This is a genomic window from Lacihabitans soyangensis (assembly GCF_024343775.1).
In the GTDB taxonomy this organism is placed as follows: domain Bacteria; phylum Bacteroidota; class Bacteroidia; order Cytophagales; family Spirosomataceae; genus Leadbetterella; species Leadbetterella soyangensis.
Map to the genome: position 1 here is coordinate 1 of NZ_RJUF01000011.1, position 57,671 is coordinate 57,671.

The following is a 57,671-nucleotide window of genomic DNA, read 5'->3' on the forward strand; positions in this document are numbered from 1 at the left end:
AATGTCAATTCATATTAGAAATGATTAAAGCCACATTCCTATTCAATCAATTCAATTTATCACAAATTTGAAAAATCCCATTTATTGAATTGTCTCCGGATTTATCTGGAGATGACAAATATATGAAATCCAATTAGGCTTTAGCCAAAATATTAGAAATGATTAAAGCCACATTCCTATTCAATCAATTCAATTTATCACAAATTTGAAAAATCCCATTTATTGAATTGTCTCCGGATTTATCTGGAGATGACAAATATATGAAATCCAATTAGGCTTTAGCAAAAATATTAGAAATGATTAAAGCCACATTCCTATTCAATCATTTATTTGATAAAACATTATATTTTTGAATCAACACAATTTTTGAATTCCCTCCAGATTTATCAGGAGGCCGAAACAAATTCATTTTGAAATGGGCTTAAGCCACATTCCAATTCAATCTTTCTTTGAATAAATTATCATGATTTTGAATTATTGCAATTGTTGAATTGCCTCCAGATTTATCTGGAGGATAAAATATGATTATCATTGTTTGGCTTTAGCCAAAACCTTAGCCTTCAAATTTTTGGAATCCAAATTTCCTTATAAACTCATCATATTCTTGTTGAAATGTTTTCTTAGAATGATGTTCTTCCTGATTTTTGATATAATCTCTTACTTTATCAATTACTGATTCTGAAACAGAAACCGCAAAATACTCATCCTGCCACTCAAACTTTTCTTTTGTTAAACCTTCCTTGTTTATCCAAAATGATGATTCTCCCTTTAGCAATTGTATCACTTTTTGAATACTTTGATCTACCCCCAAAGAAACCAAACAATGGCAATGGTCAGAGTATCCATTCACAAAATCGACGAAAATACCTTTCTTTTTAGCATTTTCACGAATATGATTCCAAACTTTGATTCTCAATTCTTTATTATCAAGAAACTGAGTTCTATTTTTTGTACTCCAAACAAAATGGATGTAAACTTTGACAAATGGCATTTCAAAACGAATCTAGGTTGTGAATAGAGATTTCAAATCTATGAAAATTTAACTAAATCACTTTACAATATTAAAATGGCCCAATAAAACTTTTTCAAAAATCTTAGAATCCACAAATAAATTCCATTTCCCCACCCACCCCTTTGCCCCAAACAGAAAATTCTTTACCTTTAATATTCATTTACAAACCATTCTAAACCTCTCTTATGAAAAAACAATTAGCCCTATTATTAATTTTTGTAACCCTTTGCACTTTTGGCCAAAAGAAAAAGACGGCTGCTGTGACCGAAAAACCAAAAGTGGTTGCAGTCACTGAAAAAGGACCTGACCTATCTGGCTTCAAGTTTCGTTCAGTGGGTCCATCCTTCATGAGCGGCCGTATCATAGATTTGGCCCATAATCCAACCAAAAGCTCAGAATATTATGTAGCCGTGGCCTCTGGAGGGGTATTTAAAACTACCAATGGCGGTACAACATTTCAGCCCATTTTCGAAAACTATGGTGCATTTTCGGTGGGTTGTGTCACACTCGACCCGCAAAATCAAAATGTGGTTTGGGTTGGCACCGGCGAAGCCAATAACCAACGTAGCGTGGGCTATGGCGACGGCATCTACAAGTCTGAAGATGGCGGTAAAAGCTTTGTCAACATGGGTTTGAAGGACTCCCAACATATCGGCAAAATCATCATAGACCCGAAAAACTCTGACATTATTTATGTAGCATCTTATGGTCCATTGTGGAATAGCGGTGGCGAAAGGGGCGTTTACAAATCTATCGATGGCGGAAAAACTTGGACTAACGTTTTGAAAATCAGTGATCACACGGGGGTAGCCGATATCGTGATGGACCCAAAAAACTCATCTGTATTATATGCCTCTGCTCACCAACGTCAACGCAAAGGCTACGGCTATGTGTCTGGTGGTCCTGAAAGTGCCTTATATAAAAGCACCGATGCAGGTGCCACTTGGAAGAAAATCAACAATGGTTTCCCAGGAGGCGACATCGGACGTATTGCTATAGCCATTTCTCCGATAAATACCGATGTACTTTATGCTCATCTGGAGGCTACAACGGGCAACAACGGCTCCTACAAAAGCACTGACCGTGGTGCAAGTTGGATAAAAATGAGCTCTTATGCTTCTTCAGGTCTATATTATGGTAAAATCTACCCTGACCCCGTTCAGTTTGATAGAATCTTTGTCGGCGATGTTTATTCTAAATATTCAAACGACGGCGGCAAAACTTGGGTGAACCTCAACCACCAAAACATCCATGTAGACAACCACATCATTACCATAGACCCAAAAGACAACCAACATATTTTTATGGGCGGAGATGGCGGTTTGTATGAATCTTTCAATTTGGGACAAAACTGGCATTTTAAGCAAAATTTATCGATCACGCAGTTTTACAGAGTGGCTCTTGACAATGCATTTCCGTTTTATAATATTTATGGAGGCACACAAGACAACAGCAGTTTCGGAGGTCCGAGTCGTACGACCAACCAAGCGGGCATCACCAACAATGACTGGTACCTTACAGTGGGCGGTGATGGATTTGAATCGGCAGTGGACTGGAGCAATCCCGACATCGTATATGCTCAATGGCAGCACGGCGGACTGATACGTTACGACAAAAAAACAGGCGAACAAATAGACATCAAACCCGTGCCTTTGGAGGGTGAGCCAGCACTACGCTGGAACTGGGACTCTCCTTTGTTGGTATCCAAATACGATGCAAAAAGACTTTATTTTGGTGCGAACAAAATTTACAGATCAGACGACAGAGGAAATTCATGGAAGTTGATTTCGGGAGATTTGAGCCGACAAATAGACCGCAATAAATTACCTTATATGGATAAGGTATGGAGCATGGATGCCGTACAAAAAAATACCAGTACGTCTATCTACGGCCAATCTACCTTTATATCTGAAAGCCCCTTGGATGAAAATATTTTATATGTAGGTACAGACGACGGCTTGGTACAAGTAACCACCGATGGTGGCAAAACTTGGACCAAAATAGACAACATTCCTGGCGTACCCGCTATGAGTTACGTACCACAAGTCATTTGCTCTCAGCATGATAAAAATACAGCCTATGTGGTATTTAACCACCACCGATATGGCGATTTCAAACCATATTTGGTAAAAACAACCGATGGCGGAAAAACTTGGACCAGCATAAGCGGTAATTTGCCTGAACGTGGCTCGGTTTATACCATTGCAGAAGACCATGTGGACGGCAACTTGCTATTTGCTGGAACTGAATTTGGACTTTTTGCTAGTCTGAATGGTGGAAAAACTTGGACACAGATGAAAAACAATTTGCCAGTGATAGCCATCAAAGATTTGGAAATACAAAGAAGGGAAAATGACTTGGTTTTGGCCACCTTTGGTAGAGGATTTTATATTTTAGACAACTATGCAGCCATGCGAAGTATTTCTAAAACTGAAGGAAAAGAAGCCTTGATATTTCCCATAAAATCTGAATGGGCATTTAACCAAAAAGATCCGCTTGGAGGGAGAGGAACTGGTACCCAGGGCGATAGCTATTACACGGCTGAAAACCCACCAGTTGGAACCACTATTAGATATTTTGTAAAAGAAACACCCAAATCTTTGAAAGATAAAAGGAAAGAAAATGAAAAAGCCCTATTAGCCAAAGGGGAGTTAAAAGGCTATCCAAGTTTGGACTCTATCGTGGCTGAAGAAAACGAAATTTTGGGTGCTTATTACCTCACTATCACAGACGATAAACAAAACACTGTGCGTAGATATCAAGTGAAACCCAAAAAAGGAATGAACGAATTTTTATGGAATTTCAGTACTTCTAATGGGTTCTCCATAAACACTGAAAATAACGCTGGAGCCAATGATGGCTTGCCTGTCATTCCCGGAAAATATGCCGCTCAATTGAGCTATTTTGATGGTAATACCGTAAAAACTTTGACGGATGCAGAGCCTTTTGAAGTAAAAAGTTTGGGCTGGGCTACTTTACCCATTCAAGATTACCAAGCTCTACAAACCTTCGCCAATGAGGTAAAAGACTTTGCAAGAGTGGTATTTGGCACGAGCGAGCATGTGGCATTTTTAAAAGAAAAGCACAAGGCACTGAAAGCGGCTTTGCTGGCCAATCCAAATTCTAAACTAGAAAACATGGCGGCTCTTACCCGGATGGAACTTGAATTCCAGAAAATAAATTTAGCTCTTGATGGAAACGAGGCCTTGGAAAAACATCAGTTTGAGGTATTACCAGGAATTTCAGACCGAATAAGAACAATAGTTTTCGGTATGTATGGTCATTCAACTGAGCCAACCTCTACCCAAAAACAAGGTTTGGCTTATGCGAAAAAGCTTTTCGGAGATACCTACAAAAGTGTAGCTCAGTTGGATAAAACCATGACCGATCTTCAAAAATCACTTGAAAACAACAAAATACCTTACATCCAAGGCTCTCTGCCTAAGTGGGATTGATTTTTACTTATAGACACTAAAAAACGAAGCTCAGTTTTGGGCTTCGTTTTTATTTTATGAAGAAATTAGTTTTTGATTATTTGTAGATACGCTGCATAATCTGCTCACCCACTTTGGGTCGATAATGCGAAAATTCATAGTAATTGGTTTTAGGTTTTGTGAACTCGTTTATACCTGAAAAATCAAAAACAAATTCACTTCCAAATATGCTGTTAAGAACATTCAGATCTGTTAAATTAAACTTTACCTGACTATATAAAGGGCTGATAACCAGCCTATAATTTGTGTTGTGTTTGTCAAAAATGGCCTTTATTTCTTGTAACATTTTCCTCTGTTTGTCTGAAATTTTCGCCAGAGTATCACTTCTGAACAAGCCATCTCGAATAGGCAACAAGTGAGCCATTTTCTGATAATATTCGGTTTCCGACTCTGCCAACATACCGTCTAATTCTACCCATTTGGTTTCGTTACTTAAGGGCAAAATTTTAGATTTGTATGGCTCTATAACACCCAACATAAAAGGCGAGTATTTCCCCGAAATCAAATGCGTGTAATAGCAAAACAAAAATTTTGGAGTCAAGTAACTCTTCAAAAACTCCCAATGAAATTTGTAAAAACTCTCTCCTGATAAAGCGGGATGTTTAATAAAAAGGTATCCTTTTGAATTGGTTTCGGTCATGAAAGTTTCATCTTTTTCGACCACGATCAACACATTTTTGAGTTTCAATCCCAAAGAATCTATCAACTTTATCTTTTTGTAAATACCGTAGATAGTCTCGCTGTAAGCATCATAGGTGAAAATGTTTGAAGAATCAGGAAGATGCTTTCGCCATGCCGAATGTTGGAAAGCAACAGTTCTCGAGCTACCGAAAATATAGGAATCATATTTTTGGTTGGTATAATTTCTCAAAAAATTAGTCGTGGAAATGAAGTCTTTGTTTCCACTTGTTAGCTTGTTTGAATAATCCTTATAGTCTTTGATTACATAAAAAGGGTCGAAAATCAGGTAAGCAGCTAATAAAATGGCCAAAATTCCACCACCAACAGTACCAAAATTATAAATATCCTTAAGGAAGTTTTTCATTGTCAAAATTGGAAATAGATGAAAGTCTGTTCATTACCGCTCTTATAAATCATAACCAATATCAAAAAATAATAAAATGACCACCTCAATATTTTAGAACGTCCTTTTAATAAATTTTGCAACGCGAAGTCGCCGTCTTTACCAAACCATTCAATTATCAAGAAGAACAGTACAAAAACAGCCACAATGTATGAGTTTTCGATATATTGAAACGCTGGAACGGTGAAAAATGACAAGGAGAAAATTTGGGAAAATATTAATTTTATCTCTGAAATAGACTCAATTCTGAAGAATATCCAAATTAGAGACACCAGCAAAAAGGTCTTAATTATTCTGAATCCATCTAAAATACCCTGCTGGAAATCATTTTTAACCCACTTACTTACAGCGATATCGAAGTGCCCGGTAAAAAGTTTCGGCATAAGAAGAAGCCAATTCGCCAAACTCCAAAGAACAAAATGCCAGCTGGCTCCATGCCAAAGTCCGCTAATACAAAATACAAAAAACACATTGAAAATTCTTCTAATTCTCCCGTGATCACTTCCCCCCAGAGGAATGTAGAGGTAATCTCTGAACCAGGAACTCAAAGAGATGTGCCACCTCCGCCAAAATTCCACCAAACTTTTTGCAAAATAGGGATAGGCAAAATTTCGAATCAGGTTAAAACCCAATAATTTGGCAGTTCCACTGGCCATCTCAGAGTAGCCAGAGAAATCGGCGTAAATTTGGAATGAGAAAAATATAGCCCCTAAAAAATAAGTGCTGCCCGAAAGTATATCTGCATCATCAAATATCAAATTTGCAAAAAAACCACAGTTATCAGCAATAACTAACTTCTTGAAAAGTCCCCAAAGAAATTGACATATTCCCTCCTTTGCCAGCAAGTAATCAAATTTTCGAGCCTTTTGAATTTGAGGTAAAAGGTGTGTTGCTCTTTCAATAGGACCTGCCACTAGTAATGGAAAAAAACTCACAAAAACGGCATAAACTACAAAGTCCTCTTCGGGTGAAATTTTACGTGTGTAAACATCAAAAATATACGAAATACCATGAAAAGTATAGAAAGAAATACCAACAGGAAGTATAAGATTCAATAAAATCGGGTCAACTTTCCAGCCAAAATGACCCAATAATTGAGCAAACGAAGTAGAGAAGAAATCAAAATATTTGAAAACTCCCAATAGACCTAAATTAATGACTAAACTTAGGATAAAGAAATTTTTACGTTGAGAATCAGATCGGCTATTATGAATAAAATGAGAAAGAAAATAATCCAAAACAGTAGAAAAAAGCAACAAAAATGTAAATCGCCAGTCCCAAAATCCATAAAAGATGTAGCTAGCTACAAATAATAGTATATTTTGTTTTGTCAGATTTTTCTTAAAAACAAACCAATAAAGTGTGAATACTGACAGGAAAAATGGAATAAACGCAAATGAAACAAAGGACATCTTTTGCCTATTTTTTAGGTAAAAGTATCAACTGTAATTTGTCAAAAAAACTCCATTCCATAAATCTAATAATATTCTAATTAATCTCTAACAAGTATATAATATTGAATAATAGACACTTACGCCATTTTTAATCCAACGCAACAGAAGAAATTTGGTAGTTCTTCAGAAATAAGGTGCTACTATGAAACCCCGCCTCAATTCACCAAAAAATAAAATATCCTACAGGCATTACCTAAACTTTTCGGATTCTTCTCACTGTCAATTTTTACAGTCAACTTATGCCTTTTATCTTTCAACTTATCATCCAACACCAGATACCACGGCAAATGTAAAGAGCTGCTCCATTGGGTATATAAATCTAACTTTGGGTATTGTTTTCCGTCAATGCTATATTCCAAAACTCCAGCATCTGGCCCTGAGGCTATACAGATTCCTACGGCAGTTCCTGTAAAATCCAGCGTAAATTCACTACCAACTTCAGTAGATACAAGGGCTGGGATATCCACGAATTGTTTTCGGGTAGAAACACCATCGTCGGGCCTCCAAGACTGCTCAATCTTCCAATTTTTAAGTGTCTTTGCTTTTTTAATATCAAAATAATCACCCCTAAAGTAACTGAAAACATCTAATTGTTTTAGTAAAACCCTTGGGCGAGAAGTGGCTGTGAAGTCAGTATTTTTATAGCAATTATTCAAAAAAGTCTTCATTGATCGAAAATACACCTCTTGTCCAAATACTGAAGGGTGTAAATCCTTGAAGTCATCTTTCCAATTAAACTCCCCCGCAAGAATTCTATCCGTTACCTCCTTGGCTAGATTTATCTCGCCAACATTGTAATACTCAGCTACACGATTGTGATTTTTGATTTCCTCGGGTTCTTTTCCGGCATTGTAATCTGCCATCTTCTCAGGATCCACAAAATGCATCACCAAAACATCCATCATTGAGTTTTCCAACAACGCATGCCTAATGATACCTTCCATGCCGCGAATCTGAGCTACCGAACTAAAACCGTTGGTTCGGTCATTTACGGCAGCCTCCTCAATGAGCAAATCAATCTTTCCCTTCGAAAAAACTTCCTTACCGATTCGAAAGGCCCCCGGTGTACTGCCTGTAGAAGCTATTCCAGCATTTATGAATTCAAATTTTGTTTCAGGAAACTTCTCCTGGAGGTACTGTGAAAACTTATCTCTCCAACCTGAACTCTCGGTAATTGAGCCACCCATAAATGCCACCCTACCAAACTTCTCTTTTTGAAATTTTCTAAAACTATTGGCCAAACCACCTCTAATTTGATGATATTTAGCAGGGTCTAAAACTGTTTTTGAAGGTACCGAATTCTGTTCTATAAAATCGGCAATTTCCTCAGGGTTTTCTATCAAAAAATGATGCCCTTGTAAACTTTTTTCACCTTTGATCATTGGCCAAACGGTAGCCTTGCCACCTAGTTTTATATAGTTTTCTACCAAACGAAACGTATTTTCTTCATTAGGTACAATCATGTCTTCTAGGCTGATAGCATGCAAAATAGGCACTTTGCAGGCGGCCAAACCTTTCAAATTATCCATAGGTTGATCAGAAAAACTCTGTGCCTCGGCTTCCGTAAATTTATAATTTTGTAAAAGCGAATTCCAATCGTCTTTGGAGCCATGCCGCATGGGCCACGACTTGAAATCACATACAGGTGCTTCTGCATAAATACAACTGACTTTCAATGGATTTCGCTTCGCCCATGCGTATACATAAAGCCCACCCCTACTCACTCCCTCTAAGGCAACTTTGGCGGCCAATCGCCTTTCTGACACCAAAAAATTGTAGAAATCGTCCCAGATTTGCATAGCAGTTGGGCTTCCAAACATATCGTTGGTATTAACATACGCCACATGAAATCCTCTTTCGAGCAAAATCGAGTCTGTTTCAGTATGCCAATCCGGAAAATGTGCCCGCCAAACCCATGGATTTCCGAAAGCGGACACTTTAGGTTTCATCAGCCAAGCCGGTCTTCCTTGAAAATCGAAATACTCCCTTGAAAAACCTCTAATAGTTTCAGTTTTTTGACCAAAAACCAAATTATTGAAAATAAACAAAATTAAAACCGAGAGGATATTTCTTGACATTTTGATAGAGTTGAATAAATATAAAATTATACAAAAACCACGTATTTAGTAGAAAACAATGGGGATATTTCAACGAATATGTTGATTTTTAACTAGGACAATAAATTTGGAAGAAATACTTTATTTTTGTGTTATCTGAACCAAAAAAATGCAAACAAGCAACCTCTCCAAGCAAACCCGATTTTATCGAAAAATACACAAATGGCTGGCTGTGCCGATGTTTTTAGTGATGTTTGTGATTGGAGGCACGGGTTTGCTTCTGGGCTGGAAAAAACAAACCGCTCTTTTGCCCAAAACTCAGAAAGGAGCCACAGAAAACAGTGGAGATTGGATAAAAATTGACAGTTTGGTTTCGGTGGCAAAAGCTTATTCTAGAGACTCTCTAAAAAAAGATGATGAAATAGACCGAATAGACATCCGACCACAAAAAGGTATAGCCAAAATAGTTTTCGTAAATCATTTTACAGAATTGCAGCTTGACTGTAAAACCGCCGAGATACTTTCTATAAGTACCAGAAAATCAGACTTTATTGAAAAAATACACGATGGTTCAATTGTAGATTACTTCGTAAAAACATCGAAAGACCAGTTCAAACTTTTCTATACTACGGCTGCCTCTTTAAGTCTCATTTTGTTGTCTTTCAGTGGTTTTTGGCTTTGGTATAATCCGATTAGGATTAAGAGAAATAAAAAGTAAGCCTAAATAATATTCCAAAAATGTAATTTAGTTTTGAAATGGATTTATGCGTAAATTATACCACAAAGTTTAACGAAGAAGGCACAAGGTTTTACTAAGATTTTTTTTTGAAAATATATTTTCTTTGTGTCTTTAGTGGATCCTGCATTCAACTTTGTGGAATAACGAAGAATCTTATTTGTACTTTAAACTAAATAAAAGGTTTCATTTCCAAACAATTAAGTAATTTATTCAAATGAAAAAACTCAAATTTCTTCTTTTTCTTCCTGTTTTGACATCGTGTAGTTTGTTGTTCCCTCAAAAACCTCTAGAGCAATGGCCAGTTGGTGCATGGAAATTTGAGCAGGCATATTTTATGGACAATAGACAGAAAATACCGATTGACCATCTCGAAGATAAAACAATAGATTTCAAAAACAACCGCACATTTGAACTTAAAAACACTCAAAATGAGATAGTTGATATTGGTAAATGGAGGATATCCGACTTTGGATTTAATGTGGATTATGTCGATTCCACTGGCATGAAATCCTCCTCTGATTCTAAAAAAATAATGGCCATTTTTTCCAACCAAAATCTAGACATTTTGGGTGAAGTTAGCTTCTCGAAAAAAGGCCTCAAAATTGAAGATCGAGACGGAAAATACCACAAATACTTTATTTTGAAAAAGAAAGAATAAAATTTTCAGATTTCATGTCCAATTTCATACTTTCTGATTGTCTTCTAGGCATTAAACAACAAAATTATGGACGAATATGTATTAATTATGAGGCATGAAAATGCCACTGGACAAGTTTCACCAGAGCAAATGCAGGCTTGGATGCAACAAACCATGGATTGGCTTGGCGGTATAGCCGCTCAAGGTAAATTGTTAGAAACTGGCAACGGTCTTTCGTTTGACGACGCCCGTGTGGTGGGCCATGGTGGTGTAGTTACCAACGGCCCATTTGGCGAAATAAAGGAAACTATCGGTGGTTATGTGATTGTAAAAGCGGAGTCAGTTGAAGAAGCCGTCGAATTTGCCAAAGGAAGTCCTGTTTTACAAGGCCCTGGCAATACTTTAGAGGTCAGAAAAGTAGCCAAACATGATTTCAAATAAGTCTCCATATAGATTAGAGACCCTTTTTCATGAATACCGAAAAGCTCATACCGCACTTGTTCAGAACAGAATCGAGTAAAATCTCGGCTGTTTTGAACAAGCATTTCGGTATTAAACACATTGAAATTGCTGAGGATATTGTTTCTGACACGTTTTTAAGTGCTTTAGAAACTTGGCCTTACAAAGGAATTCCCGAAAATCCCAAAGCTTGGCTTTACGCGGTTGCGAAAAATAAGAGTAAGAATTACTTAATCAAATCAAGTAATTTTGAAAAAACTATTTCCCAAGAAATATTACAGACTTCGGAGTTATCGACCGAAATAGACTGGTCAGAGAGAAATATTTCCGACAGTCAACTGCAAATGTTGTTTGCGGTTTGTCACCCAAGTATTCCAGCAGAATCGCAAATTGGTTTGGCCCTAAAAATTCTTTGTGGCTTTGGCATTGACGAAATAGCCGCAGCATTTTTGACTAACAAAGAAACCATTAACAAAAGGCTATTTAGAGCGAAAGAAAAACTAAAATCGGAGCAAATTAAACTCGAATTTCCACCAGAAAACCAAATAGAAAAAAGAATCAACACCGTACTGCTGACCTTATACCTGCTTTTCAATGAAGGATATTATTCTGAAAATCAAGACGATGTTATTAGAAAAGAGCTTTGTTTGGAGGCCATGCGGCTATTAGAAATGCTGATTGAAAGTTACGCACATACAATACCAAAAATCCATGCCCTGTATGCGTTAATGTGCTTCCATAGTTCAAGATTAGATGCCAGAAAAGACGATACCGGTCAACTAATTCTTTATCAAAATCAAGATGAAAATCTTTGGGACCAAACCCTTATAACTAAAGGAGTTTTACATTTGCACAAAGCCACCGGGGGCGATAGTGCCTCCAGATATCATATTGAAGCCAGTTTGGCGTTTTGGATGACGCAAAAAGAAGATACTTCAGAAAAATGGCACCAAGTACTAAAACTTTATAATCACCTCTTGTTTATAGAATACTCGCCCATTGCGGCTCTAAACCGTACTTTTGCATTATCCAAAGTGTATCGAAATGAAATAGCTATTGCCGAAGCCGAAAAACTAAAACTTGAAAGCAACCCCTTCTACTTCAGCCTCTTAGCAGAGCTATATCGGCAAATCGATCGACAAAAATCAAAACAACATCTAGAAAAAGCCATAGAACTTTCAAAATTAAAACCACAAAAAGAATTGCTTCAAAAAAAGATAGCAGAATTAAACATTTGAAATAATTTCTAGAAAAAATTTGGAAAGAAGAAAATTAATATTTCACTTTGTATCACAAAGTACTTTTAGATATAAACCTGAAAGGTTGCTATTTTTTCTTTGAATACTTTGTGAGAAAAGACTTTTATAGAAAATTACAATTCAATGAAAAATCCAAAAAACCTCTCGTTTTTCTTCTGTCTCACTGTTTACTACTTTATATTTTGGCAAGAAAACATAGCCTTAAATCTCTTTATTTTTGATATTCTGTTGCTTGGTTTCAGCTACCAGCAAATGCCAAAAAATCTAAAAACCAAGATACTCCTCACCATAGCATTTCTTTCATCGGCTTCAGTTCCCTTGATTAATACCGATGCCAGTATTCTGATAAATGTCCTCATTATGGGTGTTGTTTTGGGTTATAGTTTACTTCCTGAAATAAATTCGGCAGTAAGTGCTGGATTGGTATTTTTCATTAATATCACACTAAATATAAGACACTTAGCAGCTCCCATAACGAACTTGTTTGAAGGAATGGCATCAAAATCTACATTGTTCGATCAGGTTTTAAAAATCATAAAAATCGGAGTTTTGCCCGTTGTATTGTTTGTTGTATTTCTGGTGCTTTTTCAGAATGCCAACCCCATTTTTCTTGAAAAAACCCTGTTCCTACAGAATGCTCTAGAAACTTTTTTTACGAATTTCCCAACATTCTCAGTTCCAAGAACGGTATTCACAATCTTTGGTTACATATTTTTAGCAGGCGTATTTTTCAATCGAAATTTCCAATTCGGTCATAACTATTTCACAAACAAAAACACATCCATAGAGCCACCAACTGAAAGCATCAAAAACGACATGTTTCAAACGGCCACAATCAGCCTTTTCACTCTAAATGCCCTTTTACTAAGTGTAAACTTCATTGACATACAATACCTTTGGTTCAATTTTTCAGTAACCAGTGCTCCAGAAATGTCAAAACTGGTTCATTCGGGCACTTACCTATTGATTGTAAGCGTAATAATCTCAATAATCGTTCTACTTTTCTTTTTCAAAGGAGATCTAAATTTCCATAAAAAAAGCAAAATTTTGGTGGTTCTCGCTATAACCTGGATAGCCCAAAACGCCATATTGGTGGGATCGGTATTTATTAGAAATTTCAAATACGTAGAAATGTATGGGCTCACACACAAGAGAATTGGAGTGTATATTTTTCTTATTCTAACCCTAGTAGGGCTATTTACAATTACTTGGAAAATCATAAAAAAGCAAAATTTCAATTTTATATTCATTTACAATTCTTGGGCATTTATGGTTGTGTTCTTAATTGTAAGTTTTGTCGATTTCGATAAAATAATTGCAGAAAACAACCTCAAAAGGCCCAATTGCGATATGGAATATGTCAAAAGTCTTTCAATTCATGCGATTCCCTCCATTCTCAAATATCATCCCGAACTAAAAAAAGAAGATCTAAAAACTTACAAAAGATATAAGCAAGAGAGTGAGAATTTCACATGGCTTTCTTGGACTTTGATAGATTATAGACTTCAAAACTTAAAATAAAATGCATTTTCACATGAAATATCCAATTGCCTCTGTGGTACTTTTAGCTGTAGAAATATGCATTGCCGTTTTTATCCATGACCAATTTATTCGGCCCTTCTTTGGTGATTTTTTGGCCGTAATTTTTGTTTACTGTGGGCTACGAATATTCAATCAAAATATCTTAAAAACAGCACTGCTCAGTTTACTAATAGCGTACTTTATCGAGATTTTGCAGTATTTTAAGTTTATAGAAATTACTGGCTTGATCAAATACAAGGTGCTAGCCATTTTGATTGGTAATTCTTTTTCTTGGCTAGATATTCTTGCCTACACCTTGGGTTTTGTTTTTATACTGCTGATCGAAAATTTCGAAATCCTAAGGATTTTGTGCAAACTACAATTTGAAACTACCAAAAAACGATAAAGATGGAATACTTCGTAAAACCAGATTCTATTGTTCGGCAAATTTGGAGTGATGCAGACTGCATTCTTTTCATTTTTGGGGCAAGTTCAGGAGAATTTGCCCTCCACAAATCTGTCGACTGGCTATTTTTTACAGGTAAACTTCCCTCCGACCCCATCGGAAGGCTTTTCTCAACAGTAGTTTACGCCCAAAAGATAATTTTTGAAGAAAAAGCAAAAGCTGAAAAGACGCTGCAAAACATGAAAAACATCCACGTTGGAGTCGAAAATAACCGTGGTTTCCAGATTCCAAACTGGGCCTACCAAGATGTGCTATATATGTTGATTCACCATTCCATCTCTGCTTTTGAACTCCTTCATCGGACATTAACACTGTCAGAAAAAAGGGAAATTTTTCAGGTGTTCCACGAGGTTGGAATTAGAATGGGAATTACAGATTTGCCCAAGAACTTTGAAAATTGGGAGGTAAAAAGAAAAGAAAATCTATCCGAAAACTATCAAAAAACAGAACTAAGCACAAAACTATTTGAGGCCTACAAAACACATCTTGGAAGTATCAGATTTCAACTTTTGCTTTACGTGCAAAAAATCCTTTTGCCTACGGAATTAAAAACTATGGCTCGTAATTTACCTGCACCTAATCTCGATATACCAATGTACTCTTATAAACGCACCAAAACCTACTGGCCAATACATCAACTGAAATACTATCTTTTGCCAAAACAATATAGAAAAGCTCTCAAAGACCTTGTTAGAAATTAAACTACCGTCGCTTTTTATGAAAAAATAAAATATCTCTCCTCCCTGTTTCACTATTTTGTTGAAGCCAGAAAATAAATTTTGTAAAACCTGTAAGTTTTCCTCCAAAAAATCTACTAATTGTGAAAAATGTATGAAATGGAAAAGGAATTTACGGGACTGATTAACCAGCATAAAGGTATCATTTACAAAGTTTGTCAACTCTACTGTCATGAGAACGAAGACAGGAAAGATCTTTTTCAAGAAATAGTTATTCAGCTTTGGAAAGCCTACACAAACTTTAGAGGAGAGGCCAAAATATCGACTTGGATCTATAAAATAGCACTAAACACTGCTCTTTCGAATTTGAAAATAGAAGGTAAAAAGAAATTCATTAGAACGATTTCCGATCATGAACTCGAAATCCCGGCAATGGAAATCACCGAAAATGAACACCTCAAATCGCTCTATCAAGCCATTCAACAATTGACCGAAATAGAGAAAGCCATCATAATGCTTTATCTCGACGACAAAACCTATGAGGAAATAACGGAGATTGTCGGCATTAGCAAAACTAATGTAGGTGTAAAGCTCAACAGAATCAAACTAAAATTAAGTAAAATCATCAAAACCAATTGATAATCATGGAATTAGAAGAATTAAAAACCACATGGGGAATGTACGACAAAAAAATATTGTCAACACAAAACATCACCCAAAAGCTCATAGAAAGTATGATAAGAGAGAGATCGATTTCGAGGGTGGAACGTTTGAAAAAACAGTATTTCAGTTTCTTTGCATTGTTAATTGTCGAAGCTGGATTTATGCTTGCCATACTTTTCGGCAATCCGTTTGATTTCAAATATCAGATTCAGTTTCTCCCTTTTTTACTGCTTTTGATGGGAATCATAGTGGCATTTATAAACCTGACAAGATATTACGAAAAAATCAGTAAACCGCTCATTGACAAAAACATAGGAACATTTTTAAATGATATTCTAGATTTTTATGAGAAAAACCAAAAGTATGAGAAATGGTTTGGGCTGATTTTATTTTCTATTGGTTTCTTGGTTCCACTTTCCTTTTTACCTCCCAAAATCGAAAAATATGGAATCCTAAAAGGTCTTTTGGACACCGCCATACCAATGGCGATTTCTCTTATCCTATACTTTTTGGCCTTCAAAATGGGAGCTTTTAGAAAACGCCACAAAGAAAACTTCAAAAGCGATTTGGAGGAATATAACGAATTGAAAGAAATGAGTGGTGAATTGAACGAAAAAGTTAGCTAAATCAAAATTATAATTCGCCAAATGATACGTAAAAATACTTAACTTGGCGAATTATAAAATTTCTAATGTATTATTAATCAAAATTTTATACAAAAAAAACTATACAAATAAATCAACTGCAGTAATCTGATTACTAACAGTACTTAAATAATATGCATTGGCTTTTACACCGTGAATACTAATCATGGTCGTGAACACGTTTTTCTTAGTTTTGGTGGCATTTATAAAAATATGCTTCCGTCGCTCCAATTGCTCTGCATACTGTTGTGTCATTTCATATTCTGTCTGGTAATACTTGGCCTCCAGAAGGTTTATCACATTGTCGTCACGGTCAATCACCATATCTACTTGAGCCGTACTATCAGGTGAAATCCAAGAATAATCCCTACTGATGATGCCCTGGATACCAAGTGTTTTTTTTATTTGAAATACGTGTTTCAAGCATAAATTTTCGAATGCATAACCCGACCATGACTTGAAACTTGGTTTATTGGTAAAATTGCTCCCTGTATAATCAGAATTCCCAAAAAACTTAAAGTAAAACAGTGTAAATTCATCCACCAAACGATACAGGCTCTCTTCCTTCTTTTTGTTTATAGGAAAAACTTGGGTTACAAACCCACATGCAGTAAGTTCGTTTAAAATATTGGTAAAACCGCCTCCGCTACTCATTTTAGTCGCTTCCAAAATCTCATTTCTTGTTAGTCCTTTGCTTTTTGAAGCCAGTGCTTTTACAACCAGTTCATGCAAATGGCTATTTTTAAACAAAGAGGCATAAAGATTTTCAAATTCATTTTTCAGAGTAGCATTTTTATTAAAAAACAATGTATCTAAAATCTGTCCGACGCTTTTACCAGGTACAATGTCTTTTAAATAAAAAGGAACGCCGCCTACGCACATATAAAGTTGAATAATGTCTTTAAGAACGAGCTTAACATGATTCATCTCTAGAAAAGCCTTGGTTTCTTTCAAATCAAAAGGCCTTAACAATATCTGTTTGGTGATTCTATTGTGAAGTCCTCCCCTATTATTTATCACTTTGTTGATAATCCAAGAGGCTGCAGAACCACAAATCACCAAAACTATGTCTGTCCTTTTAGAACAATACATGTTCCAGAAATTGTCTAAAGCAGCCAAAAAGCCTGAACGTGGGGTTTCAAACCATGAAATCTCATCTAAAAAGATTACTTTCTTTTGTTTTGACTTCAAAGTATCGATGTATGCTTTTAATAGCGAAAATGCTTGGAGCCATGTTTGTGGCTGCAAAGTATTTGATTTAGTAGCACGAGAAATGTCCAACCAAAAATTTTCGAGTTGCTGGTCAATGTTTTTCTCATGTAAGCCACTTGAATCAAAAATTATATGCTTTTCATATACCTGCCGAATGAGATACGTTTTGCCAATTCTTCTTCTTCCATAAACCGCTAAAAATTCAGAATTTTCAGATTCCAAAAGAGAATTTAAAATCTGAATTTCGTCAATTCTACCTGCAACTTTCATATTGAAAAACATTTATAATTCGCCAAATCATATGCAAATATACACAACTTGGCGAGATATAAAAATTATAATTCGCCATATTGTATGCATTTTTATAAAACTTGGCGAATTATAGAAATCACAAGTGCCTGTAAATAAGTATTTTAAATATTTTCAACTATAAATTTAAAAGCCACAAAGCTAGCCTTATTTTTTCATAACCCACATTACCTTCAAAGTGCTCAAAGACTGTTTTTATGCCATCGCCTTTTTTGAAGCCAATCTCTTCTACGGCGTCTTTGATGGCGTTCAAATCCCAAGGATCTATCAGAACCGATAAGTCGATTTCATGACCATCTTCCTTCATTTTTATGAGGTGAGAAATGACTGTTGACTGAGCAATTGAGCGTTGCTGGGCGATTTCCTCCACCGAATATCCGTCCTGATATAATTGGTACGACACGGCTTGGGTTAAACCTTTTCCCATTCGAGAAGCCGACTCCTTATTTTGATTTACAAACTCAAAAATCTCCTTCAAAAACGCATCGCCAAACCGTTTGAATTTCTCTTGGCCCACACCCGAAACCTCCAGAAATTGTGCTTTTGTGATGGGTTTCTTGGCGGCCATATCAACCAAAGTAGCGTCCGAAAAAACAATATATGCCGGTGAGCCTATGGCGTCAGCTATTTGCTTGCGGAGTGTTCTGAGTTTTTCAAATAATTCTCCTTTTATTTGCTCAGTCTTACTTGGCGAAAACTTAAGCTGTTCGGCTTCAGCGGCTTGTCTTTCTGACGGCGATATATATTCTGATATTTCTACCATTCTTTGACCTTTCAAAATTTGGGAACTGACTTCATTCAATTTAAAAGTATGCCCTTCGTCGTAAGCAATATCAAAGGCCCCGTAGTTTAACAGTTGCAAAATATAATCCACCCAAATTTCGGCTTTGAGGTCTTTTCCAACTCCAAAGGTTGGCAATTGGTCATAGCCATGACGTATCACACTTTGGTTTCGGCTGCCTCTCAGAATATCCATCAACATGGTTAGAGCTATTTTCTGATTGGTCCTGAAAATGGCTGAAAGAGCTTTTTGTGCCAAAACCGTAGCGTCAAATTTCTTTCGTGGATTTTTACAAACATCACAATTGCCGCAGTCCTTGCCAATGTCCTCGTTGAAATAACTGATTAAAATCCGCCTGCGGCAAATATTGGCTTCGGCATATTGCTTCATTCTATCCAACTTCGCCAGCATCAGTTCTTTCTGTTTCTCAGGAAGTTCTGAGCTTTTTATCATGTCAGTTCGTGTGACGATATCTGCAAAACTATAGAAAAGTACAGTTTGAGCAGGAGTGCCATCTCGACCAGCACGGCCAATTTCCTGATAAAAACTCTCCACATTGCTGGGCATGTTATAATGTATGACCCAACGTACATTTGACTTGTCGATGCCCATTCCAAAGGCTATCGTGGCCACAATGATAGGCGTTTCGTCTTTGATAAAATTCTCCTGAATTTTGGATCTTTTATCGGCCGGAATTCCAGCATGATAAGCTTCTGCCTTGAAACCCAAATTGTTGAGGCTTTCCGCCACCGCTTCTGTCGATTTCCGACTTAGACAATAAATGATGCCCGACTGATTTGGAACTTTATTGAGGAATGACTGAATTTGTTGAAGCCTTTTCCGTCCCGGCAATACTTCTAAGCTGATATTTGGCCTGTCAAAACTACTGATAAAGGTATGTTCCTCAGGAATTTGCAATTGCTTACAAATGTCTCTACGAGTGACTTTGTCGGCCGTGGCGGTGAGTGCTATTACTGGGATTTCAGGAAATTCTTCTTTTAAAATTGAAAGCTGACGATACTCCGGCCTGAAATCATGTCCCCAAGAAGAAATACAATGCGATTCGTCTATCGCAAAAAGTGAAATATTTAGGTTCTTGAAATTCTCAACCATATTGCCCGAAAACAATTTCTCCGGTGCAATGTAAAGCAGTTTTAATTCTCCCAATTTGGCTGCCCAAAAAACGGCATCTTGCTCATCGTTTGATATGCTCGAATTCAGAAAAGAGGCTTTTATTCCATTGCTTCTTAGGGCCTCCACTTGGTCTTTCATCAAGGCAATCAATGGCGAAATAACCACCGTAAGACCATCTAAAACCATAGCAGGCACTTGAAAGCAAATAGATTTTCCTCCACCCGTCGGCATCAAAACCAGAGCATCTTTCTTGTCTAAAACATGGTCAATGATTTCGGCTTGAAGGGGCCTAAACGAATCGTATCCGAAGTACTTCTTGAGAGCGGTGGTTTTGGTCATTTCTTAAATTCCTGAAAATAAAGGTTTTGAATGCTGCAAAATAAAGGCTTTCTAAGGTTTCTAAAAAATTTGAATTTTTATTGCTAAAATTTTGAGCAAAAACATGAATGAATCATTTCAAAACAACGTGCGAGTTTCAAAGAAAAAAATAGTATTACAGAATAATCTAAATAATTTTGATTGATTTCGATGAAATCTTAAAAATAACGAAAAGTCTTCGACCTCTCTGAGGTCGCTTATTTTGGTTTGATTGACCAGACTTAATATAATTTGACCGCTCTGCGGTCATTTCAAATTTGACTCTTTATTAATCGTTTTAAAATGCGACTAGATATATCTCAAAGTTCATGACCTCAGAGAGGTCAGACTATATTAAATTTGGAAGCCAATTATCAAGAATACGACCTCAGAAAGGTCGGACTTTTTCGAGGCACTCTTAAACTTCAACAAATTGCACTATGATATTTCAATAATGCTTACTCAAAATCCTCATACACCTTTGAGGAATCAACTGTGGCGGAGTTGATGATTTCCAGTTCTTTGGCGGTAAGGTTTCTCCATTTTCCGATTGGTAAGTCCAAAGGTATGTGCATGATTCTTATCCTTTTGAGTTTGGTCACAGAATAACCTAAATATTCACACATTCGTCTGATTTGGCGATTCAGGCCTTGTGTAAGGATAATTTTGAAGGTGTATAAATCAACTTTTTCTACTTTGCAGGGTCTCGTGACCGTGTCGAGAATGGGTACGCCTTTACTCATCTTAAAGACAAAATCTCGGCTGATAGGCTTATTCACTGTTACGACATATTCCTTTTCGTGGTTGTTTCTGGCTCTAAGAATTTTGTTCACAATATCACCATCGCTGGTGAGTAATATCAATCCTTCTGAAGGTTTATCGAGCCTTCCGATTGGAAAGATGCGTTTTGGATGATTGATAAAATCTATGATATTGTCTTTTTCGGCTTTGACATCTGTGGTACAAACTATCCCTATAGGCTTATTAAAAGCTAAATAAACGTGCTGTTCTTTGGGTTCTGAAATCAACTTTCCGTCCACTCGTATTTCGTCGCCTTCCTGGATTCTGGTTCCCATTTCGGGTACCTTTCCGTTAATGGTTACCCGACGTTCTTCAATCAGTGTATCGGCAGCTCTTCTCGAACAAAAACCTACTTCGCTCAAGTATTTATTGATTCTTGTGCCCTTGGGTTCGTCTATGTTTTGATTCTGATCTGGCATACGTTTCTTGCTGTATCACAAAGGGACACAAAGATGCCACAAAGTTCCACAAAGGTTTTGTAATTAAAAAAGAAAGTTTCGAAACTTAGAAGGAGACGATACCATTTGATTTTGGCAAATACTTTATAAGAAAAAACCACTATAGGCAATAAAATATGGGAGTATATCATTAATTGAAAATAAGAAACCTAACTACCCAAATGAAAATCACACTTTTAATATTTACTCTCTTCTCCCAACTATCTGTTTTTGCTAAGGAACAATTTGTTAATGATAGCATTAAGGTACTTTTTGTGGGAAATAGTCTTACTTATTATAATGCCATGCCACAGCTTCTTCAAAAAATGTTAAACGAAGGCGAAGAAAAAGTAAAAGTCGAGCAATCCACATTTCCAGGAGTATCGTTACAAACTCATTTGACCTGGATGCAGAGCTACGGTGAAGTAAATGGAATAGACAGAGAGAATGGCAATATATTTTTGACGAAACAAATAATAAATCAATCCAATTGGAATTATATAATTTTACAGCAGGGTTCTGTCAGTTATCTAATTCCAGAATATGTAGAAAAAAGTTTAGAGCCAGCAATTAAAGAGATAGTTCATATTTTCCCCAAAAAAGGGACTAAATTTATCTTATTTGAAACATGGACACCTTCGGTATATTATCCTCAAACTTATTGTCGTGCTAAAAATACTTCAGATTACTCCGCACCATTTGAGGAATTCTGCTCACCCAAAATTGAATCCGAAGCTCAAGAAATAGCATTAATTGCCGAATCTTGCAAAAAAATCGCAGAATCTAATCAAATGATTTTAAGTCAAAATGGAGAGCTATTTTATCTTTTTAAACTAAAATATCCTGAGATAAAACTTACCGATGAAGAAGCACACCCAACAAAAGCAGGAGCATTTCTCAATGCTTGCGTATTCTATGAACTTTTTGCCAACAAAAAAGCCAAAGAATTAGAATTCCTTGGCGATTTAGATATCAAAACTGCGGCAAAAATTAAAAAATTCGTATCTGAAACCAAACTCTAGACTCCCTCATCCCAAAGGTTTTCAAGCGTATAATCTGAACCTGGCAAACACCAAAAATCACCTTTTATGTAACGATAATTCATGTTTACGGCAGCCATTTGAGCCAAATCAGCTTCTGAAAGTTCGATATCTGCAGCTTCCAAATTCTCTTTTAATCGAGCTGGATTTACGGACTTCGGTATGGTACAAGTGCCACGGCTTACTGCCCACGCAAGCATCAGTTGTGCTACCGAACAGCCCTTACTTTCAGCCAAATCTTTAATAACTTTATTATCAAAAAGTTTGGGTTCACCTTCCATAATTCTGTTGGCGGGTCTGTCTGCCGAACCCAATGGAGCATAGCCAGTCAGCGAAATCCCTTCCGCATCACAAAAGCTTTTGAGAGCATTTTGCTGTAAAAATGGGTGCATTTCTACCTGATTGTTTTCTGGTTTTACACCTGTCACTTCGGTGAGTTCTTTGATTTTCTTTATACTAAAATTACTCGTGCCGATATGTAAAGCCATGTCCATTTCTTGCACGGCTATCATTCCTTCCCAAGTTTCGGTAAGTGGTGTCACATTTAGGCTAAGCATCTCATCTGCTTTGGTAGGAAAAGTAACATCTTCTCTCAGGGCGATAGGCCAATGAATCAAATATAAGTCAAGGTAATCTAAGCGAAGATTTTTTAAGGTTAATTCGAGAGCGGGTTGCACTTGTTCTTTTCTGTGGCGGTTGTTCCAAAGTTTTGAGGTTATCCAAAGCTCTTCTCTTTTTACTTCTCCAGCTGTCATGGCATCAGCAAAAGCTTGGCCGATTTCGGGTTCATTATTGTACAAATGTGCACAGTCAAAATGCCTGTAACCAATCGCAATAGCCTCTCTAACAGCCTTGTAAACTTCACCAGGTGCTGACTTCCAGGTTCCTAATCCTAAACTTGGCATTAGGTCGCCGTTACTGTATTTTATATATTTCATTGTTTTTCACCGTAAGGTCGCTAGGCCGCTAAGAAATATTCATTCTTCTCAAAAACTAACCCTTAAACGGAAATTTTATTATTTCTTTTTCAAATATACTGTCAAAGGTGCAGAACTTTCAACAAAAATAGTGTCTGTCACATATCCTTCCTTCGAAAATTCAAGATTAAACTCCGGACATTTTCCATTGGCTCTTCCTACCTCCACCAAACTAAAAGCCCCATCAGACTTGGTTTTTTCTTCAAAACCCGGGTTCGCTAGATTATTAATCAAAACACTATCCAAAGGTTTCTTTGTTTGGTCGTCTAATACAACACCAGTGGCGGTAACCATGCAGTCACAACTCAGCAGAAAAGTTAAAGAAATAATACCAAGAATTCTTTTTGCCACTTGTTAAACTTTTTCTGGAACTATAAACGGAGCTCTGTATTTGCGTGTCAACATTTCGTTGGCTTTTTTGTCGCCAAGAAACTTTTCTGCTATTGGGTCAAACTTCAACGTGCGACCAAGTTTATATGAAATATTCCCCAAATGTGCCAAACTAGCTGCCAAATGTGCCGTTTCAACTGGCCCATTCAATATTTTTTTATCCTGAGCTCTGACTGCATCCACGAAATTCTTGTAATGATCGCCTCCTTCTTTCCGAGCTGGGCCTGGAGCACGTTCTTTTCCTAAGAAAGTTTTATAATCGTTATAGCCGTTAATGACCATATAACCTTTGTCGCCATAAAAAATATTGCCGATTTCTACGCCATCTTCTTTGTTGGTCATCCATGGACGCACCTCAAACTGCAAGATTTTATTTTCTTTGGTATATTGGTAAGACGAAGTCAGATATTCGGGAGTTTCCTTGCAATCGTTCCACAGATATTTACCGCCGGATGAAGTGATGGTATCAGGTAATCCTACTTCTAATCCCCACATGGCGAGGTCTGTTTCGTGAATACCTTGATTGCCAATATCGCCATTGCCATAGTCCCAAAACCAGTGCCAGTTATAATGCACATAGTTTTTGCTGAAAGGTTTTTCCTGTGCTGGGCCTTGCCACAAGTTCCAGTCCAATCCTTCTGGTACAGCCGAATTACCTAAATTTCCAATATCTGGTCGCCATTTGTAAACGATTCCTTTGGCCATATAAACTTTGCCAATCAAACCATCTCTAAGGTGTTTAATGGCTTCTTGAATTGCCAAAGAACTTCTCAACTGTACGCCGTGCTGTACAATTTTATTATATTTGGTAGCAGCCTCCACCAATTTTCTTCCTTCAAAAACATTGTGACAAGCTGGCTTTTCGACATACACATCTTTACCCGCCTGACAAGCCCAAATAGCCGCCAAAGCGTGCCAGTGGTTGGGTGTGGCAATACTTACCGCATCAATATCTTTATCCTCATAAACTTTTCTGAGGTCTTTTTCCTGCTTAACAGATTTGCTGTATTTTTTCTCAAAATCTGTAGCTCCAGCACCTAAAACCACACTGTCCACGTCACAAAGGGTGGAGACTTGAACATTGTCCAAATTCATAAAACCTTTGATGTGATCCTTTCCACGGCCGTTTATTCCAATTACCGCTACCCGCAAGCGGTCGTTGGCACCAAATGCCGTTTGAGGTATAAAAGTTGGAATAGCGTAAGCTGCCACACTCGCTGGCAAAGCAGTTTTAAGAAGGTCTCTTCTGGTAAATTTTTTCATGAATGGTTGAATATTTGTTAGGTTAAATTTACATTTAATATTTTGTAAATCAAACACGTAGTGCGATTTTTCAAATCGCTAACAAGTAAAAAACACACCTTGGAAAATCGGGATATGCAGAAACGTAATGCGATTTTTCAAATCGCTGACAATCAAAAACCACGATTTGAAAAATCGTGTTACGTAACTTACAACCTCGCCACCGTCAATCCTCCATCAACTACAAAAACCTGACCGGTAGAATACAAAAAATTTCCTTGAGCTATAGCCGTAACAGTTTTACCAACATCTTCGGGCAATCCCCAACGTTTGGTCAAACATAATCCATTTTCTATCAAATCGTCATATTTTTGACTTACTTTCTCGGTCATATCTGTTTTAATAATTCCTGGACGAACCTCAAAAACTGGTATATCAAATTCTGCCAAGCGAACTGCAAAAAGTTGCGTTGCCATACTTACACCAGCTTTCGAGATACAATATTCTCCCCTATTTACAGACGCCACATTAGCTGAAATGGACGAAACATTTATGATAGTTCCTTCAAAATTAGAATCTTGCGTTTTCAAATCCACCATCCAGTTGGCTACAGACTGGGTAAGAAAATAAGGCCCTTTCAGATTGGTTGAAATCAAATAATCGAAACTTTCCTCTGAAGCATCTAGGATATCTTTTCTTTCTTTTGGTGCTACGCCAGCATTGTTTATCAGCACATTGAGTTTCCCGAAATGCTTTTTTATTTTTTCCAAAATACTGTCTCTGTCTTCTTTTTTCGAGATATCTCCTTGGCAATAAATGACATCGACACCTAACTTTTTGAGATTTTCAATTACTTCAACTACATCAGATTCGGCCCGCATGCCGTTGATAGCCAAATCAAATCCCGCTTCTGCCATCTTTTGGGCTATGCCGAAGCCTATTCCTCGTGAACCTCCGGTTATTAGGGCTATTTTTTTCATCTGTTTGATAAATTTTCAGTCGAAATTTCAAGAATACTAAATAATTCTCTTTCGTGCCTTGCCAGGCAGGCTTTCTTTTTTTCGAAAAAAAGAAACAAAAAAACAGCAACAGAAAAATGATCCTCTCCAAAAATTTGGTTTTCGACCTTGAAACCAGATTTAAAAATAACTCATAACCAAATTTTTGGAACGGACTTTTCTGTTAGAATTAGGAACCATTTGTTTTCATTTTATAATTACGAGAAAAACAAACAATCACAACTTCTCCTTAATTTCTTTCAAAGTTACCGCCTCTGGGAGTGTTTTGTACAAAGGATCCAAAGGATAACAACCCGACACTAAACCATTTCTTGGTGCGGTGGTGCAGTCGGAGAATGTTCTACACAAAAGTTTTCTTTCCGTTGGGCGATTATTGAGCATATCATCAGGCATAGTTGGATATGAAAGCACCATCCTGCCGAAACCTACCGAATCCACCATTTTGTTTCTCAGAACATTTTGGGCCACGTTGGGAAGCCATTCTTGTAGATAAGAATAACCTGAACCCACAATCACCAAATTTGGAAATTCCTTTTTCAAATCCGCTACCACGTTGATCATTCTTGCAACGCCAATCAGCGGCTCCTCAGGTGGCTGATAACCATCCGAAGGAGGAAAAAGGGCCGGACGGGTAACGTGTGGATTGTAATATGGACTTGAAAGCGTAATACAAACCAATTGAATATCAAGCTCTTCTAAAAGCCGTAGAAACTTTTTAGGTTCGTCCAAATCAATTTCTAAACCACTTTCATCGCAACCAAAAGCATATTTATACCTTTCGTTTTCTTTCAAATCAGGTGTGCCCGTTCCATCCGGACCTTTTTTAAATGGGGCAAAATCAATGGCACTTAATCTAACGCCTATTTCTAATCCAGGAGCTTCTTTTCGGATTCCAGCTACAATATTTTTCAGAAAATTAGTCCGGTTTTCAAAACTCCCACCATATTTTCCTTTGCGATCTACCGCACTCAAAAATTCATGACCTAAATATCCGTGACAATGCTTGATATCCACAAAATGATAGCCGGCTTTTTGAGCCAAAACAGCAGCTTTTACAAAATCCTCCACCAAGGCATCCACCTCTTCGTCAGTCATAGGAAGGTTATCATCAGTCACATGAAATTTGGCATCTAATTTTGGGTGATTGTAAGCTATTTTTGACTCAAACTTGGTATTGTCATTGGGTTTACAAAAACGACCTGAATGCGTCAATTGTAAACCAACCAATAGATCATCCGCGGTTCCGAATTTCTCCGCATGTTTATCTAAAACCATCTGTAGCATTTCCTGCAAATCGCCAATATTCGCCTCATTGATAGTCAATTGTCGTGGATTGGCTCTGCCTTCATGCGTAACCGCCACAGCCTCACATCCCCATAGTAATTTAGCTCCCGAAATGGCGAAATTCTCCCAACGTTTCTTTGTAAAATGGGTCGGTTTACCATCCGCCGTACCATCCCAACCTTCCATTGGTAAAATTGAAAGGCTATTTCCGATGTTTTTTCCTGACTTTAGATGAATGGCCTTGTTAAATGGCGAAGTCTCTTTTGGAAGCAATTCTTCATCAAATTTTAGATCTACTTGATTGTCTTCCAAGTATTTGGCAAAATCTGCAGCCGTTTTTAATTGTGCTACACGACTGTATTTGGGTTTAAATTTTCCGGTCATTATTAAGGATTGAACAATTGTATTCTTAAATTCACTTTGCTAAAATAATATACTTCGTGTGCCCTGCCGGGCGGGCGATACTTTTTTTCGAAAAAAAGTATCCAAAAAAACATCTTCTGAACAATGATCCTCTCTGAAAATTTGATTGAAAACATTGTAAAAAGTAATTTGATTTAGGTTAAATCAAATTTCCAGAACGGACTGTTCAGAAATTAAAGGAACCATTTAGTATTTAATTCTCCGTTCCAAAAATTCTCTTAAGTAACAAAAATTAAAACTATGCTTAAGAATTAATCATTTAGGCAAACAGTTAAAAAAGGTATAATAAGGCTCATTATTTAAATGTTTTTGCAAATAAAGTGCGGCCTCTCTGAAATGATAATCGCCCCACATACACGATTCTCCGTAAGGAATTTTGCTTCCTTCTGGTACAAAATCCCAACCATTAGGTTGGTGATAAATGGTGTGCAAAAGCAAACCTTGATGGTTTTTATCGGTACTCAGATAGGGTTCTTCTAATAGCGAATTCATTACAGTCAATCCTGTTTGCCAATATCTGTTGCCATCTTCGGTATCGCCATTTTCATTCAAATATTTACCCAAACGTAACAAACCTTGAGCCGCTATAGCTGCGGCTGAGCTATCCACAGGCTCATTGTCGTTAAAAGGATTAGCTTTTTGACTAAGATAATCGCCCATTTTATGCAAATTCGGTGCACCTGTATCCCAATAAGGTATTCCACAAATTGGCGTGTTTTCTATATAAAAATCACAAGTGGCTTTGGCTGCTTTTAGCATAAAATTCTTAACATAAGACCGTCCGCCCACAGCTTCCAATTCCATACCGTCCAAGATTTCAAGACATTCTAATTGCTCGGCAAAGCCACACATGGCCCAAGCAAGTCCACGCGTCCAAGTGCTAAATCCGGTGTAGCCTTGTTGTGAATTTGGGCAACGAAAATTCCCGTCCTTCACATTAAAAACCGACTCGTGTGCCGTCCTGCCCCAAACATCGTAGATATCTCTGCCTTCTCCATAGAAAACCGAGAAGTTGGCCGTAGCCTCAATGTGCTTAATGGCTCGTTCTAAAAGACTTATTTTGGCATCACCTTCACCCTGAAAAACATGGCCCAGTTGGTGACTAATGATCAAAGCTCGACACGAACGAATGGTGTCTACAAACAAGGAATGGGCCCCATTGAACGAATGAATAAATCCACCTTCGTTTTTGATGTCTGTCCATCTGCTGGCCTGCACTGCTCCCGAAATCTTCAAGGCCAATTCATAGAAATTTTGCTCCCAATCATTTTGAGAAATTTTGCCTTCTCGCATCAATCGGAGCAAATTACCATACGTGCTCACATTGTTGAATCCATGGTCATGCACACCAATATGGCTGATGTGCGGAGCCATTTTTTCTAAAGTTTTCTTTCTTCCTATTTCAAGAAAATCGACCTCTCCAGTAGCATCATATTGCAAAATGGCCGAGCCGTACTGAAAACCTTGCGTCCACTCCGTCCAACCCCTGGTGGTGTATTTACCGTTTCTGGTAAAAACTGGCGATCCGTCATTTTCGTCATATTCTGCTTGAATAGCGAGTATTTTTTCGCCTGAAAGTTTCCAAAACTTTTCTAATTTGGGCTTTAAATCCTGTACTTTGAGCGATTTATTTATATTTATCATTGGTAAAAAATCATTTCCAACAAGCTTGGTGAAAAGGATAATTATTTAGGGTTGAAATTATTTCTAAATTCTTGATTGGTAAATTTAGAAATCTTGTGGGATTATTGAATTAATTTCATTTTAAATTTTGTTCTTCTAATAATCAATCTACCAAAAAAAGGAAAAATAGTATGAAAAACATCTTGATTGCAATTCTGTTTTTAGGCATCATTGCCTTTTTATATTTTAGAAATAACCCAAAAGTTGACTTTAAAGAAGATACCGTTGATGGAATTCATTTCCAAAAAGGCAACTGGCAACAAGCTTTAGATTTGGCGAAAAAAGAGAATAAATTTGTATTTTTAGACATCTATGCCACATGGTGTGGACCCTGCAAACAACTCAAAAAATACACCTTTGCAGATAAATCAGCTGGGAAGTTTTTTAATAAGAATTTCGTAAATATGGCTCTTGACGGCGAGCAAGAAGAAGGAGCTACTTTAGCTCAGAAATTTGGAATTGAGGCTTATCCTACCTTAATGTTTGTAACGCCCGAAGGAGAACTGATCACCAAGTCACCTGGATTTCGTACTGCTCCTGATTTGATAAACCTCGGTAAGGAAATTTTAGCGAATAAACAATAATCATTTCTTCCGCCTTTTGCGTTCACTGTCAAGAAATTCATTATCCTCCATTCTGATTTTGACAATTTCTTGGATCAAACTTTTGGGTAAAACCGCATCAAATTTAAAGCGGATGGTACCCGAAGAATAGTCCATTCCTTGTAGTTGGACTTCGAAATGACTTAAAGTAGCACTACTCATCGTGTAAAAAGCCACATGCTTTTTTGCTACCCCAACTGCTACTAAAGTTCCCAAATATTTATAAGTCGGTATACCGTAACTTATGGCCACCTGAGCCAGAGGTACCGCCTCTTTTATGATAGCCATCATTTCCAAAAGCTTTGGTTTTGATTCTTCAGGAATGTTTTGGAGGTATTCAGCAAAGGAGCTGATGGTGATGTTCATTCTCATGGGTGAGAGAAAATTAATATTTTCGATTTGACTTCAAAAATAGAATAAAATTCACAAAAAATGCGACTCGAAAACTCGAATCGCATTTTATAATTTCCTTAAAAACTAATACTTACCTTATCACCACCACCGTAGATTCTACCTTATCTTTTGTTTTTACTCTAATAAGATAGTTGCCGCTGCTTATATTTTGCGTTGTAAAAGGTATCTCGTTTTGACCTTCTTTACCTTCTGCTTTTATGCTTTGGTAAATTTTGCCCGTAGAGTTTATCAAATCTATATCCAATGAACTTGCCGTTTCTAAGTACACTTTTATGCTGAATGTCCCTTGGTTAGGATTTGGATATATCGAAATGAACGACGGAACACTTTCTTTTACAAAATCTTGGTCTGAGGCTAACCTTGCCCCGCCTGTTGAGGTGTAAAAAGGTGTGCCGTCAGGTTCTGTGCCATATTGCCAGCCACTTGGCGTTGGAAACTGCGTGCTGTTTGGCGTTCCAAGACCACCATACGCACTATATGCCCATTGAAAACAACCAACCAAACTACTGTAAGAACCATTCGTAAGTGTTACGTCACCTCTAGTTAGCATTTCAGAACCACGTACTAAGAATTTCTCTGGGTTTGTGGCAATTCTTTGTACTAGCCACCACTGATTGTGATAATATTTGGCTACCAATTGATGCCCAGTAACGTTCCATGTACCCATTACTAAATTATGACTCAATGACGCACATGGACCTACTTGTACCGTTACACTTGTAGTTGGACTATCAGGACAGCCCGATTGGGTACACTTAACGGTGTAGGTAGTCGTGCTGGTAGGACTTACCACTATGGTAGCCGATGTAGCTCCTGTACTCCATAGCCTTGTACCAGTGGCACAAGTGGCTGATAGTGTAGAACTTTGACCAGAACTTATACTGGCTGGACTTGCAGATACATTGGTTGGAGCAGTAAGGCCACAGCTACCATTGGCAGTGTAAAATGGCGTACCATCTTGCTCATAAGCCAAGGTAAAACCCGACGGAGTAGGAAACTGGGTAGAATTTGGAACAGCCAAGCCGCCATAGTTGCTATTCTGCCAACCGAAACACGTAGTTAAGCCCGAATAAGAGCCATTATTTAGTGTTACATCTCCTCTAGTAAGCATATTAGAGCCTCTCACCAAAAACTTCTCTGGATTGGTGCCGATTCTTTGCGTAAGCCAATATTGACTGTGAAAATATCTGGCGACCAAGGGATGATTCGTAACTGTCCACGCTCCCATCACTAAATTATCGGTAACTGACGAACAAGGGCTATTGGAAACATTGACTGTTACACCCACCACAGGACTATCTGGGCAACCTGCTGAGACACACTTAACCGTGTAATTGGTAGTAACGCTAGGTGAAACACTGATACTGTTGCCAGTAGCTCCGGTACTCCAAGTTACTGTACCGTAAGCACATGAAGCCGACAAGGTACTACTACCGCCACTACTTATTGAAGAAGGACTAGCTGAAACAGATGTTGGAGCTATGGGTGGTGTACCACAGCCTCCGCCACCGCTTTGCAGATATACATCCGCCCAGTCGGTATGGTCGGCATAGTTATTTGAGATTTGGTCGGTTATGAGCTCCAAGGTAGACTTGCCAGCTACAGATAGACCATTAACTACCGTAGCAGCCTGCCCCCAAAATTTGGTCACCGGCCCATAAATCGTTTGTCCGTCTGCCTTGATGGTAAAAGTAGCACCATCGCAACAGTTTGACTCCTGATCCATTCCAAATTTGCAAGAGAAAGTACTGTAGGCATTGTTTAGATTGTAAACAATTCGGCTATTGGCATGTGTACCGATACCCTGAGTATATTGTGTACCACCAATGTTTATTACATTGCCATCTATAGACGTGCCGTTAAAACGAGCTGTGCCATATCCCTGCCACTCTGATGAGGAGTTCGTTGGGTTTAGCGTGGTGAGGGAGGTGGTGATGGAGGTGGAGCCTGATTGGTTTACTGAAATCGTTTTCATCATACTACCACCAACTTCTTGAATAATTATCTCCCCTGTCCTATTCGAACCAAGATTTGAATCAAAATTGATAACTAGATTACTTTCATCATAACTTGAAACTGTACTTATATTTGAAACCCAATTAGGTTTTGAATTAATTTGCCAGGTTACATTTTCAGCATAAACATTATTTGAAATCTGTTGAGATTGTGAATTTAAATTCATTATTGAATTTGATACATTCAACAATTTATTACTGGGTGCTTGTCCAATAGGGACTACTTTATACGGTTGACCTGGTACCAATTTATTCCCAATTTTCAAATAGCACGATAGGAATTCTCCACCATTCAAGTTTGAAACCAAGAATGTATATGATCTATTTGAATTGTTGGTAGTTTGATTAAAAAAGGACTTGTAATTACCCGAAAGACCTGGAATTGTGCCGTTGTATACACCATTTTGACCCGTAACAAAATAGTATTCAGCCCCTGAAACATTTTCGTAGGTTAATGTAATACTATTTCCACTTTGCTGAACTGATTCTAAATTAACTAGGTTAGATGGGGCGATACCAGTATAACTATTGTAAACAGAATTACCTGAACCATAGATTGACTCATACCACTTACTACCCATTGCATCCAATGTATTTTCAGAATTATATTGCTTGTTTCCAGAGAAGTGAAGTTTATATTTATCATCTCTACTATTACTCACGATTGCATCAGCAATTACTACTCCTTCAAAAACTTTATTAGAAGAATTTAAAACAGAATTTTGTTGATTTGTAACACCTGAATGAGTGTAATATTTAGACACTCCACTTGATCCTGCAGGGTTTAGATTAGTGGCTACACTTAATCCAGTAGCACCCCCAGCATTGGTCAATGAGCTTGATGAAGTAAACATCGATACTTTTGAAACATACCAAGCCATGTTTCCACTTGCATCGCCAATATAATTTCTTGAATTATTTATTAATCCAGTCAAACGAGATGAATAATCCCCTATATTAACATTGTCAATAGAACCATAAGCGGTTGATCCTCTTGCAGCGTCATCTTCTCCTTGATGCCATAAAATTGCTTTTACTCCGTGTGCAGAACCATATAGAGCAAGAGTCTTCAAAAATTTATCTTGTAAAGCAGGATAAGTTGAATTGTAACTCGAGAAAGTCCAATCTTTTATTAAAGAAGTTCCGGGCATTGCAACATTAAAAAATAGAGTAGGAACACCTTTCTCACTACCAATTTTTTGCCCTAAACTCGACCAATACCATGAGGCTTGACCGTTAGGGAAAATATGAACGGGGTCATTCAATTTGTCAGTACCATGCCTTAATTGTTCATATTTACCACCATAAGGAAGACCAAACCAGTTTCCATTCTCTGGACTTAGTTCATTGTATTTTTTACCAATATTGGTATGGTTAAGTCTTTCTGGAGAGTCAGGCTCACCTACTGCCCCACCATCATAAATGCTTGCCCAAAAATCAAATCTACCATTAAAGTTTAATGATCTTGTAAACAATAAACCAGTATTAGTTCCAGCTAATTTAATTGGAACAGTGGAATCATCCGAACTTGAAAAATCGTGTAAGCCTCTGCGATTGGTAATATTATTTGGATCATTCCATACAGACTTTGCTGAAATATTGTAACCTGATGCATTAGACTGCCCAGCAATAAAATATACATCTCCTACTCCGAAAGCAATCCTGTCGGTAAAATTTAGTGAGAACAATGAAAAATTGCCGACATGTAAATATAACAAATATTGTTTCTTAGCTAATCCATTTAATTTACCTTTTACCATTGAATAACTAGTATTTCCTGAAACATTAGAAATGGCAAATTGAAGAGATGGGTCTGTCAAAGCTTTGTTGTAGTAACTGGAAGGGTAACTTAAACTGTAGTTATTAGCACTTACAAAATCAAAAGCAATTAGCGTAATTCTCCAATCCACACTGCTTTGATTACGAACTTGAAAGCAAACGTCTACAGAATTTGAAGTTGAGGTACCTTGCATGACAGAACCATATATTGGATAAGTAATCTCACCCCAATAAGTTTGGGCATTTGCTATTTCAAAGCATAGCAATGCCACGATTAAGTACATTAATCTCATGATAATTAAAAATTTAAGGTGATTATTTTAAGAATTCTCTAGTATTATATAAAGGAAATGTAGTCCCGTAATGAGCATTTATTGCCAGAAGAGCCTCATTTGCGATAATAATATTTCTTAATTTTGAATTGCCTCCTAATACATTTTCGAATAAATCTTTATAGTCTATTTTTACTCCATCATGGGAGATGTATTTTCCCAAATAAATTTGTACATAAATGTAGTTTAAATCCAATTCCGGCCACAACATTTGAGTGGCTAATTTGGATTTGATGGGTTTGTCATAAACTTTCATATTCTGGGTTATTTCCCAATTGAGATAATTGGTGATTTTTTCATCGTTTTTAATGAATGGCTTTATATTCATATTAACCTTCGTTCCTAACAATGAGTCAATTTTAGAATTAGGCAAAATGCGTTTAGCACTCTGATCCAGCAAATATCCTTTTTGATATTTATTTAATTCTTTTCTAACCATGTCCACTGAAACAATATTTGTATAAGGGCTTGGGCTTGTTACTGACCCACTGATAATTATACCTTTAATGTTTTTTCGTTTCGCAACATCACTAAAAAAATCCAATTTTTCGTTAGGCAATTGATTGGGAATTCCTCCAGGCATGACAAATTCAACTTTCCTTGGTGTATATCCATCAAATCCTTTTTCTATTATTCTATCGTCATTATAAGAAATATCAATCAAAAAATCGAATTTTTCTTGGAGTACCCGTTGTTCATACTTCAAATTAGTTTCAAATCTTTTGAAATGAACTGACATTGGTAAATCTCCACCTTGATTATAGCCATTACCATAACCTGTAGGGTCCACAAAATTATCGACCCTAATATTTTTCTTTATCTTTGTCAATATTGGCTCACCGTCTTTGTCTATAGATTGAACTCCTAAATTGTTTTTAGCAGTTTTGAATTTAGGGACTGGACCACCAGTAAAATTATCTTTTGATTCTGAATATGTCCAAGCACCATTGTAATCATTAATATCGAAGTAAGGGTTATTAAATTCTACACCCATTTGATTAGCTATTAAGTTAGGTAAACTAAACTCAATAGATTCGTTATTATAATTAGTATATCCTCCTCCTGAACCACTAGCAACCACTCTCAAAGGTTTAGAATTCAAATCGGGATCTTCAATACCAGCCTTAAGAATTTCTTCATTTCTTTTAATTAAATTTTGCTTAGTGAGCTTTTTTCCATTTGGCAAAATAGTAGTCTCTCCTTCAACTATTGGAGCATTCAATTTACGTTTAAGTACTTTTTCTTTATCATCCCTCGTTTTCACTGTATCCCCATCTATAACCACAAATGCAGGATAATCAATAGAAGGCTCCAAAATCTCTTTTGGGTTGCAGCTGAGCATTAGGCTAGCTGCCAATAATGTAGTAATCATAATTTTTGTTCTCATTAGTTTTAAGATATTTAAAATGTTTCTAATGGTCACATAATGTCAAAGCGGAGCTTTCAAAGGAGAATATTGTGTGTCTCTCATCTAAAAACTGTGTCTGTGATTTACGCAACGGTAATTTTACGGTATTGATATTATAACGTAAAAATAAGGTTCCCTAAGGTATTTTTTTCAATTGATGAGGCAAATTGAAAAAAAAAAAAACTCCTATCCTAATGTTTGATAAATTATTTTAAAAAACCAAAATCGCCCCAAACTTACCAAAATTGACCTATATCAATTTTTTATAGGTAATACTTCTCTATTCGTAATAATTCACTTCTTTTCAAGAATAAGACCGTTCAATAAAAAAAATAGCGACCCAAAAAATATGAGTCGCGATTCCTACACTAATCCCAGTTATTTAATTTTTTCAGGGTGAAAAATTTCACACCATCCCAATTAAATTCCACTTATATAGACGCACTTCATGGGCTTTTCGATGCCTCATTTTTGAATTTATTTTCCATAAAAATATTCATCTACCAATTATGCCAACTGATACCCAAAAAATCAGAATTTATGAGTGATTTTGTTTTTTTGTTTAAAAAATAAATACATTTACTTCTCATTTTTATCACCAAACGAAACCCTCAAAATGGATAGAAGGAAATTTATGCAGCTCTCTGGGCTCGGTATGGGTGCCTTGGTAGGTGCGGGTATTCCGATTATCGGAAACGCCACCACGCCAGAGCATCTACTCGAAACTCCCGCAGATGCTGCTCAAAAAAAAATAATGTCGGACATTGCCCTCAACGCCGCCCGAAGCAAAGGTGCTACTTACACGGATGTGCGTATTGGCCGTTATTTGCAACAGTTTTTGTTTACCCGCGAAACCAAGGTGCAAAACATTGTAAACGCAGAGTCTTACGGTGTGGGCATAAGAGTGATAGCCAATGGAACTTGGGGTTTTTCGGCTACCAGTGATGTGAGCAAAGAAGGCATAGCCAAATGTGCGGAGACTGCCGTGGCCATAGCCAAAGCCAATGCCAAAATACAGACAGAACCCGTGATACTTGCTCCCCAAAAAGGTGTAGGCGAGGTTACATGGAAAACACCAATTGTAAAAAATGCTTTTGAGATTCCTGTTCAAGAAAAGATAGATTTATTGATGAAGGTAAATGGCGAAGCCATGAAAAACGGGGCTGGCTTCGTGACATCTAACTTGTTTTTTGTTAACGAACAAAAGTATTTCGCTTCGTCAGATGGTTCATATATTGACCAAGACATTCACAGAATATGGCCAACATTTACGGTAACTGCCGTAGACAAAGCAGCAGGAAAGTTTAAAACACGTGACGCCATCAGCTCTCCAATGGGTATGGGTTATGAATATCTAGATGGCCTGGCCTCTGAAAAAATTGCAGGTCCTAATGGTTTGGTAGGCTACAGAAATTCTTACGACATGGTGGAAGACGCCATTATGGCCGCCAAACAAGCCAAAGAAAAAATGACGGCCAAGTCTGTGCCAGCAGGAAAATACGACTTGGTTCTTGACCCAAATCACTTGGGTCTTACTATCCACGAATCTGTCGGGCATCCGCTTGAACTTGACCGTGTATTGGGCTACGAGGCCAATTATGCCGGAACAAGCTTTGCCACATTAGACAAATGGAAAGCTGGAAACTTCAATTACGGAAGCAAAAACGTAACCATAGTGGCTGACAAAACACAACCGCATGCCCTTGGAACTGTAGGATATGACGACGAAGGTGTTCCGTCGAAACAATGGAATTTGATAAAAGACGGAGTTTTGGTTAACTATCAAGCTATTAGAGACCAAGTGAATATTTTGGGCGAAAAAGAATCACACGGCTGTTGCTATGCCGACAATTGGGATTCGGTACAGTTCCAACGTATGCCAAATGTTTCTTTGCTGCCTGGAAAAGAGAAATTGAGTGTTTTGGATATGATCAAGGGTGTAGAAAAAGGTATTTATATAGTAGGCCGAGGCTCGTATTCTATTGACCAGCAACGCTATAACTTCCAGTTTGGTGGTCAACTTTTCTACGAAATCAAAAACGGAGAGGTAGTAGGAATGCTCGATGACGTGGCGTATCAATCAAATACACAAGAGTTTTGGAATTCGTGCGTTCAGGTATGTGATAAAGACGATTATCGTACTTTCGGGTCGTTTTTTGATGGCAAAGGCCAGCCTTCGCAGGTTTCGGCGGTGTCGCATGGTAGTTCTACCACTCGTTTCAATGGCGTAAATGTAATTAACACGGGCAGAAAGATTTAATTTGGTATGCGGTCAGACGCTAGTCGGACCTGAAATCAAAGTCTTTTTCAAAAAACAGATTTAAAAAAATGAAAATATTAACTAAAGAAGAAGCCAAAAAAATCATCGATAAGGTGTTGGCTTACTCCAAAGCGGACGAAATGAGCGTCAACCTAAACGGTGGTCGCACGGGCAATATTCGATATGCTAGAAATACTGTCTCTACCAGTGGAGAGTCTGAAAATCAATCCTTAGCAGTCACTGCTGTTTTCGGTAAAAAATCAGGTACTGCAACCATCAATGAGTTTGATGATGCATCCCTAGAAAAAACAGTAAGAAGAGCAGAGGAAATAGCAAGACTTGCCCCTGAAAACTCAGAGTACATGCCTATTCTCGGACCTCAAACTTATCTGAATACAAATACATTTTCGGAAAATACGGCCAAAATTGATCCAAATCTAAGAGCAAAAGCGGCTTTGGATAGCATTCTACCTTGCAGAGAAGGAAAACTTACAGCTGCCGGTTACATGGAAGACACCGCTGGATTTTCTGCAATGGGTAACTCGAAAGGCCTCTTTGCTTATAACAAAGCCACACAGGTAGACTTCACCATAACCGTTAGAACTGATGATGGTTTGGGTTCGGGCTATGGTATCCAAGACTTCAACGATGTGGCTCTGTTGAATACCAAAAAAGTAACGGAAATAGCTATGCAAAAAGCCAAAGCTTCCGCTTCTGCACAAGCATTGGAACCAGGAAAATACACAGTAATTCTTGAACCAGCTGCTGCGGTAGATTTGCTACAAAACATGATGCGAAGCATGGACGCCCGCAATGCCGATGAAGGCCGTAGTTTTTTGAGTAAAAAAGGAGGAGAAACCAAACTTGGCGAAAAGCTTTTCGACGAAAGAGTAAACATTTATTCCGATCCAATGAATGCGGAAATACCTGGATCTCCTTTCGCAGGAGACGGTCGTCCGATGGAAAAAATATCTTGGATTGAAAACGGTGTGGTAAAAAACATGACTTACTCACGTTTTTGGGCAGATAAAAAAGGAGTTAAAGCGACACCTCCACCCAATGCCTTCATCATGGCTGGAGGTGACAAGTCTCTAGCCGATTTGATCAAGAGCACCGATAAAGGAATTTTAGTAACCAGACTATGGTACATCAGAGCAGTTGACCCGCAAACTTTGCTCTACACAGGACTTACCAGAGACGGAACTTTCTATATCGAAAACGGAAAGATAAAATTCCCAGTGAAAAACTTCAGGTTCAACGAAAGTCCAGTTATTATGCTCAATAATTTGGAAGAAATGGGTAAACCAGTAAGAATTACGGGAAATTTGGTACCGCCACTCAAAATAAGAGACTTCACCTTCTCAAGTTTAAGTGATGCAGTTTAATAATAATATTTTCTAGAAAAATGGGGTGCAAGGTTATACTGCACCTCATTTTTTATTTAAAGCCTTCATTAAATTGGCACTTTTGAAGTAATACTAATATATTTGCAGTTTCGTTTAAGAAATCCTTGAAAGTCTGCATTCATGCAATTTTGAGGCTTTGGCTACGATGCCCTTAGATATTTTCCTCAGAAAATTACTGTAAAAAACAAAAGACTTCTTTATATGACAAATAATATTTGGCGGTATCTCTCTATCATCCTCCCTATATTATTATTCGGTGTTTTGGCGAGCTTGTTCTTAGATAGGCCTGGTTTACAAACAGACGAAATACTTTTCGCCAATCTATCTCTAGGCGAAATCAGCCACACCACTTACATTGCACGCAAAATTGGCGGCATCACTTTTTTCGTTATTTCATACATTGGTGCCTTAAAATCTTGGATTTTCGTTCCTATTTTTAAAATTTTTGGATTCAATTACTTCAGCGTCAGAATTCCAATGATACTGCTGAGTATGATAAGCCTTTTGCTTGTCTACAAGGCTGTCAATATCTCCTTCAAAAAGCCACTCTTAGCTTGGTTCATTTTGATGGCACTGGTTACAGAATCCACCTTTATAACGATGGTTAGGACTGACGTAGGTCCCATTGCTATTGAGTATTTTTGTAAAATTTTAAGCATTTTGATTATTTTCAAATACTTACAAAATAAGAAACCATCAAATCTATATTTTTTACCTATTGTATTGGCATTAGGTATTTTCAACAAAATAAATTTTATCTGGTTTTCTAATGCACTCCTTTTTAGCAGCCTACTCCTTATTTTTTTACTAGAAACAAAAAAAGAAAGACTGACTTTGGTGAAATGGCTCGGCCTTACTTTTTTGTTCGAATTTGTATTGTTCATCGGATTCAACAAGCTGAACCCAGGCATGGTTAGTTCTTCGAACATAGGCATAGACTTGGAGTTTATCAAAACCAAAATTCAGCTGTTTTACTATTTTGGCAAAGGTATTTTTGACGGAACAGGTTTTTACAGAATCCAATATTTGATTTCAGAGGAAACCTTTGGTTACAACTCTCTTTCAAAGGGTATTTACCAGACTTTCTTCTATCTATTTGAGGTGTTCCTCACGGTATTTATTATTTATACTTTACTGATTATTAGAAAAATACTGAAAAAACAAAACGATAATGGAGACATCTACTACCTGTTTTTTGTAAGTATTATTCTTTTTATCAGTGCTCAAATATTTGTAGTCGAAAATGCCCGAAATTTATGGCATTTCTATACCTTATTTCCGTTTTTTACCATATGTGTATTTTATGCTGTTTACAAGTTGTTCGGTACAAAAATCAGTTGGTTATTTTCCGTCGTAGTAATAATCTACAATCTTAATAACTTTTCGACCTACGTTTACGCATTGACAAACAAAACTCCCAATCCCTTCTGGAGCAATAAAATAAACGAACTTGCTGAATATGTAAAACCTATGAAGGGTGAGTTCGTGGAGTTAGACTGGGGAATGAGTACGCAGTTGCTTTGCAGCACCAAACAAGACAAATTCAAACAGGGCTTTCTAACCCGAAAAGGAGAACTTATGGCCTACTTGGATAATCCTGAGGAAGTTTTTTATCGTGAGCATTTAGAAAATAAAGAACTAAAAGATTTATATTTTATTAGTTTTCAAAGCAAATTGGCTGACCCAAAAATGAATATTATCTTTGACAAAATGATTGACAAAAAAGGTTACCAAAAAGTTTTAGTTAAAAACTTCTACGAAAACGACAAAACTTTGATTTACAGCATATTTAGACTAAAAAAAGGATGATTTCAGAAAACCAAAAGACCTTATCAATTTTAATACCTGTTTTCAATGAGGAAAGAACGGTACACTTTATACTTGAAAAAGTAGTAGAGGTAAATCTGATTGGGGGCTACAAAAAAGAAATCGTTCTGGTAAACGACGCATCACGAGACAACACGGAAGGTAAAATTCAGGAATTCATCAATAAGTATCCTAACGAAACTATCAGCTACTACAAACACGAGATAAACCAAGGTAAAGGAGCAGCCATACATACCGGTATAAAAAATGCCAAAGGCGACTTGATAATAGTACAAGATGCCGACCTAGAGTATGATCCGAACGAATTCAATATTCTGCTGAAGCCAATTATAGACGGCTTTGCGGATGTAGTTTATGGTTCGAGGTTTATTGGAGGTAAACCACACCGTATTTTGTTCTTTTTCCACTCTATCGGCAACAAACTTCTTACGTTTTTGTCCAATGCCTCCACCAATCTCAATCTCACAGATATGGAGACTTGCTATAAACTTTTTGATGCGAAAATCCTCAAAAGTCTCTCTCTTAGAGAAAACCGTTTCGGATTTGAGCCAGAAGTAACTGCCAAAATATCAAGAATAAAAGGAATCAGGATCTACGAAGTAGGTATTTCATATTATGGCAGAACCTACGAAGAAGGTAAAAAAATCAACTGGAAAGACGGTTTCAGAGCCCTTTATTGCATCCTGAAGTATGGCTTCTTTAAAGGAGCTTGAGAATTTTATAAGGTTTCTATAATTATAGTTTCAACTCACCTTTTCAGAGATTCCGAAGTCTCTGACAATACCTTTATTTACAATATTAAGATTTTGCTTTAGCTAAAGGCAAAACCCTGAAGTATTTTAAAAACCATATTCCGTTAAAAATCCTTAAAAAGATATCCTCTCAACGTCCTATTTTATCCGCTTATACAATTGCAACTATTTGGCCATTGTTTTCATCTTTGATTTAATATATATTTACCTCATATTCATTTTCTAATCTAAAAGCTATTTACTTTGAAAAGACGAGATTTCCTTCAATTATCGGGTCTGGGAATAGGTGCGGCCATGCTGCCCAATATTCCTGTTATGGGAAACAATGTTTCCTATGAAGCCCTGCTCAATGGCTCCATGGATGTAGCCGTTAAAAAACGCCTAGCAGATGCTGCATTAAATGCTGCTAAATCAAAAGGGGCCACTTATACCGATATTCGTATTGGTAGATACCTCAACCAGTTTGTGGTTACCCGAGAAGACAAAGTGCAAAATATCGTTAACACCGAGTCTTATGGAGTTGGAGTTCGTGTAATAGCCGATGGCTGCTGGGGTTTTGCGGCAGTGGTAGATGCCAAATCAGAAGCTGACACCGCTCGTGCAGCCGAAGAAGCTGTTGCTATAGCTAAGGCAAATGCCAAGCTGATGAAAGAACCTGTTAGCTTAGCTCCACAAAAGGGCTTTGGCGAGGTCAGCTGGAAGACGCCAATTGTTAAAAATGCTTTTGAGGTACCTATCCAGGAAAAAGTTGATTTACTTCTTGGCGTAAACGATGCCGCCATCAAAAATGGAGCAAACTATGTCAACTCGATTCTGTTCTTAGTAAACGAACAAAAATACTTCGCATCGTCTGACGGTAGCTATGTTGACCAAGACGTGCACCGCACTTGGCCGATTTTCAATGTAACCTGTATCGATCCGAAATCAGGTAAGTTTGAAACCCGCAATGCTCTTAGTGCTCCAATGGGCATGGGTTATGAATACCTACAAACCAATCCAAAAGATAAAATAACAGGTGTAACAACCAGATACAACAAAGGCTATGACATGCTAGAAGATGCAATAGCTGCTGCTCAGCAAGCCAAAGCAAAACTTTCGGCCAAGTCTGTTGAGGCCGGCAAATATGACTTGGTTCTTGACCCATCGCACCTTTGGCTAACCATTCACGAGTCTGTTGGACACCCGCTTGAGCTTGATAGAGTATTGGGTTATGAAGCCAACTTTGCCGGAACATCCTTTGCAACTTTGGACAAATGGCAATCGAAAAACTTCAACTATGGCAGCAAAGAAGTTACACTTTTTGCAGATAAAACTCAAGTCGGTTCTTTGGGTGCAGTTGGTTGGGACGACGAAGGTGTTAAAACCAAAAAATGGGATTTGGTGAAAGACGGAACGCTTGTAAACTACCAGGCCATTCGTGACCAAGCTCACATCATAGGCGAGAAAGAATCACACGGCTGTTGTTATGCCGACAGCTGGTCTTCGGTACAGTTTCAGCGTATGGCCAATGTTTCTTTGGCACCGGGTAGAACACCGCTATCTGTGGAAGAAATGATAAAAGACGTAAAAAAAGGAATTTATATCATAGGCGATGGGTCGTTTTCGATTGACCAGCAACGCTACAATTTCCAGTTTGGCGGTCAGTTGTACTACGAAATTAAAGACGGCAAAATTGGTGAAATGCTAAAAGACGTGGCTTATCAATCTAATACTCAGGAGTTCTGGAACTCATGTAGTAAGATCTGTGATGATAGAGATTATCGTTTGGGAGGTTCATTTTTTGATGGAAAAGGCCAACCGTCTCAATCGAGTGCCGTGTCGCACGGTAGTTCAACTGCAAGATTTGACGGCGTAAATGTAATTAATACAGGAAGGAAGATTTAAAGACCCTGCCCTCCCCAGTGGGAAGGGAGAATCAAGTAAATTAGCTCAGTTGAGTCCTAAATCAAATCGAAATATTTCCTTTTTACCAAAAAAAGAACAAAACAAATGAACTTAATATTAACAGAAGAAGAAGCTAAGACCCTGCTCAAAAAGATTTTGAGTTATTCGAAAGCCGACGAATGTATCGTAAACATCGTTGGTGAGCAAAGAGGCAATATCCGATATGCAAGAAACGAAGTTTCAACTGCGGGTGGCCTCACAAATAAAAACATCGCTGTTACCTCGGCATTTGGAAACAAAGTAGGCACTGCCACAATTGATGAATTTGACGACGCTTCATTGGAGAAGGTCGTAAGAAGAGCTGAAGAATTAGCAAAATTAGCACCCGAAAATCCAGAATACGAAGGCCTTGTAGACCCACAGACCTACATGAAAGCCAACGGATATTTTGAGTCAACCGCCAGTATCAATCCCGACAAAAGAGCCACCAAAGTGGCTCAGAGTCTGGAATTGTGCCGAAATGAGAAACTTGTAGGTGCTGGATTCTTAGAAGACCAGCACGGCTACACGGCCATCATGAACTCCAAAGGCATGTTTGCTTATTATGCCTCAACCAACGTAAACTTTTCTCTAACCGTAAGAACCGAAGACGGCAAAGGCTCAGGTTATGTAGCAAAAGGCTATAGTGATTTTAATAAACTAGACACAGCCGCTGCAACACGAGTAGCCATGCAAAAGGCTAAAGCTTCGGCAAGTGCACAAGCCATAGAACCAGGTAAATACACTGTTATTCTTGAACCTACAGCGGCTGCAGTATTGTTGGAGAATATCTTCTTTGGTATGGATGCCCGCAGTGCGGACGAAGGCCGTTCGTTTTTCAGTAAACCTGGCGGCAAAACCAAACTGGGTGAAAAAATAGTAGACGAAGCCGTTACTTTTTACTCCGACCCAACTCATCCCGAATTACCTTCCTCACCATGGTCGGGCGAAGGCTTGCCTCAACAAAAACTTAAATGGATAGACAAAGGTGTCGTTAAAAACTTAGCCTACTCTATTTATTGGGCCAAGCAAAAAGGCGTTAAACCAGTGCCATTTCCTAACAATATGATTATGGAGGGAGGAAAAGCAAGCTTAGAAGAAATGATAAAAAGTACCAAGAGAGGCATTTTGGTTACGAAACTTTGGTATATCAGACCGGTGGACCCACAAACGCTCTTATTAACAGGTCTTACGCGTGACGGAACTTTTTACATTGAAGACGGTAAAATAAAACATCCAATCAAAAACTTGAGATTTAACGAAAGCCCGATTATCATGCTTAACAATCTGGAAACCCTCGGTGTTTCGGAAAGAGTAGTGAGTACTGAATCAAACCAAAACTATATGATTCCTCCGATGAAAATCAGAGAGTTTACTTTCTCGAGCTTGAGCGATGCGGTTTAAGAAACGATAAAAATATCTTTCTTAAAAGGCAAGACTCCTTGAAGTCTTGCCTTTTTTGTTCCCCATAAACTAACTTAATGACCAAATTAATATTAATTCAGTCATTATGTTGACCCAATTAACATTAATTTGGTCAATTCGTAATTATTTATTGAAAAACGTTGCTACTTTTGTACAAAGAGTAGTGATATGGAAATTATACGGAAAATCGAAAGTCGCATCATCAGTTTCTTAGAACCTGGCAAAGTAAACATACTTTATGGAGCGAGAAGAGTAGGCAAAACCTACCTGCTCAAAAAAATAGCAAATGAGCAGAATGTGAGTTACTTATGGCTAAACGGTGAACTTCCCGAGGTTCAAGAAATTTTAGAAACAAAAAACCTCAACAACTACAGAAATCTTTTTGCGGGGTTTCAACTCGTTATTATTGACGAAGCACAGGCGATACCACAAATCGGTCAAATTCTAAAAATCATAGTGGATGAATTACCTCATTTGAAAATCATAGCCAGCGGCTCCTCTGCGTTCGCTCTCACCAACAAACTCGGTGAGCCTCTGGTTGGAAGGGCATTTTGGCATGAAATGTATCCCCTTGCACAGTTGGAAATATCTTTGCAAGAAAACATCTTAGAAACCATAAAAAACAAAGATGAAAGGCTGATATTTGGCAGTTATCCTGAGGTAATTAATCTTGTAGGCTTTGACAGAAAAGAAGAATATCTCAAAGACCTCGTCAACGCTTATTTACTGAAAGATATTCTTAGTTTGGAAGGTATTCGAAATGCCTCCAAAATATATGATTTGTTAAAACTCATTGCTTTTCAATTGGGTAAAGAAGTCTCATTAAACGAACTGGGCACCCAACTGGGCATGAGCAAAAACACAATAGAAAAATATCTAGATCTATTAGAGAAAGTATTTGTTCTAAAAAAGATAACAGGATTCAGTAAAAACCTGAGAAAAGAAATAACCAAAACTTCAAGATGGTATTTTTGGGACAATGGAATCCGAAATGCAATTATAAATGATTTCAAAGCTTTAAATTTGAGAAATGATACAGGGGAGCTTTGGGAAAACTACCTCCTAGCAGAAAGGCTAAAAAAGAATGAATATGAAAGAGCGAACAAAGAAATGTATTTTTGGAGAACATATGATCAGCAAGAAATAGATTGTTTAGAAACTAAAAACGGTGAAATAGCTGCGTTTGAGTTTAATTTTGCATCGAAAATAGGCAAAATTCCGGGTGCGTTTGGCTCAGCTTATCCCAATGCAAGTTTTCAAACTATAAACAAAGAAAACTATCTGGATTTTATAGTTTAAAGGAAACTTTAACATATTTTGACCCAATTAATATTAATTCAGTCATTATAATGACCCAATTAACATTAATTCGGTCAATTGATTCAAAAAAAGAACTCAAAGCCTAAATCCAATATAAGTATTTTTGTAACCTAAATAGAAGCATTTAATGTACAAAGCCCTAGTGTTACTCGTCTTGTTCTTTCAAATGGCTATTGGACAAGCACCCATCCATGACCTCAACAAAAAACTTGGGAAGGGAATAAACATGGGAAATATGTTTGAGGCACCCTCAGAAACCGAATGGGGAAACCCATTCAAAGATGACTATTTCAAGCGAATTTCTTCCTTGGGCTTTAATCATGTAAGAATTCCTATTAGATGGGATGTACCAGCAAGGTGCCAACAAACCGAACCATACACCATCAATCCTACCTTTTTAGAAAGAATTAAGACAGTAGTAGATTTGGCAAAAAAAGAGAATCTTTTGGTAATCATAAACATGCATCACCACGAGGCCATCTTTGCAAATCCTGATGCCCAAAAAGCGAAATTTTTAAGTCAGTGGACTCAAATAGCCACCTTTTTTAAAGATTATGATTCAAACTTACTGTTTGAAGTTATGAACGAACCGAACTCCAACCTCACCTCAGATAAATGGAACACATTTTTTGCAGACGCCCTTTCGGTCATTCGTAAAACCAACAAAACCAGAGCCATATTAATGGGAACCTCCAATTGGGGAGGACTAGGAGGCGTTTCATCTCTCAAAATCCCAGCAGACGACAACCTAATTCTTACCATTCACTATTACGACCCATTCAATTTTACACACCAAGGTGCCGACTGGGTAGAAGGCTCTGCACCATGGCTAGGAACAAAATGGGAAAACACCAACCTCGAACGAAACGAAATCATCGGGCAATTCAAGTTCCTAAAGGATTATTCCGTTCAAAACAATATACCAATACATATTGGAGAGTTTGGGGCATTTTCAAAAGCCGACTTAGAAAGTAGAATACTTTGGACTAATTTCTTGGCCCGATGGTTTGAACAGCAAGGATTTAGCTGGGCATATTGGGAGTTTAGTGCTGGTTTTGGAATCTACAATCCAGCAGCGGGCCAATTTTTACAACCCCTTGTTGAAGCATTGACTACCAAGCAAATGACCGATGCCAAAGAACTAAAAACAGCAATTATATACGAAAGTGATTTTAACTCTAATACAAACAAATGGGATTTGTATGTACAGCCCACAGCCTCCGCCAGTGTGATTTCACAAGAAAACTTTGCTAATATTTCGGTTCAAAAAGCTTCCACAGATGGATGGCATGTTCAATACGTAAAAAATGAAATACCACTTAACAGAGGTAAGAGATATTTGGTAAGTTTTGACTCAAAAGCAAATACCGATTTGGCCATAACCAATTACATAGGCCAAGCTTCGGGTTCTTATAGTGCGTATTCGGGTTACAAAAGTTTCACTTTAACCCCAAAAGAAGCCAAATTCACCTACAGTTTTGTGATGACTTCACCTGACGACCCCAAAGCAAGAATAGTTTTTGACCTTGGACTAAAAACAGGAAATGTATTTTTAAAAAATATTAAAGTTGAAGAAGTTCAGGAGACAACAAGTGTCTTATTATCAAATTCTAAAGAAAACAAAGTAAAAGTTTTTCCAAATCCAGTTTCAGACGAACTGCATATAACTGAAATTCAAGACTTTCACCAGCTGCAGATATATGACCAATTAGGCAGAAAAATTCTACAAAAAGACCTTTCAAACCAAAAAACTATCCAAGTTGACACAAAATCTCTTCCACAAGGCGTATATTATTTGTACCTTTTGGGTTCAAAAGAACCAGAGAGCTATAAACTAATAAAAAACTAAATAAATGCACCGTCATTTTATAATAACATCATTAGCTTTTTTGCTGATTGGATTTTTGTCTTGCAGCAAAAAAAACATAGATGTAAAGCCCATCAACATTCCCAAAGATTCTACTTCTACTGTAATTCCTTCTCCGTCAAAGTTTTTAAAGGAAAACAACTGGATATATGCCCAAATGAAAAAATACTATCTTTGGGAAGAAAGCATGCCAACAGAGGCCAAAACTGACAAGTATTTAGAACCCATAAAATATTATAAATCACTCATAAATGATAAGCAAGACTGGTTTTCGTATATGAAAAGCAATAAGGACGACGTTTTGAACTTTTGGCTAGGCACGCCTTATGGCTACGGATTCAGGTTTAGACCTTACAAACCAGATGCAACAAAAGAGAATATCTTTTTGGCAGTTTCCTTGGTTTCTCAACAAAGCCCTGCCGAAAAAGCCGGTCTTTACCGAGGCGATATCATTCAAAAAATAGATGGAAACAACATCACAGAAAGCAATCTTTCGAGTTTATTAGAAAAACTAAACATAAATATCACTTGGCAAACCACTTCGAATGAACTAAAAACGGCAACTGTTGCAAAATCGAGCTACCGAGTAAAGCCCATTTATGATACACGAGTGATAGAAATAGAAAAAAAGAAAATAGGTTATTTCGCATTTACTCAGTTTTTACACGAAATAGACAATGACCTCCGTGCAGTATTCAATAATTTTAAAGCCCAAAAAATAGACGAACTAATTCTGGATTTGAGGTTCAATCCCGGTGGCTTCACCCCGAACGCAGAAGTTGTGGGATCGCTGATTGTTAAAAACCTAAATCCCAACGAGAAAATGTTTGGTGGCCATACCAACAAAGTACAAACCCTTGAATCTCAAAGCAAACCCGACGGTAACAAAGACGGCAGAAATTGGACAAACGAGTCCGCAAATTTGAACACCTTAAATCGTGTATATATTATCACCTCAAAATCAACCTCATCTTCATCGGAATTGGTCATAAATTGCCTAAAGACCAAAATGGAAGTAATACTGATTGGAGAAAATACTTTGGGAAAAAATGTAATTTCAACCATAATTACAGACGAAACGGGTCAATTTCCTTTTGTGATAATGCCTGCCTACTCAACCATCGAAAATTCTAAAGGAGAATCATACTATGGCCGAAAAGAAGGATTTATCCCAGATTTCTTAGTTCAAGACGACATTTTGCCTTATTATCCAATCGGTAATCAAAACGAAACATTGCTAAAAAAAACCTTGGAAATAATTCAAGGTAATTTATCAACAAATATCAAGGTAGATTCTGGCTTTTACAGGGTAAATTTCCTAGACAAAAACCACCATTACGACAGCCACACACCGTTTGTTTCCAACTAAAACAGCACTATAACTGAAATAGTGAGTTTTGTTTTTCCGATAAAAAAAGCAACAAAAAACAGAATATGTCGTCATTTAGACTCCGTTGGTCAAGTTTTTTGTCAAAAACTGAGCCTTTTTACATAAATTGTGTAGTTTTTTAATTCATCTGAAAAAGCAAACTTGAAACCTTTCGTATTTACACGTATTCAATATAACTCCGGTGACTGGGATACCGATCAACGTATGCCCAGCAACCTGTTGAATTCGCTGGTTGAATATACCACCATACCGATTGACGAAAAGGAAAGAACCATTTTCCTGACAGACAAAAACCTTTTCAGAAGCCCTATTTGTTACCTGAGTGGCCATAAATTGGTGGAATTTTCAAGCCTTGAAAGAGATAACCTGCACAGGTACATTCAAAACGGCGGTTTTCTGTTTGTAGATGATTGCAACCACGACATCGACGGACTTTTTGCCAAATCCTTCGAGCAAGAAATCGGTAGAGTTTTTGGACAAAAGGCATTGCAAAAAATACCCAATACGCACCAAATCTATAAGTCATTTTTTGAGTTCGAAGGTCCACCTACCACGAGTTTTGAGCTCAACGGTTGGGGTGATGACCTCGTACATGACTACCTGAAAGCCGTTACCGTTAATGGGAGAATTGGAATTTTATATTCAAACAAAGACTACGGTTGCGAATGGGACTATGACTTCAGAAACAAACGCTGGCTGGCAGAAGACAACACCAAATTTGGTGTGAATATCATTAATTATGCATTAACACATTAGAATAAATTGGAAACCAAAGAACAATACAAATCGCTAGTAGAGAAACTGCCCCTTCTGAAAAAAGAAATAGCAAAAGTTATAGTTGGCCAAAATGAGGTGATTGAGGAAATTCTGATCGCATTTTTGGCGGGTGGCCATTGTTTACTCGAAGGCGTGCCAGGACTCGCCAAGACATTGATGGTGAAGACCATATCCGAAGCTTTAGAAATGGAATTTAAAAGAATCCAATTCACTCCTGACCTTATGCCAGGAGATATTATTGGCACCGAGATATTAGAAGAAGACCACGATACCGGTAAAAAATTCTTCAAATTCAACAAAGGACCACTATTTGCTAACATAGTTTTGGCAGATGAAATAAACCGTACCCCACCCAAGACTCAAGCCGCCCTTTTGGAGGCCATGCAAGAATACAAGGTGACTTACGGAGGTGTAAATTACGATTTGGACAAGCCTTTTTTAATCATCGCTACCCAAAACCCCATTGAGCAATCAGGTACCTATCCATTGCCAGAAGCTCAATTAGACCGATTTTTACTTTTCATAAAACTTTATTATCCTTCTGAAAACGAAGAACTTGAAGTATTAAAATCGACAACTGCTGAACGTAAAAACAAAATAGAAAGCATATTTACTGGTCAGGACATCATAGCTCTCCAAAGACTAACTCGTCAAGTACACATAGACGACAGCCTAATAGTAGATGTAAATAATTTGGTCAGAAATTCACGCCCACAGAACAGCACTTCGGAGTTTGTTAAAAAATGGTGTGAATGGGGAGCTGGTCCACGTGCAGGTCAAGCCCTGATACTTTGTGCCAAAGCTAGAGCGGTTATAAAAGGTAGATTTTCAGTAATTCCTGAGGACATTCACACGCTAGCGTTCCCTGTTTTACGTCATAGAATTTCACTTAATTTTAGAGCAGAAGCAGAAGGGATCAGCACAGACGATGTAGTAAAACATCTAATAAAATCTTAAAGAAATCGATTTTACCAAATATATATGTCGCTTGCTCAAGACCTCATAAAAGTCAATAACCTACAGCTTGCCGCCAAATTGGTGAGTGACCAGGTAGTGCTTGGGCTTCATAATAGTAAAAGGTCGGGTACTGGAGCGGAATTTGAGCAATACCGACACTACAGGCCAGGCGACGACCCCAAAAGTATAGATTGGAAACTGTTTGCACGAACTGAGAAACACCAAGTAAGAGAATCAGCCACCGAAAGTACACTTACCATAAATTTTATCATAGACCTTTCTGGATCTATGAACTATACCGAAAATGGCGTCTCAAGATTATATTTTGCCGAAATTCTGCTAGCATCTTTTGCTTATTTGGGATTTAAGCAGAACGACGAAATGAATCTTTTCGCATTAAAAAATGGCAAACTCGAAATACTGGCGAGCCAAGGAAAACAGAGTTTTCAAAAAATATTATACGGCTTAGAGAACGCCAAAGCGGAAGGAAACTGGAGCTTTGAAAGAGTAAATTTCCCTGAGTTTCAGTCCAAAAATAAGGAATTGCTGATTTTCGCTTCTGATTTTTTTCAAACCGACAACGAATTCTACGAACTCATAAATCGTTGGTCTAGGCCTGGAAAGCAGATTCTACTCTATCAAATATTGGGCGAAAAAGAAGTTAACTTTGATTGGGAGGGGGTTATAAAATTTCGAGATTTAGAAACTGGTAAAGATAAGGAACTTAGTCCCAATGAGACCAGAAACGCCTACTTAAAGTCATTCAACGCTTATCTTGACGAACTCGAAAGTGAGTTAAAAATTGAAAATGTACATTTCTTTAGATGTCAACTCAATGACCCCATAGCTGAAGTTCTCAAAAATTCACTAAAAATGCTAAAATGGAGCTAATAAACCCAAATATACTTTGGGGATTGGCAGCCATCGCCGCCCCGATTTTGATTCATTTCTGGAATCAAAAACAGGCAAGAAATGTGGATTGGGCAGCCATGAAATGGTTGGTAGAAAGTCAAAAACTGAAGGCCAAGGGATTCAGATTTGAAGATCTTTTGTTACTCATTTTAAGGATTTTAGCATTCATTATTTTGGTTTTGATTGTAGCCAAACCATTGATAGATTTTTGGCAAAAAAACGATACTACCCAATTGGAGAAAATCCATATTCTGGCAAAAGATAAAGCGACAATCAATGATTTTAAATTCGAAATAAATGAAGCATTGACAAAAAAAGAATCCGTTTATTTCATTGATAATTTGGAACAAAAACTAAGTGAAATAGTCACTGACTTTGAAGAAAAAGATATACAATTGACTGATTTACAAAGTATTTCAAAAGCAATGGATTTAAATCTATCGAAAAGTAAAATTATACTTTACATACCAAACAATATAGACTTCAAAGAAAACCCCAATGTCTTTCTACCGAAATTCTCTGAAATCAATTTCTCCAATAAAACTGAAAAGAATGGAGCTAAAGCATTGGCTACTAATGAATATATTTATTTAAATGCGGAGCACAAACTTATAAAGAACTCCACAAAACCTTCTAAAAAAATTATTGAAAAGGAAGAGATAAAAGTTGCTATAGAAACCAGCAATCCATCAGAAAACAATAGCATCAAGGCGGCTTTGGAAGCCATCAAAGAAGTTTATGGATTTCCATTTATTTATGACAAAAACAATCCTGAGTTAGCCATCGGAAATGGAGCCATGAAATACAAAAATGCCGATTTAATAATCTTGACAAATGGATTACAAAGTACTGCCAATAATGTGATTTCGCTCAATGAAAACCCAAACTCGGGGAATGTATTTCGGGCGGAATTACCCACCCAAATACTTGAAGTTCTTCTAGAACATTACCAAATGATTTCGCCGAATAATCATTTGAGTGAACAGCAATTAAAAGACATTTTCAAAGAAAAAACAATTACAAACCACAAAGATAAAACACTCATTGACAAATACTTGTGTATGCTATTTCTTGGAATAGTATTGGTAGAACGTTGGATTTCGCTTAAAAATAACAAATGAATAGACTCAATAACATAGTTTCAAAAGTATCTCTTAGAATGTTGATTATAGACATCCTAAAGTGCATTTTTGTGGCTATTGCATTGTATTATTTGACGTTCTATTTGGTGGGCAAATCTGGTATTTCATTACCTATTTCTATCATTGGATTCTTCATTACTGGCTTTTTATTGAAAGCTTGGAAAAAGAAAAACGATCTGGCCAAAAATTTCATACATGAGCACAATCCACAACTTGAGCACAGTTTGTCTCTAATTGAAAAACCGAAACTGAATATTGCTGAAGAAATGCAAGTAGAGAGAATTTTGGAAACCAAAATCCAAATCCCATTGAAGCTAGATAAAGCTTTTTGGGTATTATTTCTCTTTGCTATTTTAAGCTCGGCCTTCTCATTTATCCCTAAAAAAATAAAAGACACTACCCTATCAATAGAAAAAATACTTGACTCAGAAACAAATAATTTTGAACCCAAACAGGCTCAATACAAAGGATCAACTTTACAAATAAACCCTCCCCAATATACGGGTTTAACCAAAAAGGTTTCAGAAAATTTAAATGCGGAAGTCATAACAGGTTCAAGGTTAGATTGGACAGTAAAGTTTGAGAATGCAGAAGACGTCACTGTAGGCATAGAAAACGCTAAAGGTAAAAGTATAGTTTTCAAACGAAATGGAAGCATCTTTACACATTCTGACCAAATTTTGCATAGCGGCTTTTATTCCATTAAGGCATACACAAAAGACTCATTGATCTACCAATCAGCATTTTACAGGATCGAGGCTTTACCTGATAATCGACCTAAAATAGAACCTACGTCAAAAGAACTTTACAAATTTCATCAGATAAAAGACCCCAGAAATATACAAATTCAGGCAAAAATATCGGACGATTTTAAGGTCAGCCAAGCCTTTATCGTAGCCACTGTGGCTCGTGGTTCTGGCGAAAATGTAAAATTCAGAGAAGTGAAATGGCCAGTGGGAAGCACCAATTTTCATGAAGCTAATATCTCAAAAAATATAGACTTGAAAGCTCTAAACTTCAGTCCAGGAGATGAACTATATTATTACTGGGCGGCATTTGACAATAAATCACCCGAGCCAAACTTCACAAAATCAGACACTTACTTTGTGGTCTTTAAAGATACCGCCTCCAAAGACGAGTCGGATTTAGCCACCATGGCCATGAATATTTTGCCAGAATATTTTAGAAGTCAAAGGCAAATAATCATTGATACCGAAAAACTTATCAAAAAACGCAACAAGATTAAACCAGCAGTATTTAACTCTGAATCTAACGAAATAGGTTACGACCAAAAGGTACTTCGATTGAGATATGGCCAATATTTGGGAGAGGAATTTGAAAATAGCATTGGAGCTGCCCCTCATGAAGAGGAAGATGGAGATTTCATGAAGGGTTTTGTTCATGCCCATGACTCCGAAGAACAGGAGGACAACCATGAGCACCAAGAACATGGACACGAGCATGCACACGCTATTGAAAATCCGAATACCAATCAGGATCCGTTAGCTGCCCTAATGGCCGAATATGTGCATTCGCATGATGACGCCGAAACGAACACCTTCTACGAACAATCTACCAGAAGTTTGCTAAAAATGGCTCTGGAACAGATGTGGCAGGCGGAATTACACCTTAGATTATACGAGCCAGAAAAAGCTATAACTTTTGAAAACAAGGCACTTACTTATTTAAAAGAAGCCCAACAAAAGGCCAGAGTTTATGTAAAGAAAACTGGATTTGACCCACCTCCAATCAAAGAAAAAGAAAAAAGACTGACGGGTGAATTGACAAAATTCAATGCAAAACAAACCATCAGCAAAGAATTTTTTGAGGCAGAAACTCGCCTTCTGGCCGCCTCCATCATTGATATTCTTGAAAAAGGAAAAATTGACAACACCGATAAGCAAAAAATGCTCCGTCTCGGCCAAGCTTTGTCTGAACTTCCTAATGTCAAAAGTCTTATTATAAGAGACATACAAGCTATCATAAACACCAAGATGGTGACAAAGCAACAAAAAGAGAATTTAAAAACGAGCCTATTGACCGTTTTAAATTTCGAAAACCAAAAAAACAAAGGAGGAAAAACCACTACCCATAACAAAGCACTAGAAACCGCTTTTAGAAAACATTTGAAATAAATTGACCGAAAAAACGCAAAATATAGTCCTCATTGCATTGCTAATAATATTGTTAGCTCTACAATTATATTGGATATTTCGTCTGAAAAACCAAAAAAGGAAATACACCAAACTCATTTTCAATGTTTTTCTTTGGCTGTCATTCGTATTATTGATATTTCCACCCAAAAACCAAAACAATAGAAATCTAGATAAATTAGGCATAAGCGATGGCCAAATTTCAGACCAATTTCTAGAAAAAATCAAAGATAGTCTAGCATTAGAAACGGTAATTTCTCCTAGTAAATACGAAAAAGAATTCCAAGAGAAGAATCTACAAATCAACTTGTTAGGTCAAAAATTCACTCCAGAGTTTTTAACCCAATTGTCAGGCAAAAACGTCCAGTTTTATCCTGAATTTAAGAAAGATGAAATCCAAAACCTCAGCTGGAGGGCTGTACTTTTCCAAAATGAAACACAGGAAATTAACGGATTGATAGATTTAGAAAAACCAAGCACGCTTAAGTTAAAATTTGGAACACAAACACTTGACAGTGTGAAACTTGAAAAAGGATTTCAAACTTTCACACTTTCGTTTCCATCGTTTTCGGTTGGCAAAACAAACGTCAATCTGGATTTGAATAATGAGCCGATTCGTGAAATTAAATACTATTCGCGGTCAACACCAAAACTTAAAATACTCGTTTTAGCCGAGAACCCGGATTTTGAAACCAAAATGCTGTCTGAATGGCTCGGAAAAAATGGTCACAAGGTAGAAGTAGAGACAGCGGTGAGCAAAAATACCCAAAGCAAAACAAATATAAATCAAACCAAAACGAACGCTTATAACTTAGTTTTTGCCACTCCAGCAAGACTAGGCAATCCAAACTGCTCCAAAACTTTAAAAGCCGGAGGTGGAGTCTTTGTATATAACATAAACGAAAAAGATATTTCAGCAATCAATAAGTCTTTTGGAGAGGGTTTTGCATTACAAAGAATTAGTGCCGATAGTGAATCAAAACTGTCTAACGATTTGATAGCTTTACCGTTTGTTTTGAAAGAAAATAAAAGTCAACAAAAACTCAGCAAATGGCCTATCGCTATTTCTCAAAAACGAGTGGGTGTAAGTTTGATTTCAGAAACATATCCTTTGTTATTATCTGGCGATAGTATTACTTATCGAAATATTTGGGGAAGTGTTCTTCAATTTCTTCAGCCAGTTCAGAAAAACAACATTGAGATAAAAGCTCCCATCCTTCAAAATCAATTTACGACCTTAAGATTCAATAATTTCGAAAAAGTTCAGGAAATTTTCAAGACAAAGAGCGATACCATTTATGCCAAAATATCTCCTATTGACGAATATACAAGTATCGGCAAATATGTATTTCGAAAACCTAACTGGCAAACGATTAATGACAGTTTAGAAGTATTTGTAAATGAAGTTTCTACCGCTGACCAATACTTTGTACAAACAAAAAACATCCTTAACTCGTACAATACGATTCAAAATGAGGAACAACCTGAACGCAATGACGAGTCTGAAATCCTGCCCGATTGGCTACGTCTTCTCATCTGTTTGGCTATGTTTATTGTGGTTTGGATAGAAGCAAAATGGTAAAAAGTTAATATATTTATCAAAATTTTCTCAAAATGGAAGGTACAATAACTAATATTAATCAGTTGGATTTCACAAAAAAATATTCTTATGCTGAATATTTAAAATGGGAGTTTAAAGAAAGAATTGAGTTAATAAAAGGATATCTGTACAAAATGTCGCCTGCCCCAGCACGT

44 protein-coding genes (1 of these 44 running past the window's edge) are annotated in these 57,671 nt (G+C 37.3%); 28 read left to right on the forward strand and 16 right to left on the reverse strand.

Going from position 1 to position 57,671, the window contains the following annotated elements; translation table 11 throughout:
• Positions 1 to 553 precede the first annotated feature (553 nt).
• The gene (gene tnpA / locus EGI31_RS05985; protein WP_255036276.1) at positions 554 to 991 is read right to left on the reverse strand and encodes an IS200/IS605 family transposase; all 438 of its coding nucleotides are present in this window, start codon (positions 989 to 991) and stop codon (positions 554 to 556) included.
• Positions 992 to 1,197: 206 nt separating this feature from the next.
• On the opposite strand from tnpA, the gene EGI31_RS05990 reads away from it, so the two are divergent.
• Positions 1,198 to 4,467 carry a WD40/YVTN/BNR-like repeat-containing protein gene (locus tag EGI31_RS05990; RefSeq protein WP_255036277.1) on the forward strand — a complete coding sequence of 1,090 codons (3,270 nt, stop codon included), beginning with the start codon at positions 1,198 to 1,200 and terminating at the stop codon, positions 4,465 to 4,467.
• A 76-nt stretch (positions 4,468 to 4,543) separates the two neighbouring features.
• Here the strand turns inward: EGI31_RS05990 and EGI31_RS05995 are convergent, their stop codons facing one another.
• The 3 genes from EGI31_RS05995 to EGI31_RS06005 form a co-directional block, all read right to left on the reverse strand.
• Entirely contained in the window at positions 4,544 to 5,551 is a 1,008-nt protein-coding gene (locus EGI31_RS05995; RefSeq protein WP_255036278.1) for a hypothetical protein, read from the reverse strand.
• Between the two features lie 2 nt (positions 5,552 to 5,553).
• Positions 5,554 to 7,002: an MBOAT family O-acyltransferase gene (locus EGI31_RS06000; RefSeq protein WP_255036279.1), complete on the reverse strand. Its 1,449-nt coding sequence runs from the start codon at positions 7,000 to 7,002 to the stop codon at positions 5,554 to 5,556.
• A 197-nt stretch (positions 7,003 to 7,199) separates the two neighbouring features.
• Positions 7,200 to 9,122, reverse strand: coding sequence for an SGNH/GDSL hydrolase family protein (locus tag EGI31_RS06005; protein WP_255036280.1), 1,923 nt, complete (start codon positions 9,120 to 9,122; stop codon positions 7,200 to 7,202).
• A gap of 148 nt (positions 9,123 to 9,270) precedes the next feature.
• Between EGI31_RS06005 and EGI31_RS06010 the strand changes: the two genes are divergently transcribed.
• The 9 genes from EGI31_RS06010 to EGI31_RS06050 all read left to right on the forward strand — a co-directional run bounded on the left by EGI31_RS06010 (position 9,271) and on the right by EGI31_RS06050 (position 16,148).
• Positions 9,271 to 9,819, forward strand: a complete 549-nt coding sequence (locus EGI31_RS06010) for a PepSY domain-containing protein (protein ID WP_255036281.1) — start codon at positions 9,271 to 9,273, stop codon at positions 9,817 to 9,819.
• Positions 9,820 to 10,054: 235 nt separating this feature from the next.
• A complete protein-coding gene (locus EGI31_RS06015; protein ID WP_255036282.1) occupies positions 10,055 to 10,498 on the forward strand; it encodes a hypothetical protein in 444 nt (147 codons plus the stop codon).
• 66 nt (positions 10,499 to 10,564) lie between these two features.
• Positions 10,565 to 10,918, forward strand: coding sequence for a YciI family protein (locus tag EGI31_RS06020; protein ID WP_255036283.1), 354 nt, complete (start codon positions 10,565 to 10,567; stop codon positions 10,916 to 10,918).
• A 29-nt stretch (positions 10,919 to 10,947) separates the two neighbouring features.
• Positions 10,948 to 12,174 (forward strand): RNA polymerase sigma factor, encoded by a 1,227-nt coding sequence (locus EGI31_RS06025; RefSeq protein ID WP_255036284.1) that lies wholly within the window; start codon positions 10,948 to 10,950, stop codon positions 12,172 to 12,174.
• 144 nt (positions 12,175 to 12,318) lie between these two features.
• Complete coding sequence (locus EGI31_RS06030; protein ID WP_255036285.1) at positions 12,319 to 13,716, forward strand: DUF4153 domain-containing protein; 1,398 nt, start codon at positions 12,319 to 12,321, stop codon at positions 13,714 to 13,716.
• A 13-nt stretch (positions 13,717 to 13,729) separates the two neighbouring features.
• Positions 13,730 to 14,122, forward strand: coding sequence for a ribosomal maturation YjgA family protein (locus tag EGI31_RS06035; RefSeq protein ID WP_255036286.1), 393 nt, complete (start codon positions 13,730 to 13,732; stop codon positions 14,120 to 14,122).
• Positions 14,123 to 14,124: 2 nt separating this feature from the next.
• Positions 14,125 to 14,883 (forward strand): oxygenase MpaB family protein, encoded by a 759-nt coding sequence (locus tag EGI31_RS06040; RefSeq protein WP_255036287.1) that lies wholly within the window; start codon positions 14,125 to 14,127, stop codon positions 14,881 to 14,883.
• A gap of 135 nt (positions 14,884 to 15,018) precedes the next feature.
• Positions 15,019 to 15,498, forward strand: a complete 480-nt coding sequence (locus EGI31_RS06045; RefSeq protein WP_255036288.1) for an RNA polymerase sigma factor — start codon at positions 15,019 to 15,021, stop codon at positions 15,496 to 15,498.
• A gap of 5 nt (positions 15,499 to 15,503) precedes the next feature.
• Entirely contained in the window at positions 15,504 to 16,148 is a 645-nt protein-coding gene (locus EGI31_RS06050; RefSeq protein ID WP_255036289.1) for a hypothetical protein, read from the forward strand.
• Between the two features lie 99 nt (positions 16,149 to 16,247).
• On the opposite strand, the gene EGI31_RS06055 is transcribed toward EGI31_RS06050, so the two are convergent.
• From EGI31_RS06055 to rluF, 3 genes are all read right to left on the reverse strand, one after another.
• The gene (locus tag EGI31_RS06055) at positions 16,248 to 17,648 is read right to left on the reverse strand and encodes an AAA family ATPase (protein WP_255036290.1); all 1,401 of its coding nucleotides are present in this window, start codon (positions 17,646 to 17,648) and stop codon (positions 16,248 to 16,250) included.
• A gap of 157 nt (positions 17,649 to 17,805) precedes the next feature.
• Positions 17,806 to 19,941 (reverse strand): DNA helicase RecQ, encoded by a 2,136-nt coding sequence (gene recQ, locus EGI31_RS06060; RefSeq protein WP_255036291.1) that lies wholly within the window; start codon positions 19,939 to 19,941, stop codon positions 17,806 to 17,808.
• Between the two features lie 476 nt (positions 19,942 to 20,417).
• Positions 20,418 to 21,179 carry a 23S rRNA pseudouridine(2604) synthase RluF gene (rluF, locus tag EGI31_RS06065; RefSeq protein WP_255036292.1) on the reverse strand — a complete coding sequence of 254 codons (762 nt, stop codon included), beginning with the start codon at positions 21,177 to 21,179 and terminating at the stop codon, positions 20,418 to 20,420.
• 200 nt (positions 21,180 to 21,379) lie between these two features.
• On the opposite strand from rluF, the gene EGI31_RS06070 reads away from it, so the two are divergent.
• On the forward strand, positions 21,380 to 22,219 hold the full coding sequence (locus EGI31_RS06070) for an SGNH/GDSL hydrolase family protein (protein WP_255036293.1): 840 nt from the start codon (positions 21,380 to 21,382) through the stop codon (positions 22,217 to 22,219).
• Here the strand turns inward: EGI31_RS06070 and EGI31_RS06075 are convergent.
• The 6 genes from EGI31_RS06075 to EGI31_RS06100 all read right to left on the reverse strand — a co-directional run bounded on the left by EGI31_RS06075 (position 22,216) and on the right by EGI31_RS06100 (position 29,216).
• Positions 22,216 to 23,175: an aldo/keto reductase gene (locus EGI31_RS06075; RefSeq protein WP_255036294.1), complete on the reverse strand. Its 960-nt coding sequence runs from the start codon at positions 23,173 to 23,175 to the stop codon at positions 22,216 to 22,218. The genes EGI31_RS06070 and EGI31_RS06075 overlap by 4 nt on opposite strands.
• Before the next feature lie 78 nt (positions 23,176 to 23,253).
• A complete protein-coding gene (locus EGI31_RS06080; protein ID WP_255036295.1) occupies positions 23,254 to 23,565 on the reverse strand; it encodes a hypothetical protein in 312 nt (103 codons plus the stop codon).
• A 3-nt stretch (positions 23,566 to 23,568) separates the two neighbouring features.
• A complete protein-coding gene (locus EGI31_RS06085; protein ID WP_255036296.1) occupies positions 23,569 to 24,867 on the reverse strand; it encodes a Gfo/Idh/MocA family protein in 1,299 nt (432 codons plus the stop codon).
• A gap of 188 nt (positions 24,868 to 25,055) precedes the next feature.
• Positions 25,056 to 25,826 carry a 3-ketoacyl-ACP reductase gene (locus tag EGI31_RS06090; protein WP_255036297.1) on the reverse strand — a complete coding sequence of 257 codons (771 nt, stop codon included), beginning with the start codon at positions 25,824 to 25,826 and terminating at the stop codon, positions 25,056 to 25,058.
• A gap of 255 nt (positions 25,827 to 26,081) precedes the next feature.
• Positions 26,082 to 27,533: an oxidoreductase gene (locus EGI31_RS06095; protein WP_255036298.1), complete on the reverse strand. Its 1,452-nt coding sequence runs from the start codon at positions 27,531 to 27,533 to the stop codon at positions 26,082 to 26,084.
• Between the two features lie 294 nt (positions 27,534 to 27,827).
• The gene (locus EGI31_RS06100) at positions 27,828 to 29,216 is read right to left on the reverse strand and encodes a glycoside hydrolase family 88 protein (protein WP_255036299.1); all 1,389 of its coding nucleotides are present in this window, start codon (positions 29,214 to 29,216) and stop codon (positions 27,828 to 27,830) included.
• Positions 29,217 to 29,386: 170 nt separating this feature from the next.
• Between EGI31_RS06100 and EGI31_RS06105 the strand changes: the two genes are divergently transcribed.
• Positions 29,387 to 29,839, forward strand: coding sequence for a thioredoxin family protein (locus tag EGI31_RS06105; protein ID WP_255036300.1), 453 nt, complete (start codon positions 29,387 to 29,389; stop codon positions 29,837 to 29,839).
• On the opposite strand, the gene EGI31_RS06110 is transcribed toward EGI31_RS06105, so the two are convergent.
• From EGI31_RS06110 to EGI31_RS06120, 3 genes are all read right to left on the reverse strand, one after another.
• Positions 29,840 to 30,229: an iron chaperone gene (locus EGI31_RS06110; protein ID WP_255036301.1), complete on the reverse strand. Its 390-nt coding sequence runs from the start codon at positions 30,227 to 30,229 to the stop codon at positions 29,840 to 29,842.
• A gap of 112 nt (positions 30,230 to 30,341) precedes the next feature.
• Positions 30,342 to 34,358: an NPCBM/NEW2 domain-containing protein gene (locus EGI31_RS06115; protein ID WP_255036302.1), complete on the reverse strand. Its 4,017-nt coding sequence runs from the start codon at positions 34,356 to 34,358 to the stop codon at positions 30,342 to 30,344.
• A gap of 22 nt (positions 34,359 to 34,380) precedes the next feature.
• Positions 34,381 to 35,784 (reverse strand): hypothetical protein, encoded by a 1,404-nt coding sequence (locus tag EGI31_RS06120; RefSeq protein WP_255036303.1) that lies wholly within the window; start codon positions 35,782 to 35,784, stop codon positions 34,381 to 34,383.
• 637 nt (positions 35,785 to 36,421) lie between these two features.
• On the opposite strand from EGI31_RS06120, the gene EGI31_RS06125 reads away from it, so the two are divergent.
• The 16 genes from EGI31_RS06125 to EGI31_RS06200 all read left to right on the forward strand — a co-directional run.
• Positions 36,422 to 38,065, forward strand: a complete 1,644-nt coding sequence (locus tag EGI31_RS06125) for a TldD/PmbA family protein (RefSeq protein ID WP_255036304.1) — start codon at positions 36,422 to 36,424, stop codon at positions 38,063 to 38,065.
• A gap of 68 nt (positions 38,066 to 38,133) precedes the next feature.
• Positions 38,134 to 39,450 carry a TldD/PmbA family protein gene (locus tag EGI31_RS06130; RefSeq protein WP_255036305.1) on the forward strand — a complete coding sequence of 439 codons (1,317 nt, stop codon included), beginning with the start codon at positions 38,134 to 38,136 and terminating at the stop codon, positions 39,448 to 39,450.
• A gap of 222 nt (positions 39,451 to 39,672) precedes the next feature.
• Positions 39,673 to 41,280 (forward strand): glycosyltransferase family 39 protein, encoded by a 1,608-nt coding sequence (locus EGI31_RS06135; protein WP_255036306.1) that lies wholly within the window; start codon positions 39,673 to 39,675, stop codon positions 41,278 to 41,280.
• Positions 41,277 to 42,011, forward strand: coding sequence for a glycosyltransferase family 2 protein (locus tag EGI31_RS06140; RefSeq protein ID WP_255036307.1), 735 nt, complete (start codon positions 41,277 to 41,279; stop codon positions 42,009 to 42,011). Before EGI31_RS06135 ends, EGI31_RS06140 begins: the two co-directional genes overlap by 4 nt.
• Positions 42,012 to 42,293: 282 nt before the next feature.
• A complete protein-coding gene (locus EGI31_RS06145) occupies positions 42,294 to 43,934 on the forward strand; it encodes a TldD/PmbA family protein (RefSeq protein WP_255036308.1) in 1,641 nt (546 codons plus the stop codon).
• A 105-nt stretch (positions 43,935 to 44,039) separates the two neighbouring features.
• Positions 44,040 to 45,377 carry a TldD/PmbA family protein gene (locus EGI31_RS06150; protein WP_255036309.1) on the forward strand — a complete coding sequence of 446 codons (1,338 nt, stop codon included), beginning with the start codon at positions 44,040 to 44,042 and terminating at the stop codon, positions 45,375 to 45,377.
• Between the two features lie 189 nt (positions 45,378 to 45,566).
• A complete protein-coding gene (locus tag EGI31_RS06155) occupies positions 45,567 to 46,697 on the forward strand; it encodes an ATP-binding protein (protein WP_255036310.1) in 1,131 nt (376 codons plus the stop codon).
• A gap of 148 nt (positions 46,698 to 46,845) precedes the next feature.
• On the forward strand, positions 46,846 to 48,567 hold the full coding sequence (locus EGI31_RS06160) for a cellulase family glycosylhydrolase (protein ID WP_255036311.1): 1,722 nt from the start codon (positions 46,846 to 46,848) through the stop codon (positions 48,565 to 48,567).
• Positions 48,568 to 48,571: 4 nt separating this feature from the next.
• Positions 48,572 to 49,954 (forward strand): S41 family peptidase, encoded by a 1,383-nt coding sequence (locus EGI31_RS06165; protein ID WP_255036312.1) that lies wholly within the window; start codon positions 48,572 to 48,574, stop codon positions 49,952 to 49,954.
• 162 nt (positions 49,955 to 50,116) lie between these two features.
• Complete coding sequence (locus EGI31_RS06170; protein ID WP_255036313.1) at positions 50,117 to 50,731, forward strand: DUF4159 domain-containing protein; 615 nt, start codon at positions 50,117 to 50,119, stop codon at positions 50,729 to 50,731.
• Positions 50,732 to 50,737: 6 nt separating this feature from the next.
• Positions 50,738 to 51,709: an AAA family ATPase gene (locus EGI31_RS06175; RefSeq protein WP_255036314.1), complete on the forward strand. Its 972-nt coding sequence runs from the start codon at positions 50,738 to 50,740 to the stop codon at positions 51,707 to 51,709.
• A 24-nt stretch (positions 51,710 to 51,733) separates the two neighbouring features.
• Positions 51,734 to 52,600, forward strand: a complete 867-nt coding sequence (locus tag EGI31_RS06180) for a DUF58 domain-containing protein (protein WP_255036315.1) — start codon at positions 51,734 to 51,736, stop codon at positions 52,598 to 52,600.
• Positions 52,591 to 53,742 (forward strand): BatA domain-containing protein, encoded by a 1,152-nt coding sequence (locus tag EGI31_RS06185; protein ID WP_255036316.1) that lies wholly within the window; start codon positions 52,591 to 52,593, stop codon positions 53,740 to 53,742. Before EGI31_RS06180 ends, EGI31_RS06185 begins: the two co-directional genes overlap by 10 nt.
• On the forward strand, positions 53,739 to 55,898 hold the full coding sequence (locus EGI31_RS06190; protein WP_255036317.1) for a hypothetical protein: 2,160 nt from the start codon (positions 53,739 to 53,741) through the stop codon (positions 55,896 to 55,898). The genes EGI31_RS06185 and EGI31_RS06190 overlap by 4 nt, the downstream gene beginning before the upstream one ends.
• A 1-nt stretch (position 55,899) precedes the next feature.
• Entirely contained in the window at positions 55,900 to 57,498 is a 1,599-nt protein-coding gene (locus EGI31_RS06195; RefSeq protein ID WP_255036318.1) for a hypothetical protein, read from the forward strand.
• Between the two features lie 32 nt (positions 57,499 to 57,530).
• Positions 57,531 to 57,671 carry the 5' portion of a Uma2 family endonuclease gene (locus EGI31_RS06200; protein WP_255036319.1) on the forward strand. It continues 459 nt past the right edge of the window, so 141 of the gene's 600 nt are visible here — the first part of the coding sequence; the start codon lies at positions 57,531 to 57,533; its stop codon lies off the right edge, out of view.

What these genes read in the sequence shown, in the direction of transcription:
- tnpA (WP_255036276.1), bottom strand. Translation starts at nt 991, where the DNA reads ATGCCATTTGTCAAAGTTTACATCCATTTTGTTTGGAGTACAAAAAAT.
- EGI31_RS05990 (WP_255036277.1), top strand. Translation starts at nt 1,198, where the DNA reads ATGAAAAAACAATTAGCCCTATTATTAATTTTTGTAACCCTTTGCACT.
- EGI31_RS05995 (WP_255036278.1), bottom strand. Translation starts at nt 5,551, where the DNA reads ATGAAAAACTTCCTTAAGGATATTTATAATTTTGGTACTGTTGGTGGT.
- EGI31_RS06000 (WP_255036279.1), bottom strand. Translation starts at nt 7,002, where the DNA reads ATGTCCTTTGTTTCATTTGCGTTTATTCCATTTTTCCTGTCAGTATTC.
- EGI31_RS06005 (WP_255036280.1), bottom strand. Translation starts at nt 9,122, where the DNA reads ATGTCAAGAAATATCCTCTCGGTTTTAATTTTGTTTATTTTCAATAAT.
- EGI31_RS06010 (WP_255036281.1), top strand. Translation starts at nt 9,271, where the DNA reads ATGCAAACAAGCAACCTCTCCAAGCAAACCCGATTTTATCGAAAAATA.
- EGI31_RS06015 (WP_255036282.1), top strand. Translation starts at nt 10,055, where the DNA reads ATGAAAAAACTCAAATTTCTTCTTTTTCTTCCTGTTTTGACATCGTGT.
- EGI31_RS06020 (WP_255036283.1), top strand. Translation starts at nt 10,565, where the DNA reads ATGGACGAATATGTATTAATTATGAGGCATGAAAATGCCACTGGACAA.
- EGI31_RS06025 (WP_255036284.1), top strand. Translation starts at nt 10,948, where the DNA reads ATGAATACCGAAAAGCTCATACCGCACTTGTTCAGAACAGAATCGAGT.
- EGI31_RS06030 (WP_255036285.1), top strand. Translation starts at nt 12,319, where the DNA reads ATGAAAAATCCAAAAAACCTCTCGTTTTTCTTCTGTCTCACTGTTTAC.
- EGI31_RS06035 (WP_255036286.1), top strand. Translation starts at nt 13,730, where the DNA reads ATGAAATATCCAATTGCCTCTGTGGTACTTTTAGCTGTAGAAATATGC.
- EGI31_RS06040 (WP_255036287.1), top strand. Translation starts at nt 14,125, where the DNA reads ATGGAATACTTCGTAAAACCAGATTCTATTGTTCGGCAAATTTGGAGT.
- EGI31_RS06045 (WP_255036288.1), top strand. Translation starts at nt 15,019, where the DNA reads ATGGAAAAGGAATTTACGGGACTGATTAACCAGCATAAAGGTATCATT.
- EGI31_RS06050 (WP_255036289.1), top strand. Translation starts at nt 15,504, where the DNA reads ATGGAATTAGAAGAATTAAAAACCACATGGGGAATGTACGACAAAAAA.
- EGI31_RS06055 (WP_255036290.1), bottom strand. Translation starts at nt 17,648, where the DNA reads ATGAAAGTTGCAGGTAGAATTGACGAAATTCAGATTTTAAATTCTCTT.
- recQ (WP_255036291.1), bottom strand. Translation starts at nt 19,941, where the DNA reads ATGACCAAAACCACCGCTCTCAAGAAGTACTTCGGATACGATTCGTTT.
- rluF (WP_255036292.1), bottom strand. Translation starts at nt 21,179, where the DNA reads ATGCCAGATCAGAATCAAAACATAGACGAACCCAAGGGCACAAGAATC.
- EGI31_RS06070 (WP_255036293.1), top strand. Translation starts at nt 21,380, where the DNA reads ATGAAAATCACACTTTTAATATTTACTCTCTTCTCCCAACTATCTGTT.
- EGI31_RS06075 (WP_255036294.1), bottom strand. Translation starts at nt 23,175, where the DNA reads ATGAAATATATAAAATACAGTAACGGCGACCTAATGCCAAGTTTAGGA.
- EGI31_RS06085 (WP_255036296.1), bottom strand. Translation starts at nt 24,867, where the DNA reads ATGAAAAAATTTACCAGAAGAGACCTTCTTAAAACTGCTTTGCCAGCG.
- EGI31_RS06090 (WP_255036297.1), bottom strand. Translation starts at nt 25,826, where the DNA reads ATGAAAAAAATAGCCCTAATAACCGGAGGTTCACGAGGAATAGGCTTC.
- EGI31_RS06095 (WP_255036298.1), bottom strand. Translation starts at nt 27,533, where the DNA reads ATGACCGGAAAATTTAAACCCAAATACAGTCGTGTAGCACAATTAAAA.
- EGI31_RS06100 (WP_255036299.1), bottom strand. Translation starts at nt 29,216, where the DNA reads ATGATAAATATAAATAAATCGCTCAAAGTACAGGATTTAAAGCCCAAA.
- EGI31_RS06105 (WP_255036300.1), top strand. Translation starts at nt 29,387, where the DNA reads ATGAAAAACATCTTGATTGCAATTCTGTTTTTAGGCATCATTGCCTTT.
- EGI31_RS06110 (WP_255036301.1), bottom strand. Translation starts at nt 30,229, where the DNA reads ATGAGAATGAACATCACCATCAGCTCCTTTGCTGAATACCTCCAAAAC.
- EGI31_RS06115 (WP_255036302.1), bottom strand. Translation starts at nt 34,358, where the DNA reads ATGAGATTAATGTACTTAATCGTGGCATTGCTATGCTTTGAAATAGCA.
- EGI31_RS06120 (WP_255036303.1), bottom strand. Translation starts at nt 35,784, where the DNA reads ATGAGAACAAAAATTATGATTACTACATTATTGGCAGCTAGCCTAATG.
- EGI31_RS06125 (WP_255036304.1), top strand. Translation starts at nt 36,422, where the DNA reads ATGGATAGAAGGAAATTTATGCAGCTCTCTGGGCTCGGTATGGGTGCC.
- EGI31_RS06130 (WP_255036305.1), top strand. Translation starts at nt 38,134, where the DNA reads ATGAAAATATTAACTAAAGAAGAAGCCAAAAAAATCATCGATAAGGTG.
- EGI31_RS06135 (WP_255036306.1), top strand. Translation starts at nt 39,673, where the DNA reads ATGACAAATAATATTTGGCGGTATCTCTCTATCATCCTCCCTATATTA.
- EGI31_RS06140 (WP_255036307.1), top strand. Translation starts at nt 41,277, where the DNA reads ATGATTTCAGAAAACCAAAAGACCTTATCAATTTTAATACCTGTTTTC.
- EGI31_RS06150 (WP_255036309.1), top strand. Translation starts at nt 44,040, where the DNA reads ATGAACTTAATATTAACAGAAGAAGAAGCTAAGACCCTGCTCAAAAAG.
- EGI31_RS06155 (WP_255036310.1), top strand. Translation starts at nt 45,567, where the DNA reads ATGGAAATTATACGGAAAATCGAAAGTCGCATCATCAGTTTCTTAGAA.
- EGI31_RS06160 (WP_255036311.1), top strand. Translation starts at nt 46,846, where the DNA reads ATGTACAAAGCCCTAGTGTTACTCGTCTTGTTCTTTCAAATGGCTATT.
- EGI31_RS06165 (WP_255036312.1), top strand. Translation starts at nt 48,572, where the DNA reads ATGCACCGTCATTTTATAATAACATCATTAGCTTTTTTGCTGATTGGA.
- EGI31_RS06180 (WP_255036315.1), top strand. Translation starts at nt 51,734, where the DNA reads ATGTCGCTTGCTCAAGACCTCATAAAAGTCAATAACCTACAGCTTGCC.
- EGI31_RS06185 (WP_255036316.1), top strand. Translation starts at nt 52,591, where the DNA reads ATGGAGCTAATAAACCCAAATATACTTTGGGGATTGGCAGCCATCGCC.
- EGI31_RS06190 (WP_255036317.1), top strand. Translation starts at nt 53,739, where the DNA reads ATGAATAGACTCAATAACATAGTTTCAAAAGTATCTCTTAGAATGTTG.